This window comes from Melioribacter sulfuriphilus, assembly GCF_051488685.1.
Classification (GTDB): Bacteria; Bacteroidota; Ignavibacteria; order Ignavibacteriales; family Melioribacteraceae; genus Melioribacter.
The window spans coordinates 205,344-263,014 of record NZ_JBPSEH010000004.1; the positions used below are offsets into that span (position 1 = coordinate 205,344).

46 protein-coding genes (2 of these 46 cut by a window edge) are annotated in these 57,671 nt (G+C 37.3%); 39 read left to right on the forward strand and 7 right to left on the reverse strand.

Features of this window, described 5'->3' with window-relative positions; all coding sequences use genetic code 11:
• The 18 genes from porU to ACSSV9_RS07460 all read left to right on the forward strand — a co-directional run.
• Positions 1-3,529, forward strand: partial view of a type IX secretion system sortase PorU gene (gene porU, locus ACSSV9_RS07375; protein ID WP_437346600.1) — the 3' portion only. Its footprint begins 377 nt before the window's first position; only the last 3,529 of its 3,906 coding nucleotides appear in the window; its start codon lies beyond the left edge, outside the window; its stop codon occupies positions 3,527-3,529.
• A gap of 27 nt (positions 3,530-3,556) precedes the next feature.
• Positions 3,557-4,747 carry a type IX secretion system outer membrane channel protein PorV gene (gene porV, locus ACSSV9_RS07380; protein WP_437346601.1) on the forward strand — a complete coding sequence of 397 codons (1,191 nt, stop codon included), beginning with the start codon at positions 3,557-3,559 and terminating at the stop codon, positions 4,745-4,747.
• Between the two features lie 6 nt (positions 4,748-4,753).
• Complete coding sequence (locus ACSSV9_RS07385) at positions 4,754-7,783, forward strand: T9SS-dependent M6-like inactivated metalloprotease (protein ID WP_437346602.1); 3,030 nt, start codon at positions 4,754-4,756, stop codon at positions 7,781-7,783.
• Between the two features lie 7 nt (positions 7,784-7,790).
• Positions 7,791-10,856: a TolB family protein gene (locus tag ACSSV9_RS07390; protein ID WP_437346603.1), complete on the forward strand. Its 3,066-nt coding sequence runs from the start codon at positions 7,791-7,793 to the stop codon at positions 10,854-10,856.
• 13 nt (positions 10,857-10,869) lie between these two features.
• The gene (locus ACSSV9_RS07395) at positions 10,870-11,715 is read left to right on the forward strand and encodes a hypothetical protein (protein ID WP_437346604.1); all 846 of its coding nucleotides are present in this window, start codon (positions 10,870-10,872) and stop codon (positions 11,713-11,715) included.
• Between the two features lie 13 nt (positions 11,716-11,728).
• Positions 11,729-13,042: a ribosome biogenesis GTPase Der gene (der, locus tag ACSSV9_RS07400; RefSeq protein WP_437346605.1), complete on the forward strand. Its 1,314-nt coding sequence runs from the start codon at positions 11,729-11,731 to the stop codon at positions 13,040-13,042.
• 60 nt (positions 13,043-13,102) lie between these two features.
• A complete protein-coding gene (locus ACSSV9_RS07405; RefSeq protein WP_437346606.1) occupies positions 13,103-14,479 on the forward strand; it encodes an FAD-dependent oxidoreductase in 1,377 nt (458 codons plus the stop codon).
• Complete coding sequence (gene upp / locus ACSSV9_RS07410; protein ID WP_437346607.1) at positions 14,476-15,102, forward strand: uracil phosphoribosyltransferase; 627 nt, start codon at positions 14,476-14,478, stop codon at positions 15,100-15,102. The genes ACSSV9_RS07405 and upp overlap by 4 nt, the downstream gene beginning before the upstream one ends.
• 89 nt (positions 15,103-15,191) lie before the next feature.
• Complete coding sequence (locus ACSSV9_RS07415) at positions 15,192-17,381, forward strand: RelA/SpoT family protein (protein ID WP_437346608.1); 2,190 nt, start codon at positions 15,192-15,194, stop codon at positions 17,379-17,381.
• Positions 17,365-17,811, forward strand: a complete 447-nt coding sequence (ruvX, locus tag ACSSV9_RS07420) for a Holliday junction resolvase RuvX (protein WP_437346609.1) — start codon at positions 17,365-17,367, stop codon at positions 17,809-17,811. Before ACSSV9_RS07415 ends, ruvX begins: the two co-directional genes overlap by 17 nt.
• 60 nt (positions 17,812-17,871) lie before the next feature.
• Positions 17,872-18,153 (forward strand): ethanolamine utilization microcompartment protein EutM, encoded by a 282-nt coding sequence (gene eutM, locus ACSSV9_RS07425; protein WP_437346610.1) that lies wholly within the window; start codon positions 17,872-17,874, stop codon positions 18,151-18,153.
• Positions 18,154-18,160: 7 nt separating this feature from the next.
• Positions 18,161-18,757 carry a BMC domain-containing protein gene (locus ACSSV9_RS07430; RefSeq protein WP_437346611.1) on the forward strand — a complete coding sequence of 199 codons (597 nt, stop codon included), beginning with the start codon at positions 18,161-18,163 and terminating at the stop codon, positions 18,755-18,757.
• Positions 18,758-18,819: 62 nt separating this feature from the next.
• Positions 18,820-19,731: a CdaR family protein gene (locus ACSSV9_RS07435; protein WP_437346612.1), complete on the forward strand. Its 912-nt coding sequence runs from the start codon at positions 18,820-18,822 to the stop codon at positions 19,729-19,731.
• Between the two features lie 4 nt (positions 19,732-19,735).
• Complete coding sequence (gene tmk, locus ACSSV9_RS07440; protein WP_437346613.1) at positions 19,736-20,359, forward strand: dTMP kinase; 624 nt, start codon at positions 19,736-19,738, stop codon at positions 20,357-20,359.
• On the forward strand, positions 20,356-22,008 hold the full coding sequence (locus tag ACSSV9_RS07445) for a S41 family peptidase (protein ID WP_437346614.1): 1,653 nt from the start codon (positions 20,356-20,358) through the stop codon (positions 22,006-22,008). Before tmk ends, ACSSV9_RS07445 begins: the two co-directional genes overlap by 4 nt.
• Positions 21,998-22,852 (forward strand): sulfite exporter TauE/SafE family protein, encoded by an 855-nt coding sequence (locus ACSSV9_RS07450; RefSeq protein WP_437346615.1) that lies wholly within the window; start codon positions 21,998-22,000, stop codon positions 22,850-22,852. The genes ACSSV9_RS07445 and ACSSV9_RS07450 overlap by 11 nt, the downstream gene beginning before the upstream one ends.
• 6 nt (positions 22,853-22,858) lie before the next feature.
• Entirely contained in the window at positions 22,859-23,218 is a 360-nt protein-coding gene (locus tag ACSSV9_RS07455; RefSeq protein ID WP_437346616.1) for a DUF1634 domain-containing protein, read from the forward strand.
• 12 nt (positions 23,219-23,230) lie between these two features.
• Positions 23,231-23,521, forward strand: a complete 291-nt coding sequence (locus ACSSV9_RS07460) for a hypothetical protein (RefSeq protein ID WP_437346617.1) — start codon at positions 23,231-23,233, stop codon at positions 23,519-23,521.
• Positions 23,522-23,761: 240 nt separating this feature from the next.
• On the opposite strand, the gene ACSSV9_RS07465 is transcribed toward ACSSV9_RS07460, so the two are convergent.
• Positions 23,762-25,411, reverse strand: a complete 1,650-nt coding sequence (locus ACSSV9_RS07465; RefSeq protein WP_437346618.1) for an exonuclease domain-containing protein — start codon at positions 25,409-25,411, stop codon at positions 23,762-23,764.
• Between the two features lie 436 nt (positions 25,412-25,847).
• Between ACSSV9_RS07465 and ACSSV9_RS07470 the strand changes: the two genes are divergently transcribed.
• The 6 genes from ACSSV9_RS07470 (at position 25,848) to aroA (ending at position 30,591) form a co-directional block, all read left to right on the forward strand.
• Positions 25,848-26,654, forward strand: coding sequence for a TIGR00282 family metallophosphoesterase (locus tag ACSSV9_RS07470; protein ID WP_437346619.1), 807 nt, complete (start codon positions 25,848-25,850; stop codon positions 26,652-26,654).
• A gap of 87 nt (positions 26,655-26,741) precedes the next feature.
• The gene (gene folD / locus ACSSV9_RS07475; protein WP_437346620.1) at positions 26,742-27,626 is read left to right on the forward strand and encodes a bifunctional methylenetetrahydrofolate dehydrogenase/methenyltetrahydrofolate cyclohydrolase FolD; all 885 of its coding nucleotides are present in this window, start codon (positions 26,742-26,744) and stop codon (positions 27,624-27,626) included.
• 214 nt (positions 27,627-27,840) lie between these two features.
• Positions 27,841-28,497, forward strand: coding sequence for a deoxyribose-phosphate aldolase (gene deoC / locus ACSSV9_RS07480; protein ID WP_437346673.1), 657 nt, complete (start codon positions 27,841-27,843; stop codon positions 28,495-28,497).
• The gene (locus tag ACSSV9_RS07485) at positions 28,497-28,727 is read left to right on the forward strand and encodes a type II toxin-antitoxin system HicB family antitoxin (RefSeq protein WP_437346621.1); all 231 of its coding nucleotides are present in this window, start codon (positions 28,497-28,499) and stop codon (positions 28,725-28,727) included. Before deoC ends, ACSSV9_RS07485 begins: the two co-directional genes overlap by 1 nt.
• A complete protein-coding gene (locus ACSSV9_RS07490) occupies positions 28,724-29,314 on the forward strand; it encodes a TrmH family RNA methyltransferase (protein ID WP_437346622.1) in 591 nt (196 codons plus the stop codon). Before ACSSV9_RS07485 ends, ACSSV9_RS07490 begins: the two co-directional genes overlap by 4 nt.
• Positions 29,311-30,591 (forward strand): 3-phosphoshikimate 1-carboxyvinyltransferase, encoded by a 1,281-nt coding sequence (gene aroA, locus ACSSV9_RS07495; protein ID WP_437346623.1) that lies wholly within the window; start codon positions 29,311-29,313, stop codon positions 30,589-30,591. Before ACSSV9_RS07490 ends, aroA begins: the two co-directional genes overlap by 4 nt.
• On the opposite strand, the gene bshC is transcribed toward aroA, so the two are convergent.
• Positions 30,592-32,217 carry a bacillithiol biosynthesis cysteine-adding enzyme BshC gene (bshC, locus tag ACSSV9_RS07500; RefSeq protein ID WP_437346624.1) on the reverse strand — a complete coding sequence of 542 codons (1,626 nt, stop codon included), beginning with the start codon at positions 32,215-32,217 and terminating at the stop codon, positions 30,592-30,594.
• A 124-nt stretch (positions 32,218-32,341) separates the two neighbouring features.
• Between bshC and ACSSV9_RS07505 the strand changes: the two genes are divergently transcribed.
• Complete coding sequence (locus ACSSV9_RS07505; protein ID WP_437346625.1) at positions 32,342-33,307, forward strand: ROK family protein; 966 nt, start codon at positions 32,342-32,344, stop codon at positions 33,305-33,307.
• Position 33,308: 1 nt separating this feature from the next.
• Here the strand turns inward: ACSSV9_RS07505 and ACSSV9_RS07510 are convergent, their stop codons facing one another.
• The 4 genes from ACSSV9_RS07510 to ACSSV9_RS07525 form a co-directional block, all read right to left on the reverse strand.
• The gene (locus ACSSV9_RS07510; protein WP_437346626.1) at positions 33,309-35,261 is read right to left on the reverse strand and encodes an ABC-F family ATP-binding cassette domain-containing protein; all 1,953 of its coding nucleotides are present in this window, start codon (positions 35,259-35,261) and stop codon (positions 33,309-33,311) included.
• 8 nt (positions 35,262-35,269) lie between these two features.
• A complete protein-coding gene (gene porZ, locus ACSSV9_RS07515) occupies positions 35,270-37,489 on the reverse strand; it encodes a type IX secretion system anionic LPS delivery protein PorZ (RefSeq protein WP_437346627.1) in 2,220 nt (739 codons plus the stop codon).
• Positions 37,490-37,589: 100 nt separating this feature from the next.
• Positions 37,590-38,411, reverse strand: coding sequence for a PHP domain-containing protein (locus tag ACSSV9_RS07520; RefSeq protein WP_437346628.1), 822 nt, complete (start codon positions 38,409-38,411; stop codon positions 37,590-37,592).
• Position 38,412: 1 nt separating this feature from the next.
• Complete coding sequence (locus ACSSV9_RS07525; protein WP_437346629.1) at positions 38,413-39,093, reverse strand: Crp/Fnr family transcriptional regulator; 681 nt, start codon at positions 39,091-39,093, stop codon at positions 38,413-38,415.
• Positions 39,094-39,414: 321 nt separating this feature from the next.
• On the opposite strand from ACSSV9_RS07525, the gene gap reads away from it, so the two are divergent.
• The 4 genes from gap to ACSSV9_RS07545 all read left to right on the forward strand — a co-directional run bounded on the left by gap (position 39,415) and on the right by ACSSV9_RS07545 (position 43,110).
• Positions 39,415-40,473 carry a type I glyceraldehyde-3-phosphate dehydrogenase gene (gap, locus tag ACSSV9_RS07530; protein ID WP_437346630.1) on the forward strand — a complete coding sequence of 353 codons (1,059 nt, stop codon included), beginning with the start codon at positions 39,415-39,417 and terminating at the stop codon, positions 40,471-40,473.
• Between the two features lie 92 nt (positions 40,474-40,565).
• Positions 40,566-41,765 (forward strand): phosphoglycerate kinase, encoded by a 1,200-nt coding sequence (locus ACSSV9_RS07535; protein WP_437346631.1) that lies wholly within the window; start codon positions 40,566-40,568, stop codon positions 41,763-41,765.
• 117 nt (positions 41,766-41,882) lie between these two features.
• On the forward strand, positions 41,883-42,803 hold the full coding sequence (locus ACSSV9_RS07540) for a rhomboid family intramembrane serine protease (RefSeq protein ID WP_437346632.1): 921 nt from the start codon (positions 41,883-41,885) through the stop codon (positions 42,801-42,803).
• Entirely contained in the window at positions 42,781-43,110 is a 330-nt protein-coding gene (locus tag ACSSV9_RS07545; RefSeq protein WP_437346633.1) for a hypothetical protein, read from the forward strand. The genes ACSSV9_RS07540 and ACSSV9_RS07545 overlap by 23 nt, the downstream gene beginning before the upstream one ends.
• On the opposite strand, the gene ACSSV9_RS07550 is transcribed toward ACSSV9_RS07545, so the two are convergent.
• Positions 43,103-45,646, reverse strand: a complete 2,544-nt coding sequence (locus ACSSV9_RS07550) for a RecQ family ATP-dependent DNA helicase (RefSeq protein WP_437346634.1) — start codon at positions 45,644-45,646, stop codon at positions 43,103-43,105. The genes ACSSV9_RS07545 and ACSSV9_RS07550 overlap by 8 nt on opposite strands.
• A gap of 145 nt (positions 45,647-45,791) precedes the next feature.
• Between ACSSV9_RS07550 and ACSSV9_RS07555 the strand changes: the two genes are divergently transcribed.
• The 10 genes from ACSSV9_RS07555 to ACSSV9_RS07600 form a co-directional block, all read left to right on the forward strand.
• On the forward strand, positions 45,792-46,739 hold the full coding sequence (locus tag ACSSV9_RS07555) for a 3-hydroxyacyl-CoA dehydrogenase family protein (RefSeq protein WP_437346635.1): 948 nt from the start codon (positions 45,792-45,794) through the stop codon (positions 46,737-46,739).
• A 9-nt stretch (positions 46,740-46,748) separates the two neighbouring features.
• Positions 46,749-47,966 carry an acetate/propionate family kinase gene (locus ACSSV9_RS07560; protein ID WP_437346636.1) on the forward strand — a complete coding sequence of 406 codons (1,218 nt, stop codon included), beginning with the start codon at positions 46,749-46,751 and terminating at the stop codon, positions 47,964-47,966.
• A gap of 151 nt (positions 47,967-48,117) precedes the next feature.
• Positions 48,118-48,909, forward strand: a complete 792-nt coding sequence (locus tag ACSSV9_RS07565) for an SDR family oxidoreductase (RefSeq protein WP_437346637.1) — start codon at positions 48,118-48,120, stop codon at positions 48,907-48,909.
• A 1-nt stretch (position 48,910) separates the two neighbouring features.
• Positions 48,911-50,464 carry an NAD(P)/FAD-dependent oxidoreductase gene (locus ACSSV9_RS07570; protein WP_437346638.1) on the forward strand — a complete coding sequence of 518 codons (1,554 nt, stop codon included), beginning with the start codon at positions 48,911-48,913 and terminating at the stop codon, positions 50,462-50,464.
• Between the two features lie 552 nt (positions 50,465-51,016).
• On the forward strand, positions 51,017-51,190 hold the full coding sequence (locus tag ACSSV9_RS07575; RefSeq protein WP_437346639.1) for a hypothetical protein: 174 nt from the start codon (positions 51,017-51,019) through the stop codon (positions 51,188-51,190).
• A gap of 471 nt (positions 51,191-51,661) precedes the next feature.
• The gene (gene mutS / locus ACSSV9_RS07580) at positions 51,662-54,280 is read left to right on the forward strand and encodes a DNA mismatch repair protein MutS (RefSeq protein WP_437346640.1); all 2,619 of its coding nucleotides are present in this window, start codon (positions 51,662-51,664) and stop codon (positions 54,278-54,280) included.
• Positions 54,277-54,882, forward strand: coding sequence for a DUF1684 domain-containing protein (locus ACSSV9_RS07585; RefSeq protein ID WP_437346641.1), 606 nt, complete (start codon positions 54,277-54,279; stop codon positions 54,880-54,882). The genes mutS and ACSSV9_RS07585 overlap by 4 nt, the downstream gene beginning before the upstream one ends.
• A gap of 14 nt (positions 54,883-54,896) precedes the next feature.
• Entirely contained in the window at positions 54,897-55,910 is a 1,014-nt protein-coding gene (gene aroF / locus ACSSV9_RS07590) for a 3-deoxy-7-phosphoheptulonate synthase (RefSeq protein WP_437346642.1), read from the forward strand.
• Between the two features lies 1 nt (position 55,911).
• On the forward strand, positions 55,912-57,000 hold the full coding sequence (locus tag ACSSV9_RS07595; protein WP_437346643.1) for a prephenate dehydrogenase/arogenate dehydrogenase family protein: 1,089 nt from the start codon (positions 55,912-55,914) through the stop codon (positions 56,998-57,000).
• Positions 57,001-57,091: 91 nt separating this feature from the next.
• Positions 57,092-57,671 carry the beginning of an alpha-amylase family glycosyl hydrolase gene (locus tag ACSSV9_RS07600; RefSeq protein WP_437346644.1) on the forward strand. 3,065 nt of this gene lie beyond the right edge of the window, so 580 of the gene's 3,645 nt are visible here — the first part of the coding sequence; it begins with the start codon at positions 57,092-57,094; the stop codon falls past the right edge of the window.

Consider the following 57,671-nt stretch of genomic DNA (forward strand, 5'->3'; position numbering starts at 1 on the left):
CGAGTATGGACTAATTAGGAATTTGCCATTCCAGTCATTTTTAATTTATCCCGTACGCATTGATACCGAAACGGGCAAGACGCATATAATTAAAAGAATGAGGGTACGAATTAGTTTATTTTCCTCTAATGTTGAAAAAACTTTTGTGGCAGATTCGATTTTACAATTTTCAGTGCTTAATTGGTCAATTGCTAAAAACTGGGGAATTAAACAAAATCGTCTTTCGAAAGTAAATGTTCCGATATTTTCGTCAGGTAAATGGTTCCGTTTCGAAGCCAATGAAGAAGGGATTTATAAAATAGATAAATCTTTTCTCGAATCGATGGGCATCAATATTGCTGAAGTCGATCCCAGGACAATTAAGATTTATTCCTTAAATGGTTACGCTCTACCGGAAAATATTGAGGACGAATCGATTGGTTTCAACGAAAACGCAATATACATCAAGGACGAAGAAGATGGAGTTTTCAACGACGGTGACTATATTTTGTTTTATTCGAGAGGAATTCAAGCCTGGGAATACGATAAGAGTAGATATGCAATTCAGAGAGTCAAAAATCCATTCACGAGAAAAAATTACTTCTGGCTTACTTTTGGAGGTAATAAAGGAAAAAGAATGCCAGAAAAACCTTCGTTAAATTCGTCCAGCGCTTATAAACAAAGTACAACCCTTGCTTATGTTTTTAGTGATAAAGACAGTGTTAAAATTGCTGCATCGGGAAGAGATTATTTTGGAGATGTGTTTTCCGCTACGCGCCGTGAAAGAATTTATTTGAATACTTTGTACGGCCTGGTACCTGGTACAAAGATCAATTATAAATTCAGACTTATTAATACTTCTTCGGATTTTATTAATTACACCGTAAGAGAGAGTAACCAGCTGATTTATTCTGGCTCAATTTCATTAAATGCCAGGTATTCTTATACATACGGAATGCAGAGTGTCGGCATGGCTTCCTATTCGAACCAATTAACGGATAACCGTAGTAATTTAAAATTCACAATCAATACAAATATTTCTACAGCCAGCGTCTATATCGATTATTTCGAAATTGAATATCAAAGGTATCTGCAATCGACGATGGATTACCTGATATTTTTCTCTAAAGATACTACAGCAACCGTTGAGTATAGAATAACCGATTTTTCGAATAGCGATCTCTGGGCTTTCGATTTAACCAATCCGTACAACGTTAAGATAATCACTGGAGCTTTTATAAGTGGTGGTGAGATAAGATTTCAATCACTGGAAAACAAAAACAGTGTGTCGAAATATATAGCGTTAAATTCATCTGCTTTCAAAACTCCTGTAAACGGAGCACAAATTACGCCGACGGATATTTTGAGTAATACAGCTGGCAGTCAAATGATAGTGATTACAAATAAATATTTCAAAGAGCAGGCAGAAAAGTATGCTGCATATAGAAGTTCGGAATCGCCTGACCCTCTGTCGACTTCAATTTATTATGTAGACGATATTATGAATCAATTTAGTGGAGGTATGCTCGATCCTACTTCTATACGTAGTTTCCTTAAATATGCATACGACAATTGGCAGACAAAGCCCCATTATGTTCTTTTCTTTGGAGATGGAGATTATGACTATTTAAACGTGGTGCCTGAAGATATCGACAAAAACTTTGTGCCCACTTATCAAACCATCGAATCGCTCAGTGAAATTAACTCATATTCGACTGATGATTACTACGCCAGAGTTTCCGGCATCGACAAAGCTGTAGATTTAGCTACGGGTAGATTGGCTGTCCAAACGCTCTCAGACGCCGAGGCAGTTGTCGATAAAATAAAAAAATATGAACAGGAATCATCTACCGGACCGTGGCGTTATCGGATAACGTTAATTGCGGATGATGGCCTCACATCAGAAGGAGACGACGCAGCACTCCACACGCGGCAGTCGGAAGAACTGACCCTTAGAAAAATATCGAGTGCATACGATTTAAATAAAATTTATCTTGTCGCTTATCCGACAGTTATTACAGGACTTGGAAGAAGAAAACCGGAAGTAAACAAAGCTATCGTCAATGCGTTCAATAACGGTACTTTGCTTGTGAATTATATCGGTCATGGAAATCCCAATACATGGACTCATGAATATGTTTTCGAAAAAGCTACGACAATTCCCCAACTAAAAAATTCAGAGTTTTTCTTTCTCACAGCCGCTACCTGCGATTTCGGAAAGTATGACGATTTGAGTGAACAAAGCTCAACTGAATTAATGGTCAATATGCCTGATGGCGGTGCAATTGGAATTTTTACAGCTGCACGCGTTGTTTATGCAACTTCCAACGCAGCAATAAACGACACTTTTTATACGCATCTTTTCAAACGTACAACTGAAGGAAAACCAATACGAATTGGCGATGTTTTTATGCTCACAAAACAAAATCGTACGGCAATAAACGACGAGAAATTTCATCTGTTTTGCGATCCAGCACTCAGGCTAAAAATTCCTGCTGATAATGCCAGAATCGATTCGGTTAACGGTACACCGGTCAATAAAACAGTTCAAATTAATGCCCTCGGAAATGTGAATATTAAAGGGTCGGTAGGCACTAATTCTACCACCAATTTCAACGGCGAAGCTATTATTAGTGTTTACGACTCCGAAAGGAAAGTTTATTATGATGAAATAGGTTATACCGTTACGATGCCAGGTGGTTTGATATACAGAGGCAGATCGTCTGTCGAAAATGGCAAATACAGCACAGAGTTTATCGTACCCAAAGACATTTCATACGAAAATAAAAACGGCAAGATCACCGCTTATGTTTTCAATGAAAATAATGATGCTGTCGGTTACACCAATAATGTTATTGTCGGAGGAACAAATCCAAATGCAATTAACGACGGTAAGGGTCCAGAAATAGAAATTTATTTTGATAATGAGGAATTTGACAATGCGTATCTTGTTAATTCCGATTTTACACTTATCATTAAATTATTTGATGAAACCGGTCTCAATACGACTGGAACCGGCATTGGTCATAAACTCGAAGGGATACTGGATGGAGACGAAAACAATGCCATCGATTTTACGAATTACTTCGTTGGAGATTTGAATTCCGGCGGCAAATCGGGAGCGGTTATGTATAAATTTACATCCCTTACTGAAGGCGAACATAATATTAAAATCAAAGCCTGGGATGTATTTAATAACTTTTCCGAAACCGAAGTCTTCTTTACCGTTGTAAACGAAAACGATGAATTATATCTGAGAAATGTTTATAATTATCCGAATCCTTTTTCGTCCTCAACCACTTTTACATTCCAGCACAATGCAAATAGCGCTTTGGACGTAAAAATTAAAATCTACACCGTATCAGGAAGATTGATAAAAGAAATTGAAGAATACTCGGTGATGGACAGGTTTGTTCGAATTGACTGGGATGGCAGGGACGAGGACGGGAATTCATTGGCAAATGGAACTTATTTGTATAAAATTGTAGCCCACACTACCGACGGTTCTTACAAAAAGAGCGCACTCGGTAAGTTGTCGATAATAAGATAAAATTAATTACTCAAGGAGGTATAAAAAATGAAAAGAATAATTTTGATTCCGATGGTTATGATAATGATGGTTGGAATCAGTTCAAAAATAAAAGCTCAGGGAGAAGCTGCATTGCCTTTCCTTTTAATAGCTCCCGATTCGAGAGCTGGCGGTATTGGTGAATCCGGCGCTGGATTGGCTGACAATTCTGCAGCAATTTTCTGGAACCCTGCTGGAATTGCATTCCTGACTGGTTCGGAAGTCAGCTTTACACATAGTAACTGGCTACCGCAATTCCATCTCGATTTATTTTACGACTATGCAACTTATCGTCAATATATTGAAGATTTAAATGGCAGTATTACAGCGAGCGTAACATACATGAACTACGGAGAAATTGTACGTACAGGCTCAGATTCTCCCGAGCCAATCGGAACTTTTAGATCTTTCGATGCCGCTCTTACACTCGGTTACGCAACTAAATTGAGCAATGACTGGGGACTCGGCTTGAACTTCAGAATTATCCATAGTCGTCTTGCGGACAAGCCAACTGAAGCCGAACAGGGTAAAGGCGTTGCCACAACTGTCAGTTTCGACGTAGGTGCAATGTGGCGTCCGGAACACCTGAATTTGCCTTTAATTGGTGATATGAGCAATCGTCTTAGCATCGGTATGAACCTCAGCAATATTGGTCCAAAAATTTATTACATCGATCAAGCACAGGCCGACCCAATCCCGACAAATTTCAGACTTGGAATTGCTACCCGCCTCTATCAGGATGACTTCAACTCAATTACTATGACTCTTGATTTCAGCAAATTATTGGTCGACAAAGGCGAAGCATTTCGCGGGGAAGTTGATAGTAACGCCACTCCGAAACAAAGGAAGGATTTTTACGAAGCAATTTTTACCGCATGGGGCGACCAACCATTGAGCGAGGAAATAAGAGATATTACAACCGCTATGGGTCTTGAATACTGGTACGGACAACCTGGAGATTTTATGTTTGCTTTAAGAGCAGGTTATTTTTATGAAGACCCATCGTTTGGAAATAGAAAATTCGTCACTATCGGTGCCGGAATCAGATACGACATGTATGGGTTTGATTTCAGTTATTTAACTACCGACGTGTTTAAGGAAGGCGAAAATCACCCGCTCAATAATACGCTCCGTTTCACTATTTTTATTGGATGGGGTGCCGTACCTCAAACTCAATTAGGTTTTCCCAGAGGCATTTAATCGATTATGAATAAATCAATTTTCAAAATATTTTTTTGGCTGGGAATATTGATTCCCGGCCTTTTATTTGCCGCTTCGAAAAGCGAAAAGAAATTCACAAAAGCTCATTCATTACCTCAGATTTCTACCAGGAATGTTGCTATTGGCAAACTGAAGATTCTGGCTGTTATGGTCGAGTTTCAGGAGGACAACGATGAATATACTTACGGAAATGGTAAGTTCGGTTCGATTTATACTCAAAACTACGGCGATACTATAATTGATCCCTTACCACACGACCGCATTTATTTCGAAAATCACCTCCAGTTTGCTAAAAATTATTTTAAAAAAGTTTCTAATGGTCAATTGGATATCGAATATACAGTACTGCCCGACATTATTACAGTATCACAAACAATGCGTAACTATGCTCCACCGTTGAACAATCCCGACGATTTAAGTGGACTTGCAAAATTTACTGAGGAAGTCTGGACTTTAGCCGATTCGATATATACCGATATCGATTTTTCTCAATACGACCTCTTTACAATTTTTCATGCCGGAGCTGGAGCTGCATTTTATCCCACTGGTAAGATCGGCTATGAAAGGGATTTGCCTTCTGTATTTCTTGGATTTAACACCCTTCAAAAGTATCTGGGCATAAATTTTTCCGGATTCCCTGTTAAGAAAAATTTTAAGATACGTAACAGTATTATACTTCCCTCAACTGAATCGAAAGAAGTTGAATCTTTCGGGAAAAAATATCTTTACCAGATGTCCATCAACGGTTTGATCGTATCAAATATTGGAAGTTATTTAGGATTACCAGACCTGTTCAATACCGAAACGGGAGTTACGGCAATCGATCGATTTGGATTGATGGATGGGAATGCAATTTTTGCTTATAGCGGCTTGTTCCCACCGGAGCCTTCTCCCTGGGAAAAAATATTCCTGGGGTGGGTAGATCCGGTTATATTGCAATCGAATATCAATAATGTTCATCTTACGGCAAAACTTGCAGCTTCGGCAGGCGACACGGTAATCGTCAAAATTCCAATAAACGACCATGAATATTTCCTGGTAGAAAATCGTCAGCGCGATGTTAATAAAGACGGAATAACAATTACTTATAAAATTGGTAACAATGTTTATACGTTTCATACTCAAAAGGACACGGGCAGATTCAGATTCGACAACGCCGACACTCTACACGGTGTAGTGGTGGATGTAGACGAATTCGATTGGGCTGTGCCTGCTAACGGAATTGTTATCTGGCACGTCGATGAAAAAATTATAAGCGAAAAATATGCTGACAATAAAATTAATGCTGATTTGTATAACAAAGGCGTCGATATAGAAGAGGCAGACGGCATTCAGGATATCGGAGAATTGTTCAATACGGTACTCGGCGAAGTATATGGCATCGCAGGCGAAGAAGACTTATGGTACTATGGAAATAAAGCTCGTTTTTATAAAAATCGATTCAGCAGCGATACAAAACCAAACAGCAATTCTAACTCCGGTGCTAAATCGTTTATTACCCTCGATAATTTTTCAGCACCTGGAAATGTAATGACTTTCGACTTTAAGATCGGGAGCGATAAGTTTATCAAACTCGAAAATATTCGCCTGGACGGCAATTATAAATTTGTCGGAGGACTCGATAACCTCCCTTATATATTCCTCATTAACAATCAAGACTTGCTTATTCGTAATATCGAATCGAAATTTACATTAGTGTTCCCTGAATTTTCTGAAGTCAATCCCTCGATATTTCGCTCCTCTTCGAATATTTTCATATTAGGAGCAAATATTAGACAATTTAACACTGTTAGATTGAATTCTACCCTCGATCAAATTATTTCGCAAACCAGTTTTAATTTTTCTGAAAACGAAGGTTCGCGAGTTGTAACTCCCATTTCATGCAACGAACTGAATTCTTATACCTTAATGGGAACTGATGTTTCCCGATTGTTGAGAGTGGAGCATTTTACAGGTAGTTATAACACATTTGATTTCAATGAATACGGTAAAATTGTGCAGGTTTCAGCTTACAGCATACAAAATGAATTTGCTTTGATTACTGATGGTGGATTTTTTATTAATGGTTCACTGCCCGATCGCTTGAAAAGCACTGTAATAAAATTAAGTGGTAAACCGGTAAAATTAATAACATTAGTAAGGCAGGACGGTAATGACGAGTTTATAGTCTTAAACGACAATAATATATTTGATATAATAACCGATGGTGGCATCCGTAACAGTTTTGCAATTAATACAACTGCTGAGATAAAAGACTTTGCAATTTCAGTAAATCAAATTGCGGGGACATATTCGATAATTGTAGCCGATAGCAATAAAATTTTGTCCTACAACGGTTACGGTATTTTAAACGATAATTTTCCGCTAACGGTGACAGAAAAATTAAACGATTACATATTAACAACTGATTTGAACAATGATGAAGTTTGGGATATAATAGCTAGTTCTGTTAACGGCAATCTCTATGCATGGGACGCTACAAGCGCTGAGTTGTTGAGTGATTTTCCGCTGTCAACGGGAGCGACTTTAATAGTCCCGCCTGTTTTATTCCGTACAAATAGTCAAAGCATCACAGATTTTAAATCCGGTATAATCTATGCTGCAATCGATTCAAACAATTATTTAAACAGCTGGTTTATTGCTGTTGAGAATCCTTCGAATGGCTGGCATTCAATTGGTGGACTAAATCATTCATATACTATTCAATTGCCCGAAAGAAATGAAAGTGCAGAATATTTCCCGGAGAGCAAAGCCTACAATTGGCCAAATCCAGCGTATGGTAACGAAACGTATATAAGGTATTTTGTGGCTGAAGATTCAGAAATCGAAGTTATTATCTTTGATGCTGCTGGGGATTATGTGACAGAGCTTCGTGGTGTCGGACGAGGCGGATTTGATAACGAAATAAGATGGGATGTTTCCGACGTGCCGAGTGGAGTTTATTTCGCGCGTATTAATGCTTCCTCGTTAAATAAAACAGCTACTAAACTAATCAAAATTGCAATCATCAAATAGAAGCCTTATGCGAATATTTATATTCTTTTTGTTGACCCCGTTTCTTCTAATAGCCCAATTCAATGAGTATAATCCCGAATACGATTGGTATACTTTGAAAGGCGAGCATGTTTTTGTTCATTATCATACAGAAGCCGAAAGAACAGCTAGAACAGTACTTAAGATAGCCGAAGAAGTATGGGGACCAATTACGTCATTATACGGATACGAACCCGAAAAAGTCCATTTTGTAATTAAGGATATCGACGATTATTCCAATGGCGCAACCTATTTTTTCGACAATAAAATTGAAATATGGGCTTCTGCACTGGATTTCGATTTGCGCGGCTCGCACAATTGGTTGAGGAACGTTATCTCTCATGAATTTACTCACATGGTTCAGATTCAAGCTGCAATGAAAGTTGGAAGAAAAGTACCCGCCGTTTACCTTCAGTTTATGAATTATGAAGACAAACGACGTCCCGACATTTTATACGGCTTCCCCAATTTTATAGCTTCTTATCCAATAGCCACTGTTAATGTGCCTGCCTGGTTTGCCGAAGGCACTGCTCAATATATGCGCAAAGAATTTGACTATGATAATTGGGATACTCACAGGGATATGATCCTTAGATGTTATGCCCTCGACGGAAATATGCTCTCCTGGAATCAAATGGGCGTATTTGGAAAAACAAGTCTTGGCAACGAATCTGTTTATAACGCCGGTTTTGCTCTTACTCGTTATATCGCACAAAAATACGGCGAGGATAAATTAGTTGAAATTAACAATCGCTTGAGAGAACTTGCAAATTTTACTATTGATGCCGCCATTGAACAAACTCTCAATATTTCCGGTAATCAACTTTATACGGAATGGAGCACATTTCTTAGAAATGATTACCAGGAAAGAATTAAAAATGTATTAGAAAATCGTATTGAAGGTAACTTAATTACTCCAGTTGGTTTCGGAAATTTTTATCCTTCTTTTTCCGAAGACGGTTCTCAGATGGTTTATGTATCGAATAAATTCAGCGACTATTTCGGTGTCTCTTCGGTTTATTTGTACAATTTTAATACTAAGGAAGAAAAATTGCTTATACCTATGGTGCGCTCTACTGTCGCTTTTATTCCCGGTACTGACAAAATAATTTATGCAAAGTTGAGCGACGATAATCCCCGCTGGAATAATATTCATGACCTGTATGTTTATGATATAAGCAATAAAGAATCGACAAGGCTTACGTACGGATTGAGAGCCAACAACCCCAGTGTATCCAACGATGGATCTAAAATTGTATTCGTCTTTCAAAAAGATGGGACATCCAATATCGGTACGGTCGATATTGACGGGAAGAATTTTAAACAGCTGACATTTTTTAATAACGGTGAACAGGTTTATAATCCTAAATTTTCACCTGACGATTCGTATATTGTATTTGGATACTCTCTGAAAAATTCGAGAGAAATTGCCCGAGTGGATACAGATGGAACCGGATATAGTGTTTTAATACAAAATGGCCACGACAACCGTGATCCAGTTTTTGACAGTGAAGGTAATTTGATTTTTGCTTCTGATATTACTGGCATCTTTAATCTCTATCGATATGATTTTAATACTCAAAAAACTACAAGAATTTCAAACGTTGTGGGTGGTGCCTTTCAACCAGATGTCGATAAAAAAGGGAATGTTATTTATTCCGGTTACACCTCTGATGGATTTAAAATATTCTTGCTCGATAAAGAAAGTCAGGCTAAAGTAGATGACAATAAAAAATATGTCTGGATCGGTAATCCGCCATTGGACAAGGATAAGCCGAAGGGCGATCTCGTTCGATTCGATATAGAACGTCTAAAAAACTACAACGATTATGAATTGCCCGACGTTAAACCCTCTAAATATTCAGGCTACTTTTCCCGTTTCAGCATAATTCCTTTTATTCGTTACGACAACTATATTACGTCAAATAATTTTGCCGATAGAATAAAACCAGGTATTTATGCGGCTTCGAGCGATTATTTGAACAGATTCAGCATTTTCGGCGGTGGGGCTATAAATAAAAAATTCGAACGCGATTTATTTCTCTCTTTTGAATACAGGGATAAACTTCCATTATTGTTTAACCTGGGACTAAGACCTGAAATGGGTATCGAACTTTATAGTGTTAGTAGAAAAACCAATACGGACATTATCTTCGACTCGCTCGATACTTCTCTGCGAACGAGTACCGACGTCACATACAATTTATTCGAAGCCGATTTCTTTGCCCGGCATAAAATTATTACGGCAGGGAATATGCTGGAGTTTAGATACGTATTCAGCAGCTATACCGCGACACTGGATGCATTTATATTTCCGAATACAAGTTTGCTCTATCCATCTACAAACGATACGTATTATATTGGCAACGATTTCCAATTAAAATTCAGTCACGAAGGTATTATTCCAACAAAAGACTCGGATATAAATCCAGTAGGTAGAAAAATTGAACTTAAATACGATTATGAATTTAACCGCTATAATCCCGACGGCACTTATGAAGTTGCCGACGGCATATTGAAGCCGGTCTACAAAAACTACAATTTTCACAGAATTGAATTAAACTGGAAAGAGTATATGCGGGTCTATATGGAGCATACGCTCACAGCACAAATGCGCTTTGGTAGCATTCTAGGACCAGACGTACCGGAATTTTTCGATTTTTATCTTGGCGGTTTGATCGGAATGAAAAGTTACCCGTTTTATTCGGTTAACGGTAATGAAGTTGCATGGATAAATCTAACATATCGGTTCCCACTTCTTAAGGAGATCGATACACGGTTAGGTCATCTTTATATAGATAAGATTTATATGTCGTTCTATGCAGATTTTGGTAATGCCTGGCATGGCAATCGTATTAAACTGGATAACTTTAAAAAAGGAGCCGGCTTAGAACTTAGAATAAAGATGAATTCATTCTACCTATTCCCGACAAGTTTCTTTTTAAATGCCGCATATTCTTTCGACAGATTTACAAGAACTATTCTAAATGAAGATGTAACTTACGGCAAAGAATGGAATTTTTACGGTGGTATTTTGTTCGACTTTAATTTTTAATTTGGGTACGAAAATGAAAAAGGTATTATTGATATTACTTATTGCCAGTTCAATAAGAGCGCAGTCAAACTTGACCGGCAGCTTGTATCTTGATTCAGAGATTTCTTTCAAAGAGACTTCTGCTGATTTAACCAACGATGCATCCAATAATCATCAGAAGAAAGCTCCATTTACAGCGGCGCTTCTTTCTTTTGCATTTCCTGGAGCGGGACAATTTTATTCCAATAGCTATCTTAAGAGTGCACTTTTTGTAGCAGTGGAAGCTGCGGCAATTACTGTCGGATTGATTTATGACAAAAAGGGCGACGACCAGACGATAAAATTTCAGAACTTTGCCGATCAACATTGGGACGTAACTCGTTATGCTAAGTGGACTATTGCCCATGCAAGTGAAATTAATCCTTCAGTCGATCCAGGAAATTATTTTGTGTTTAATTCAGACGGAACAGTCAATTGGAAAGAATTAAATAAATTGGAAAATGCTTTAGGCAGCTACTATTCACATCGCTTAGCCCCATATGGAGACCAGCAATATTATGAAATGATCGGTAAATATCCTCAGTTTAATGTAGGCTGGGACGACTTTGGCGACGAAAATACTCCTTATAAATATGGCGACCCTCTGACAGAAAATTTTATTTTCTATTCAAAAGAACGAGGTAAAGCCAACGATTTCTATAACGTTGCATATAAAGCCGTACTTGTTATTTTTACGAATCATATAATTAGTGCTATCGATGCGGCGCTCACGGCAAATAGCTATAATAAAAATATCAAAGTTAATGCTGAACTCAATAAAATAAATGTAGGATATAGAACTTACTATTTCCCTCAATTAAATTTGCAATATAATTTTTAATCTATAAGATGATATGAATGAACCCGTTGTTGTAATAGTTGGCCGACCGAACGTTGGCAAGTCAACACTTTTTAACAGATTGACACGAAGCAAAACTTCAATTGTGGACGATGCACCCGGCGTTACGCGCGATCGTATCTACGGCGAGGCAGAATGGAACGGCAAAAAATTTCGTGTAATCGACACGGGTGGACTGGTGCCAAATTCTCAAGACCTTTTTGAAGCTGCTATAAAAGAACAGGTAGAAATTGCTTTCCAGGAAGCCGATGCAATTTTTTTCGTCGTAGACGGTAAGAGCGGCCTTACTCCTCTCGATATTGAAATTGCTCAGAATCTTCGCAAGTTTACCAAACCAAACTTTCTGTTAGTCAATAAGGCTGACAGTCCCGAACTTGAAATTATTAAAAACGACTTTTACCGTTTAGGTATCGAAAAAATTTACGATATATCCGCCATCAATGGACGAAACCTGGGCGATCTACTCGACGATCTGATCGAAAGCCTCGATTTTACGAATGTATCGGAAAAGCCCGACCCTCGCTTGAGACTTTCGATTATCGGTAGACCAAATGTCGGTAAATCGTCCCTTGTAAATTCTTTATTGGGTTACAACCGCTCAATCGTTACCGATATTCCTGGTACCACCAGAGATAGTGTCGACTCGGTTATGAAATACTACGGACAGGAAATCATCCTTGTCGATACAGCTGGTTTAAGAAGAAAATCGAAGATTAAAGAAAACGTGGAATTCTTTTCGAACGTTCGTACTTTCAAAGCTCTCTGGAACAGTGACGTTGCCGTTTTGCTTATCGATGCCCAAGTTGGCATTGAAAATCAGGACCAAAGGATTATCCAGGAAGCAGTACGTCGACGTAAAGGTTTGATTATTGCCATCAACAAATGGGACTTAATTGAAAAGGATACCAATACTGCTAAGATTTTTGAAGATGCTGTTCGAAGAGAACTTGCCACGCTCGATTATGTGCCAATCATTACAATTTCTGCTCTTACCAAACAAAGGATTTTTAAACTAATAGACCTGGCTCTTAAAATTCACGAAGAAAGAAAGAAAAAAATTCCCACGAACCATTTAAACGAAACGCTACTGCCGGAAATTCAAAAAACTCCACCACCTGCCACTCCTACTGGCAAAGAAGTAAAAATAAAATATATAACTCAGGTAGGCGAACATTACCCGATTTTCCTTTTCTTTGCAAACGAACATAAGTATGTGCCGGAAAATTATAAACGCTTTCTTGAAAGGCTTATAAGAAAACATTTCGGTTTCGAAGGTGTACCGATCACTATCAGTATAAAAGACAAATAATAAATTACCACAACCTACCCAAAACACATCGGAATTGATTATATTTATTTGAAATAATTTGTGGGTTATGTTTTGTATTCACCCAAAAATATAATTATTGTTGGTGGCAATGCAGCAGGTCCAGCGGCAGCAGCAAAAGCTAAAAGAATAGACCCCAATTCAAATGTTGTTTTATTCGAAGCCGGTCCTTTCATCTCAACAGGAACCTGTGAAATACCGTATGCACTCTCAGGCGAAATTTCAGATGCCAGGGAATTAATTCTTTTTGATTCCGAAAGTTTCGAACAAAAAAAAGGTGTTAAAGTTTATGTTAACCATCACGTGGAAAAAATCGACAGACGTAATAAAATAGTCTCAGTCTTAAATAAAATAACAAATCAAAAGATTGAATATCCATACGATAAATTAATATTGACTACGGGTTCAAAACCTGTTTACATTCCAAAATTTGACAAATCGTTAGATAATCTCTTTACATTAAAAAGCGTTTCCGACTTAATAAAGCTGGATACCTTCCTGCATAAAAATGATCAAATTAGAAATGTTGCTGTAATAGGAGCTGGGTACATCGGTCTGGAAGCAGCTGAAGCTTTCAGAAAGAAAGGTTTTTCAGTCAAACTCTTTGAAAGAGAAAATTTACCGTTGCCAAACTCAGGTGTGGAAATTGGAAATATTATAAACGAAGTTCTAAAAGAGAACAAGATAGAATTTTATGGGGAGGCTGCTGGTATTGAACCAATCATCAAAGACAATTGGATTAAAGCCATAAAATATCAGGGCTGGAATATCGAGATCGATTTAGTGTTGCTAACAGCGGGTGTAAAACCGAATAACGACTTAGCCATAGCTGCCGGCTTAATGATAGGCGAATACGGTGGGCTGAAAATTGATTCTCGATGCAAAACGTCCGATCCAAATATTTTTGCCGCAGGTGATAATATCGAAGTGAAAAATCGGATTACAAATAGATACGATTATATTCCGCTGGCAACAATTGCCAGAGATTACGGTCATATCGCTGGTGAAAATGCAGCCGGCGGTAATGCTATTGTACGTAGTGTTGTCCCGAATGTTACTTTGAAAATTTTTGATTATTACATTGCGACAGTTGGAATCAGTTGCACAACGGCTCGCAAATATAATCTTAATTTCAATTCCGTTTACGCTACAGCTCCTAATCTCGTAAAGATTATGCCAGACAGCAGAAATGGATTCGGAAAAATTTTATTCGAGAAATATACCGGAAATATTCTCGGTGCGCAGTTCGTGGGTGGAAAGGAAGTTGCAGGTCATGCGGATATCATATCAGTCTTTATAAACAATAAAATACCGGTCTTTAAATTGAGCGATGTCGATTACAATTACACCCCACCGTTATCACCATTCATAAATTTATTGTCGATTTTGGGAAGAAAAGCAAACGAGGCAAGAAAATGAAAAATCTTACTATAGTGGATAATCCACTTGTAAAAAGAGATATAACAATTTTGCGTAATAAAGATACAGACCCTCCTAACTTCCGAGCGGCGCTGGATAGAATTTCTTATTCGATCGCAATTGAGATATCTAAAAATTTTCAACTTGACGAAATAAAAGTTGTTACCCCGCTGGAGACTACTACGGGTTATAAATTACAAAAACAGGTTGTTCTTATACCGGTGTTGCGTGCAGGACTCAGTATGGTCAATTCGTTTCTGGATATGATACCCGACGCTAAAGTGGGGCATATAGGATTGCAGCGGAACGAAAAAACCTTAATGCCGGAAGATTATTATTATAAAACACCGAAGGAGATTGCAACTTCGATTACCATTGTGCTTGATCCAATGCTCGCAACAGGTGGAAGTGCCACAGCGGCATTTAAATATTTGAAAGAACGAAATGCAGGTGAAGCTTACCTTGCATGTCTGATAGCAGCGCCGGAGGGAGTCAAAAAAATGGAAGAAGAGCACCCCGATGTTAAAATTTTTACAGCCGCTCTCGATAGAGAATTAAATGAAGTCGGTTATATTGTCCCCGGTTTGGGTGACGCAGGAGATAGAACGTTTGGCACCTTCTGAAGAACTTATTTTGCTGCAAAGGTGTATAAATTCGTGACAATTGTTTTTTTCAAATATTTTCGCTTAATTTCAATAAAAATTAGCTCAACATGGAAACGGTAATCGGTATTAAACATAAAAAAATGCTTGACGAGCTTCTTGAAGTATGCCGTAAAAATTTAAGAGTCGTTAACGAAGCTCTGATTGAAAAAGCATTTCATTTAAGCTACGAGTCGCATAAAAACGACTTCCGAGCTTCCGGTGAACCGTATTTCAATCATCCTTATGAAGTGGCAATGATTCTTGCCAGAGAAATTCCACTCGACGACATCTCAATCGTAAGCGCATTGTTACACGACGTCGTAGAAGATTCAGGAATTAATATCGAATTTATTGAAAAAGAGTTCGGGCAGGAAGTTGCCGAAATTGTCGATGGTGTAACCAAAATTGGCGGCGTGTTTAAAGAGCAGGAGATAATAAAAGCCGAAAATTACCGTAAACTTTTGCTTTCGATGGTTAAGGATGTGCGCGTCATACTTGTTAAATTTGCCGACCGCCTCCATAATATGCGAACTCTTGAATTTGTCAGTCCTCAAAAACAACGACGAATTGCAAAAGAAACGCTCGAAATCTATGCTCCTTTTGCCCATCGATTCGGTCTCGGCGCCATTAAATGGGAAATGGAAGACCTCGCTTTTAAGTATCTCAATAGAGAAGCATACGACAGTATAGCCCAAAAAATATCCGACACTCGTAAAGAAAGAGAAGCTTTCCTCAACAAAGTTATTAAACCAGTGTCCGAAAAACTGAAAGAATATAATCTAAAATTCGAAATCAGTGGACGGCCCAAACATCTTTACAGTATCTACAGAAAGATGGTTACTCAAAATCTACCATTCGAACAAATTTACGATAAACTTGCTATACGAATAATTCTGGAAAGCGACGATAAGAACAATTGTTATCTTGTGCTGGGAATTGTCAACGAACTTTTCAAACCGATACCGGATCGTTTTAAGGATTTTATTTCGATACCGAAAAAAAACAATTATCAATCGATTCATACTACTGTTATCGGTCCCGAAGGAAAACTTGTCGAAGTTCAAATTAGAACGCGCAAGATGCATGAAATTGCTGAACGAGGTGTGGCAGCGCACTGGAAATATAAAGAAAATATTACGAGTACAGATAAAGAACTCGAAGAATGGGTTAGCTGGGTAAGAGATATTTTTGAAAATGCTTCAAAAGATGAAGCTACAAAAGAAATACTTGCCAGTTTCAAACTTAATCTTTACCAGGATGAAATTTACGTTTTTACTCCAAAAGGTGAACTTAAAAGGTTGCCCATTAATTCCACTCCGGTCGATTTCGCTTATGAAATTCACAGTAACATTGGTAATCATTGTATTGGTGCCAAAGTTAACGGCAAAATTGTTCCTTTGAACACAATATTACACAGCGGCGACCAGGTTGAAATTATCACTTCCAAAAATCAACATCCCAATAAGAGCTGGCTGCAGTTCGTAAAAACTCACAAAGCAAAAAGTCACATTCGCAAATATTTAAATAAAGAAGAAGAGCGATTAATTGAAAACGGTAAAGATATATTCGAGAAGAAAGTAAAAAAATATAAACTTACCTTAACCCCTGACGATATTGTTAAACTTTCAAAAAAGCTGAAATTTGAAAATGTAAAAAGTTTTTATAAAGCTATTGCTTCGAACCATATTGACCTCGACCATTTATTGAATACAGCTCTAAATTTACAAACACAAGAAAGCCAGAAAGAAAGCAGTGAACTTGAATTCGATCGTTTTGTAGACATGGCGCGTCATACTGCCGGTGGTGTGGTGGTTGAAGGCGAGCAGAAAGGACTGTCAATAAGTTATGCAAAATGTTGCAACCCAATACCTGGCGATCCAATAATTGGTTATGTGACCATCGGCGAAGGAATTAAAGTTCATCGTAAAGATTGTAAGAATCTCATCAATATGTTAAAAAACAACGAAGAGAGAGTTGTACCTGTTAACTGGCCCAAAACTGATGGTTCTTACTTTGTGGCAGGCATTATTATTAAGGGCGAAGATATGCCCGGTGTACTGAAAGATATTTCCAACAGCATTACTACTTTTGAAAACACAAATATAAAATCTGTCAATTTTACCACTGCGGATTCAATGTTTAAAGGTACTATAACAGTTTATGTAAAGGATCTTAATCACCTTAATAAATTGATTGAACGACTCAAAAAAAATAAGGGCGTCTACTCTGTTGAGCGGTTCGATGCCGAAAATCAATGATATGTCTGTAACAGAATCCCGTATATTGTCGCTCGATTACGGCGAAAAACGTGTGGGTGTGGCTGTAACAGATCCGCTGAATATCTTTGCCTATCCCGTTACTACTCTCGACAACGATGCCAATTTGATCACCAACATATTGAAACTGATCGACGAATATAACGTAACAAAAATTATTATCGGTAATCCACTGAAAGAAAGCGGGGAAGAATCTAAAGTCTCGCTAATAGTAAAAGATTTTTCTCAGAAACTTCAAAATGCATGCGGTATTGAAATTGAATTCGTAGACGAAAGATACACATCGCACATTGCACAAAGGAGAATAATCGAAAGCGTGCCTACGAAGAAAAAGAGGAGAGATAAAGGTCTGATCGATAAAAATGCCGCAGCAATTCTGCTTGAAGATTATCTCCGGAAAAAATCAAATTGACATTTTTAGTTATATAAGCTATTTTGACATCAAAATTTAAACACAATATGGAGCCCTCATATGACACTTGATGCACTTGGCATGATCGAAACCAAAGGATTGGTAGGAGCCATCGAGGCAGCAGATGCAATGGTCAAAGCTGCTAAAGTGGAATTAATCGGGAAAGAAACCATTGGCGGCGGCTATGTAACCGTTATGGTTCGTGGTGATGTTGGAGCCGTCAAAGCTGCTACAGACGCTGGTGCTGCAGCTGCACAACGTGTTGGTGAATTGGTTTCTGTTCACGTTATTCCTCGTCCTCATACAGATGTTGAATTGATCCTTCCCAAACGTCCAAAGTAATTGAAAGATGCAACTGGCTTTAGGATTAATTGAAACCAGGGGCTTGGTAGCAGCAATCGAAGCTGCCGATGCTATACTCAAGGCAGCTAATGTAAAATTACTCCGTAAAGAAAAAGTAAAAGCCGGACTTGTTACAATAGAAATTATTGGGGAAGTTGCTGCTGTTAAAGCCGCCGTAGATGCAGGAGCAGCCGCAGCACAACGTGTAGGAGAGTTAGTATCGGTTCATGTAATCCCAAGGCCAGATGAGCAAATCGACAAATTGTTAATACCCGATCACGAAAATAAAATCGAAAAGCAAAGAAATAATACCGAACAACCAATCCAGGAAAATTCCGAAGAGCCAAATAAAATTGATAATCACCTGGCATCGCTAAAGCATGAGGCAATAAAAGAACTTGAGAACGAGGAATTGGAAGAAGACAATTTCTTCAGTAGCGGCGAGATAACAGTGGTTCCACCACTCGAAGAATTATCTAAATTAAATGTACATAAGCTCAGAAGGTTAGCTCGTGCTTTCCCGAATTTTCCTATAAAAGGGAGAGAAATTTCGAAAGCCAATAGGGAAACTCTTATTGAATTGTTTGATAGCCTCAGAAGCTAACTGTAGTCTCAAAATTATTTATGTAAAAGGCTTTTGATAAAGCCTTTTTTTATATTTAAACCATGAAGAATAGACTTTTACCGATTATTTCCGTAATAATTATTTCAATTGTGCTATGGGGTTCCATCGCCCTATCGGAAGATTATGTCTGCACTATTAATGCTTCAATTGAATTTTTAAAACATTCACAAAAACATGCACCTGTGTTACTTTCAAATAAATCCGTCTACATTCGTTTAAAAGGCAAAGGATGGGAACTGGCTAAAGTCTGCTTGAGCGGCGAACATAAATTCTATGTTTCATCCCCTAACAACAGAGGGAGGCACACGATTAATCTGAAAAATGAATTTGAAAACAATCCGTGGATCGGTTCTGCTGTCTCGGTAGTTGAAATAATTCCTTCTGAAATTAGACTGAGAATTGATGATCGAGTGACGAAAAAAGTGCCTATTGAGAAAAATCTCAAATTAAATTTTGCTCCTGGTTTCGGGCTTGCCTCAGAGATAATTCTTATACCGGATTCGGTTATAATCTCGGGACCTAAGTCGATTCTGAGGAATATTGAATCTGTAAAAACAGATTCGATTAAATTTGATAATGTAAATGAATCCTTAGAAGGCGAAGTTAAACTGCTTCAAAATAAGGGCGTTGACTACTCTATAGATAAATGCAGTTTTAAAGTCGATGTGGAAAAAATAATTGAGCTTGAATTAAAAGAAATTCCAGTGAAGGTTATCAATACTCCACCTGACAAAGAGTTGTTGGTATTTCCTGTAAAAGTTAGTGTGATATTGAGAGGCGGACTTAATAAGCTCGGGCAACTATCAAAAGAAAACATCATGGTATTTGCCGATTACAGAGATGCAATCAGAGATGATGAAGAAATGATTACTCCACGTGTCGTTATTCCGAAGTATATGGAGTTAGTTGGTACATCCCCGTCTAAATTAAAATATATTATCAGAGAGAGATAATTTTATGTTCATTACTTTCGAAGGTCTTGACTTTTGTGGCAAGTCAACTCAAGTTAAATTGTTAAAAAAATATCTGGAAAATAAAAAAGAAAAAGTACTGGTAATAAGAGAACCCGGTGGTACAGAAATATCCGAGAGCATCCGTTCCATTCTTCTCGATAAAAAGAACAGTGGAATGTTCGATGAAACTGAATTATTACTTTTTTCAGCAAGCAGGGCTCAATTGGTAAAAGAAAAAATTTTACCAGCTCTCGAAAATAATATCTGGGTAATATCGGATCGATTTCACGATTCCACAATTGCCTACCAATCATACGGTCGAGGTTTGCCCCGAACTTTTGTCGAAAAATTACAGAGTTTTGTCATCGGAAAAGCAGTGCCGAATTTTACTTTTTTTATCGATTTACCAATCGACGAGGTTTTCAAAAGAATGTCAGTTGTAAAAAAACACGAACTCGACAGAATCGAAACTTCACGAAGAGAATTTTATGAAAATGTGAGAAAAGGTTATCTTCGACTTTCCAATAAAGAAAAGCGATTTAAAAAGATTGACGGAACACTTTCAATTGAAGAGATACACAAAATAATCGTTGAAGAAATTGAAAAGAATATTCGGGTAGAAGCATGAAGACTAAACGACAGTTATTCTTTGTTTTGTTAATTGCATTTTTGTTCAGCGGGTTTTTCCGCAGTGACAACGATATCTATTTCAAAATAAATAAAAGCATTGATATATTCGGACGAGTCTATAAAGAACTTTCTCTCAACTACGTTGATCCCATCGACCCAGAAAAATTAATGCAAGCAGGAATTGAAGGTATGCTTGAATCTCTCGACCCGTATACGAACTTTATTGATGATATTCATCAAAAAGATATCGACATTATTACTAAAGGCACTTACGGCGGTATTGGTGCAACTGTTGGACTGCGTAACGATAACATTACCATTGTTGATTTAATAGAAGGATATTCAGCACAACGTCAGGGCATGAGAATTGGAGATGTTATTATTAAAATCGATTCAGTCGAAGTATCGAAAGATAATTATGAAACTTTGAGCGAACTGCTCAAAGGCGAACCAGGCACATTCGTTACGGTTACGGTAATCAGAGAAGGCTCAAGTGAACCTATAGTGTTCAATTTGGTAAGAGAAGATATTGAAGTAAAAAATTTATCTTTTTATGGATTTTATCCGGCGAATTCAAATAATGTTTACTTGAAATTGAGTGGCTTTTCACGTACTGCAGGAGAAGAAGTAAAAAAAGCTCTAATCGAACTTGGAGAAAAAAAAGAGATTAAAAGCATCGTACTCGATTTGAGAGGTAATCCAGGTGGACTGTTAAATGCTGCAATTGAAGTTTGCGAAAAATTTTTGAAAAAGGGAGATTTGATAGTTTCTGTCGAGGGAAGGGACACATCTCAAACTAAGAAGTATTATTCGGAAGAAGAACCAATTGCTTCCAGAGTAAAAATGGCAGTGCTGATCGATCAAGGTTCAGCTTCTGCTTCCGAAATTGTTGCCGGAGCACTTCAAGATCACGACCGCGCTGTTATAATTGGTGAGAATTCATTTGGCAAAGGGCTGGTCCAAACTGTAGTTCCGCTCTCTTTTAATACTTCTCTTAAAATAACAACTGCGCGTTACTACACTCCCAGCGGACGCTCGATACAAAAAATTAACTATAGTGATCAAAAAATTCTTCTCGAAAACCGAAAAGAAAAGAACGGAACAATTTTCAAAACGGACAATAATAGAAAAGTTTATTCAGGCGGTGGAATAATGCCAGATTCGATAGTGGACAATTCAATTAAATCCGACCTTATTCAAAATTTGCTGGCTGAAGGATTGTTCTTCCGCTTCGCTACTAATTTATTCAACAACAATGTAAATGCCAATTTCGAATCGCTGTCTGATAGATATCTTATCGATAAGTTCAAGAAATATCTGTCAAATATTAATTACAAGTATGAATCTCCCTCGTTGCGTTTGATTAGAGAATTGTTAACAAAGGCTAAAACTGAAGACCTTTCCGAAAACCTTATTACTATTTTGAAAAATGAAGAAAAAAATCAACTCTCGAGAGTTGATGAACAAATTGAAAAATACAGCAGTGAAATAGCGGGATTGATTAGAGAAGAGTTACGTGCAAGAAGCAACGGAAGAGTTGCCAGGATAATTGAGTCTTTGAAACACGATACACAATTCAACACTGCGCTCTCCGTTCTGAATAACGATAAATTATACAAAAAATTATTGCACCCTCATGCTGACTGAACTATTTCTGATGTATTTGATAGCCATTGGCGCAGGTCTACTGGGAGCTCTTGTGGGAATTGGAGGAGGTATAATTGTAGTTCCTGCATTAACTCTGGTTTTTAACATTCCTGTCCATTATGCAATTGCTGCAAGCCTTATTTCAGTTATTGCAACCTCCATTGCAGGCGCAAACAGATACGTCGAGCAAGAAATAACAAATCTAAAACTGGGGATGTTTCTTGAAATTTTCACTACGGCAGGTGCACTTGTTGGAGCTTTTCTGGCGCTTATACTTCACGGCTGGATATTGAGTGTAATTTTCGGTGTGCTTGTTTTCGTTATGGCTTTTTATTCCTTTAAAAACAGAGAAGAAAAGACAATTAAGCTCGATAATAATTACAAGCTATCTAAAAAATCTTTGGTGGATTTCGAAGATACTTTTTACGACCGCGCCGAAAAAAGAACAGTTGAATATAGAGTATTAAATCCGATAAAAGGCGGATTTATATCGATGCTTGCTGGAGTCGGATCAGGTTTATTGGGTATCGGTGGGGGTATCATAAAAGTATCTGTTATGAATAGTTATATGAAAGTGCCAATGAAAGTAGCAGTGGCCACCAGTAAATTTATGATTGGAATTACGGCTTCGGCAAGCGCGGTTTTGTATTTCCTGAACGGTGCAGTTAACTCATTTATCGTTGCTCCAGTTGCGCTCGGCACAATTACAGGAGCTACACTCGGAAGTATGGTTATGAATCGTATTCAGACAAAATATATCAAAATTCTCTTTATAGTTGTTGCCGGGTATTTATCTGTAAGAATGATAATACGCGGCCTGGCTACCGGTTTTAATTTGATGTGATGGCTTATGAATTTAAAAAAGTATATCTCAGGTGTATTATCAATCGGAATTTATACTACCGTTTTCTTTTATCTATGCGGAATTATAATTGTCGTTATAAAAGGTGATGCCAAAGATTTCTTCTCAGTAGCTAACATCGTTTCCTTAAAAGATTTTTTTACGAGATTTTTTGCTCTGGATCCAGCACCTTTTTTCTATCTCGGCACGTTGGTGCTGATATTAACTCCTATTATGAGGGTTCTCTTTTCATGTTATTATTTTTACAAAATAAAAGACACAAAATTTTTCTTTATTACAATTGCTGTAGTTCTTATATTAGTTCTGAGCGTTTCTATAGGGCTATTTTTTTCATTAAATCTCGGTTAAAAGGGGGTAGATTTGAAGTACTACAAAATTTTTATCAGCAAAGATCCGCAGTATTCCCGCTGTCCAAAATGTAATGCTGAATTTACACTGCATCGCTCAAGAGCCAGAAATATGATTGAACAGATCATTAAAAAGATAACCTATTTTAAAATTTATCGTTGCCGTCAATGTGGATGGAGGGGCTATTTATCCACTATAGTAATTACGTCCGAATCGTTTAAGGCAATTCTGGTTTATAGCTTTTTGATACTGTTTACAGCTTATGTGGTGAAAATTTTAATTGGAAGATTTGTTGCTAATTAATTAGTCTTTTCTCATCGATATTAAAGATTGGCTCAAATAAATTCTTCGCCAATCAATTCTGTTTTCGCAATTCTTATGCATAACTCCATAATGAAAAATTGATACTTTAATGTATCTATCTACTATTTTGCCTCTATGGATATTGTTAATAAATATTTTACTAATTGTGTAAAATTCCTTATTCAAATTCAGAACGTTTTAGAAATTTTTAACGTTGCGTTTTTCCATTCTAAACTGGACTTAATCGCGCGCGGGAAAAAATAATTTAGAAGCTAATTCATTATACGAATTAATCTGGTTTAGATCGTGAATCTTGATTTTCCCTCTGTTTTTTATAAGCCAGTTCAAAGTGATTTTCAGCCTTTCGAGGTCTTTCTCTTTTATTTCCTTGAACAGTTCTATAGTACCGTCAAAATAGTCTTTTAGTATTTCGTCAAAATATTTGTCAGATTCGGAAATGAAATTCCGTATTACAAGTTTACCTTCCAGTAGAAGTAAATAGTCGTTTTTTTCTATACCTGCTATTTCTATCAATGTTTTTGCTTTATTAATCGGCTCATTTAGAATTGAGGCTTTTTGTAATTGTTTCAAAATTAGATTAATTACATCACGAATTTCAGCTGCCTCTTCGAATTTTTTTTCTTCGCTTAGTGTTTTCATTTTTTGTAATAGCCTGTCGAGCGCCGACTGATTCTTTCCTCTCAAAAACTCGTCTACCAGTTCCAGTTCATTATCATATTCATTGTTGGCTGGGTTGATACATGGCGCAGTGCATCTCTTGATGTCGAACAGGTAGCATTTCCTTTTTTTTGAAAACTCTTTGTTTTTACATTCTCTGAGTCTGAAAGTTTTGTCGATTATTTCTTTTAGTAATCCGGCAATATCGCGATTTGGATAGGGCCCGTAATAATCATTTCCATCAAAATCGAATTTTGTAGTTACTTCAACAACCGGAAAGCTCTCCTGTGAAGTCACTCTTATAAAATAATTTCGGGAATATTTTTTCAATAATTTATTGTAAGCTGGTTTGTGTTCCTTAATTAGTTCAGCTTCTGCTAATAACGCAGTTAGTTCGGTATTTGTACGCAGGAAATCGATTTTGTTGGCTTTTGTAACAATTTTTTTTGTTTTACGCGGCGCATTGTTTACAAAATAATTGGACAGTCGTTTTTTTAGTGATTTGGCTTTCCCGATATAAAGAATGTCGTCCTTTGTATCTTTGAAAAAATAGATGCCAGGTGTTTCAGGAATTTTAATGTAGTCCTCAGCAAGACTTTTCTTTATGATTCTATAAGATCGGGTGGGAGCAAATTTCTGGAAGCTTATCAGCTCCGAAACTGTTTCTACATGGTGCTCTTCTATAAGCCTGTCGAACATTTTAATTAATATTTTAGCCGTTGCCAGAGCATCGCCTAATCCTGTATGAACATTTCTGTGGCGAATTTTCAAATGGCGCGTTAAGCTTCCGAGAGCTTTACTCGGCAGTTCAGGATAAATACGCTTTGCCAATTCCAGTGTGCAAATGGCCGGGTTTTCCGGCAGTTCAAGTCCAGTTTTTAAGCATTCAAATTTCAAGAAGGAATAGTCGAACTTAAGATTGTGGGCTACCAATATAGAATCCCCGAAGAATTCGACTATCTTGTTATAAATATCTTCAAAGTACGGCGCATTTGATACGTCTTCATCACTTATTCCGGTTAGTTGAGTTATATAATGCGGTATTTGTTTGCCTGGATTTATGTAAGAAGAAAATGTATTAATAATTTTTTTGTTTCTTATCTTTACAATACCGATTTCAATTGCTCTTTCGTTACGTGCCGATGCTCCAGTAGTCTCGAAGTCAAATACACAGTATTCTGCTTTGTCAAGTTTTATTTCCGTTAATTCCATGTTACATCAAAGAATAGCCTAATAGTTAATTCGTTAGTTTTATATAGTAATTTAACTAACTAAAATACACAGAGAAAATTTATATTACCATCATGTTATAAATAAGCAAAAAAATTATTATTAAGGTGAAGTATCCAGGAAGACGTTTTTTGTGATTATGGATATCTATTTGCCAACTTTAGCAATTGTAGGAATATGGTAAGGTACTTACAATCAGAGTAACTTTTTATACCGCTTTCTTGATTGCCGATATTTATAGGATGAATTTTTGTTATATACATTAATTGGGCAACTTTACTGTTATTAATTGTTTTGTTTTCAATGTTAATTAATAATTTAATTATGCTCTACTATTTCATAAAAAAATCATTGGTTATAAATGAACAATTCTTTATACTTGTTACCTTAAATACAATTTAAATTAAAAAAGAAAATTATGAATATTAATATATTGTTTATAGGAGATATAGTTGGGCAGCCCGGACTTGATATTGTTCAGATGTGGTTGCCGAGTCTTCAGAAAAAATACCGAGCAGATCTTACGATTGTAAACGGTGAAAATGCATCAGACGGAAAAGGGTGTACCGAAAAGGAAGCCAGGACACTTTTTGACCTTGGTGTTGATGTGATAACTGGCGGAAATCACACGTGGGATAAACATCAGTCACAGGAATATTTACGGAAAGATAATCGCGTAATAAGGCCTCTTAACTATCCGAAAGGAACTTACGGAAATGGTTATTACGTGGCTGAAACTAAGAAAGGAAAAGTAGCGGTTATTAATTTACAGGGCAGGGCATTTATGGCTCCTATCGACTGTCCCTTTAGAGCCAGCGAGTGGGTGCTTTCAAAACTTGAAGGTACCACAAAAGTTATAATTGTCGATTTTCATGCCGAAGCTACAGCCGAAAAACTTGCAATGGTAAATTTTCTTGATGGTAGAATATCTGCTTTGATCGGTACGCACACGCATATTCAAACTGCTGACGAAAGAATTTTTCCTAACGGCACCGGTTATATTACCGATTGCGGAATGACTGGTCCGTACGATTCCGTAATCGGTATGAAAACTGAAGCTGCTATTAATCGTTTCCTTTATCAGACTCCACAAAAATATCAGGTGGCAAATGATAATGTGCATCTGTGCGGACTGTTCTTAAAGATTGATACAATAACAGGCAAGACGGTTGAAATAGAGAGGATCCTTATCCCTGAATTTAACAAAATGGCGCCGACAAACTAAATTTTCATTTTTCTGCTTGTTATTTTTCTCTTTGAGATGAAATGAATAATTTTCGTATTAGATTTTAAATAAATCGAGTGTAATTCGATGGCCGTTATATTAGATGGTAAAAAAATAGCTTCTGAAATTAAAGCCGAACTGAGAGAAAATATTCAAAAACTGAAATCCGAAGGGAAACCTGTTCCAGGACTGGTTGCCATTTTAGTGGGCGAAAATCCTGCATCGAAAGTTTATGTGTCCTCGAAAAGCAGGGATTGCGAAGAGATAGGCATTAAATCGAAAGTAGAGTCGTTGCCCGAAAATACAACCGAAAAAGAATTGCTCGATTTAATAAAGAAATATAATAACGAGCCGGAATATCACGGTATCCTGGTTCAATTGCCTTTGCCGGATCATATCGACGAAAATCGTGTCATTGAAACCATTGATCCTTTGAAAGATGTTGACGGTTTTCACCCTCAAAATGTTGGTAATCTTGTTATTGGCAAAAACACTTTCTATCCGTGTACTCCTTACGGAATTATGGAGATATTAAGACGTTATCAGATTGAAACCCAGGGTAAACATGTCGTTGTGGTAGGAAGAAGCAATATTGTAGGGAAACCGATAGCAAACATGATGTTGCAAAAGAAAAAGGGAGCTAATTCCATTGTAACCGTGTGTCACTCAGCTGCTGAGGATCTTTCGCGTTACACAAAAGATGCAGATATTCTAATAGCTGCCATCGGAAAACCGAATTTCATTAAAGCCTCTATGGTGAAAGAAGGTGTGGTTGTAGTCGACGTAGGTATTAATAGAATTGAAGATAGTACTACAAAAGCTGGATACCGACTTGTCGGAGATGTGGACTTTGAGGAAGTATTTGATAAGGCTTCTTATATTACGCCTGTTCCAGGTGGAGTTGGATTGATGACGCGTGCAATGCTTTTGCGCAATACATTCGAAGCATACCAAAAGATAATGGGTAATTAAGATGGACTCGAATCTTCTTGATAAAATAATTTCAGAAGTACTTGTTGAAAAATCATTGCAAGAATTTTATTGCAAAGGTAATACCTGCGAAGGTTGGGAGCGTAGTGTTGTTGATCAACCAATGGCTGTAAAAAATATTATCGACAACGGAGCCGACAGAATTGCCGCAGGCATCGGAATTGGCGATAAAATTCCGGATCGGTCGATAGCAAGAATGATTGATCATACTCTCTTAAAACCTGAAGCCACACCCGACGACATAAAAAAATTGTGCGACGAAGCCAGAACTTATCATTTTGCATCAGTATGCGTTAATCCCTGTTATGTCACTTTATGTCGGGACTTGCTGCGTGATTCGGATGTAAAAGTTTGTACAGTTATTGGCTTTCCACTCGGAGCCACTACTACTGAAGTTAAAAAATTCGAAGCCGAACAAGCTTTGAAAAACGGCGCTCAGGAAATCGATATGGTAATCAATGTCGGAATGCTAAAAAAGGGTAATTATGATTACGTTTTCAATGATATTAATCAAGTAGTCCTTACGGCAAAAAAATATAACGCCGTTTGCAAAGTTATTATTGAAACCGCATTACTAACAGATGAAGAAAAAGTTAAAGCGTGCCTGATAAGCAAAGAAGCTAAAGCGGATTTTGTAAAAACATCGACAGGTTTCAGTAAAGGCGGTGCAACTGCAGGCGACGTTGCTTTGATGAAGTATGTCGTAGGATCCTCAGTCGGGGTGAAAGCCTCTGGAGGTATCAGAACGACAGAAGATGCGATGCTGATGATCAAAAGCGGCGCCGATCGAATTGGTGCAAGTGCAAGCGTCAAAATTGTCAAAGGAGAGTCGAATACAGGTGGTGGCTATTAATGGTTTTAGATCTACTTATTTTAAAAACAGACGACGGCTATACCGCTGAAATTCCTTCTATGAAAGGTTGTGAAAGCTGGGCTCATAACGAAGATGATGCAATTGAAAAGACTCTCGAATTGCTACGATTTTACCTTCAGCTAAAGCCAGATTTTAAATTCAAAATTGATAGAGCAAGGAAAGAAGGCAATAAGGTTGTTTATAAAGTAATTTTCGACAAGGTTTCATGAGAAAATTTCGTACCGAGAGTAGAATTAAAAAAATATCGGATACTATCAGAAATAGGCAGTTTTCACTGAGAGTTGTAATTGAAAATGTGCACGACCCACATAACGTTAGCGCAATTTTCAGGACATGCGATGCAGTCGGTGTTCCTAAAGTTACACTAATTTATACTGTAGAAGAATTTCCTAAAATTAGTAAAGTAACTTCTGCTTCGGCTAACAAGTGGATTGAAACGGAAAAATTCAAAAGTGTAGCTGAAGGAATTGATTCACTACATAAAGAAGGCTTCAAAGTTTTTGCCAGTAATCTCGATAAAAATGCCCGAAATTTGTACGACCTTGATTTAACTGGTAAAGTAGCGCTGGTATTTGCTAATGAACACAGAGGAATTTCTGAGGAAATGAAAAAATATGCCGATGGACAATTTTATATTCCTATGTACGGAATGATTCAAAGTTTGAATGTTTCGGTTGCTGCTGCAGTTGCGCTCTACGAAGCTCAAAGACAAAGAAAAATTAAAGGGATGTACGGTAAAAGCGAACTTACAGAAGAAGAAATTAATAAACTTATCGATAGTTGGTGCGAAAAATGATTCAGAGATTTCATAAAGTCAATAAGATTAAAGGTGAACTCCGTTTGCCCGGTGATAAATCAATTTCTCACAGAGCCGTAATGTTTGCTTCAATGGCTGAAGGCAAGTCGTTGATAAAAAATTGTTCTAATTCTGCCGATGTTAACTCCACCATCGAATGCTTCGGCAAATTGGGTGTCGATATAGAAAAAAAAGACGAATTGCTGGTTGTAAATGGAGTTGGTCTAAAAAAATTCAAAGAACCCACAACTGAATTGTATGCAGGTAATTCAGGTACAACAGCACGCTTGATGACTGGCATATTGACTGCTCAGAATTTTAAATCCGTTATCACAGGCGACAACTCGTTATCAAAACGCCCAATGAAAAGAATTATCGAACCATTACAAGAAATGGGAGCCATAATTGAAGCATCCGAAGCAGGCACTCTCCCGATTACAATTTCTCCGACGGATAATCTTCACGCAATCGAATATGAGATGAGTGTACCCAGCGCTCAGGTTAAAAGTGCAATTATTTTGTCTGCACTGCATTTAAATGATAAAACGGTAATTTACGAACCTGTTCCAACACGCAATCATACCGAAATAATGCTGGGCTTGGAAACCGAGTACGACGGCACTAAAAAAAAGATTTATGCTTCGATAAAAAATTATCCAACACCCTTTGAAATGACAGTTCCTTCAGATATTTCAACAGCGGCTTTCTTCATCGTTCTGAGTCTCCTTATTCCTGACTCGGAACTTGTAATAAGAAATGTATCGTTAAATGAAACACGTACGGGAATCCTATCCGTTTTGAAAATGATGGGTGCCAATATCTTAATTGAAAATGAATCTTTAGAGAGAGGTGAAAAAAAGGGCGACATCCGTATTCTATCGAGCGAACTTGTAAATACCGAAATTTCAAAAGAGATTATCCCGAATATAATCGATGAAATTCCAATACTATCCGTAGCCGGTATTTTCGCTGAGGGGAACTTCAGAATAAACCATGCTAAAGAATTACGTTATAAAGAATCCGACCGTATTGCAGCACTCTGTAATAATTATAAGAAGTTAGGACTTTATGTTGAAGAATTCGAAGATGGTTTTGAAGTAGGCGGAAGTATAAAGAATAAAGATGTAATTTTTGAAAGTTACGGTGATCATCGCATAGCAATGGCATTGGCTGTTCTCTCGATGAATATTAAAGAGGGAGGTAGCATAAACGAATTTGAATCGGTAGCAATTTCAAATCCCGATTTTCTGAAGCAATTAAACGAGATTGCTAAATAATTACAGCTCGAGTATTTGGTGCTCGAATTTGTTTATCGACAATTCGTTATATATCCATCTGAGTATATCAAGGCCGTACTTATTTGCGAAGTAGGCGAAATTCAGTTCTCTTTCCTGAAGATTTTCATTGGGATACAAAACGTTTTGTATTTTTTTAAGTTGCCTTATCGTTACCTCGTGCTTTCGCTTTTCGGCATCGATGGCTTTATTTTTCAAAAGATTCAGACTTTCGTTAATTCTTGCTCTGGTCTTTTCCGTCAATTCTGGCATTGTCTTTTCTACATTGCTCAAGATATTACCGAGTTCGTTTAATGCAGTGTTAATCTTATCCTGAGTATCTTCAAAGATGGCATCGATATTATTATCGCTGGTGCGGGCAATTATCTTTTCGATTAATTCTTCTTGCGGACAGAAGACCTCTTCAATTTTCAGTTGGTATTTACTCAACAGAGATCCAATATTATTTTCCAGAATTGTTGCCGATGCTCTCGGATAAATATATGGCATATTGATGTCAAAAAATTTATAGAGTGGTGTCAATTGAGCGAAATAACTAATTTCAGCAGGACCGGCAATATAAAAGCCCGTGGGTAAAAGATAATCCTGGCAGATTGATCTCAATAAAACATTAGGGCTGAATCTCTCGGGAGCAAATTCTAATTGTGAAATCATATCTTCGTAGGAAAATTTTTTCTTTCTGCCTTTTAATCTAAAACCATCCTCGAGTGGTTCGATAGAAAGTCTTTCATTTTCATCGAGGTAAAAAAGATTTACCGGTTTTACCTTAACTTGAGCATGGTAAATTTCTTCCAGCTCAGCACTGCGTTCCACTAAGGAAACGGTATGTTCTTTATAGTTGGTCAGTTCTTGCCTGAAGATAGGCGTTAATATTTTTTTCACTTCAGGGTCTGAAGGATTGAAAACGATAAGGCCGTATTCATCAAATAAACGTATAAGCAAATTTTTAAAACTTTCCAGAAAAGTTGTATCGGGTTGATAAAAAGATTTTAGCAAATCCATCAATGTCATTTTGAACTCAGATTCACGGAGCGATGCAGATAGTTCGTCCAGTAATTGCCTCAGATTTTGGTTGAAAATGATATTTCCAACGCTCCCTCTGTTAATGCTTTCATCCAGTCCATCGTTGTAGACGAGAGTCTTAAGTGAATTATCTCTGTCGAGTATATTTATTTTCCTTACTTCCTCGAAGTCGTGGTCGTCGGCCTCAAGCCAGAAAACTGGCACAAAATTAAAGCTGTCGTATTTATCATTTAAATAATTTGCCAGCTTGATGGCTGTGATCGTTTTATAAAATGTGTAAAGAGGTCCTCCGAATATTCCTAATTGCTGTCCGGTAACAATCGCTATAGTATTTGAGGAATTTAATTCTTCGATGTTGGAAAGAGTCAATTTCGATGCACGGATGTTTCTATACTGCTCTTTAATTATTGTGGTTAATTTTTCTCTGTGGGGGCGTTCGTAAGACAGAATAGAATTAAAGTGATTGTCATATCCTTGTTCATTACGAAAATTTTTACCATAAAATTTTTCTACGTTTTCGAATTCATAAAGATAGTCGAGAAATAAATTCGGATGACCGGGTATGTCCGAATAATTTATGTACATTATAGACCTCAGACTTAATGAAAAATATTTTATATTTGTCGAAGAAATAAGATACAGATTTACGATATCAAAATAATAAAAAATCCACTAGACTAAAATCGATAAATTGAAAAGGGAGATCTTCATGCCGCAAGAATTTATTATATCCGTAGACCTTGGAGGCACAAAAATTCTGACCGCATTGATCGATAAAGAAAATAATATTAAATCACGTATTAAAATTCCGACTATGCTAAATAAAGGAGCTGATGGGTTGGTCGATGCAATTTCAAACTCTATTGCTACAATTATAAGAGATAATAAACTATCGCAACGAAATGTTAAAGCTGTTGCTCTGGGTGTACCCGGCACGGTGAATCCTTTTACAGGCATAATCGATACAGCACCCAATCTTGGAATCAACAATTTTAATATAAAAGATGCACTCACTTCAAGAATTTCACTACCTATTTTAGTTGAAAATGATGTTAATCTTGCCGGTCTCGGCATTAAAAAATTTGAGTTTCATGACAAAATTAAGAATATGCTCGTAGTGTTTATTGGAACGGGAATTGGAGGCGCTTTGTTCTTCGACGGTAAAATTTATAGAGGCTCAAGTTTCTATGCAGGCGAAATTGGGCATATGCTGGTGGACAAAAAAGGCGCACTTGCAACTAAGCCGAAAAGAAGGACTTTTGAAAAAACTGCCAGCAGAACGGCAATCGAAGAAACAATTATCAAGGAAATTAAGAGAGGAAAAAGCTCCATACTCAAAAGTCATATCGATGCCGGTAGAAAATTGAAAAGTAAAATGCTGCTGGAGGCATTAAAAAAACAGGATAAACTGACGGTGAAAGTTTTATCCAGGGCTGCAACTGTTACAGGTACAGTTCTCGGTAGTCTTACAACTCTTCTAAATTTCGATACGATTGTGCTGGGTGGTGGAGTGGTGGAAGCAATGGAAGACTTCTGGCTTCCAATAGTTAAAGCTTCGTTTTACAACAGCGTTTTGCTGGCACCCGGAAAAGTTGTCGAAATCAAAGCAACAAAACTCGGCGACGATGCTGCAATCTACGGCGGTATAGCTCTTGCTGAAGAATTTCTGAATTAATTTAATTGAGTTGTTCTTTATATTTTTCTTCAATCGATTCAAGCTGTGAAAACAATTCAGTCCATTCGTTAAAAATCAAGTCGAGTTCTTTTTTGACATTGTTATAGCTGATGTTTTTTTCTTTTAACATTACCGGGTTGTTAAATATTTCGGGAGTGGCAAGTTCTTGTTCCAATTCAAGTTTGCTTTTTTCCAGTTCGTTTATTCTTTTTTCGTAATAATTGAGTCTTTCTTTCAGTTCTTTGGTCTCATTATATTTTTGCTGTCGTAGTTCTGCTTCTTTTCTTTTATTTTCTTTCCGTGTTGATTTATTTGATTGAATCTGTTTTGCAGATTCTTCAATGGTCTTTTCTTCTTCTCTTCTCGATAAATAATATTCTATACCACCATAGTGAACTCTAAGTGATTTGTCTCTCAATTCATAAACTTTGCTAACTATTGGTTTGAGAAAATCGATGTCGTGCGAAACTATGATAAGAGTACCGTTGAAATCAATAAGTGCGTTTTGCAGGACTTCTTTTGATGAGTGGTCGAGATGGTTTGTCGGTTCGTCCAGAATTATTAGATTGCTTTTTGTAAGCAGAAGCCGGGCTAAAGCAAGTCTACTTTTTTCCCCTCCCGAAAGAACTTTTACTTTTTTAAATATCGAATCACCTGTAAAAAGAAACGATCCGAGCAACGACCTCAATTGTCCAGGAGTAAGCTGGTCGTTTACAGACTGCAATGAATCGATAAGGTCTTCCTCGCCATTTAAAGATTCAGTTACTTCCTGTTCGTAGTACGAAACTAAAGTATTATGGCCGTATATTACTTCACCTGCAGAAGGTAAGATTTTCTTTGCAATTATTTTTGCAAGGGTTGTTTTACCAGCTCCATTAGGACCGACTATGGCAATCTTTTCGCCTCTCTCTATTTTAATATCAATATTTTCAAGAACGCTTATGTTTCCGTACGATTTGAAAATCTTTTTTAATTCAACTGGAACAGCTCCGCTTTGTTCGACTTCTGGAATGCGAAAGTTGATTTGCTTTTCTTCGTCTTCGATTTCAATTCTTTCGATTTTTTCCAGTTGCTTGATGCGACTTTGAACCTGACGCGCTTTTGTGGCTTTAAATCGGAATCTTTCAATGAACCTTTCAGTTTCTTTAATCTTCTTCTCGAGATTTTTTTCCGCTTCTTTTAATTGTTTTTCTCTTTCCTTGCGGAATCTTAAATACTGCTCGTAAGTACCAGGAAAGAAATTGATTTTTCTGTTGAAAATTTCGAGAGTTTTATTGGTTACGTTATTAATAAAATGTCTGTCGTGAGATACAATTATTAAAGCTCCACGGTAATTATTGAGGAAGTTTTCGAGCCACATTAAAGTGTCGATATCGAGATGGTTTGTTGGTTCGTCCAGTAAAATTAAATCGTTTTCTCCCAATAGAATTTTAGCCAGTTGAATTCGCATCTGCCAGCCGCCAGAAAACTCTTCAGTCCGACGGTCAAAATCGGTATTCTTGAAACCCAGACCGGTAAGAACTTTTTCTGCACGCGCTTCCAGCGAGTAATAGTCGTATTGTTCCTTGCGATGATGTATTTCTCCTAATTCCTCGATTAGCAATCTCTTTTCATCTTCGAGTATTTCAGTAGATTCCAGTTGAGAAATTATCGAAGCTTCTTTTTCTTCGAGTTCTTTAATATCGGGCATGGAGGACTTTACTTCCTCGAGAAGAGTCCTTCCCTTGAAACTTATTAGTTCCTGCGGCAGATAACCAATTCTTATCCCTTTCTGAATAAGTACTTTGCCCGTTTCAGATAGCTCTTGTCCGCAAATTATTTTCAACAGAGTTGATTTACCCTTGCCGTTTGACCCAACAAGAGCAATTTTATCGTTTCTGTTGATTTTAAGGCTTACGTCTTCGAATAAATTTTCACCAGTAAATTGAACGGATAAGTTTATTATGTCGATCATAAAAAATCTTATTTCCGAATTACTGCTATTTTTGAAACCGCAACGTTGTTGGCTTCTCTGTCGTATGCAACGATTAAATACACTCCCGAAGAGACGTACTTGCCATCGTTATCTTTACCGTCCCAATATGCAATCCTTCCGCCCGGTGCTTTAAAGTCTCTGACCAATTGGTTGTTTATATCAATTATCTTGATATAAGAATCGTCAATTAGACCATCGATAATTAAAGTGTTCTCGGAAGAATTATCAATTATAAAAGGAGAGGGATAAGCAAAAATTTCGCCAAAAGATTCTAAAGGCTGTAAAAATGTAGTCTCAATTTTTACAAGACCATAATCTGTACCTGCGTAAACAATTCCTCTCTTTTTGTCGATTGTAATTGAACGTATCATGTCATCGGGTAACGGACTGTTAAGCGATGTAAAATAATTGATCACTTCGAATCCGTCAGATGATAGTTGTAACAATCCTTTATTGGTGCCAACCCATTTCTGGTCGATGGCATCTACAGCTATCGAGGTTACAGAAAGTCCTCGTAGTGAAGGTATGGAAATATTTAATACGGACGGATTCGATGGATCGGGTATAATGTTCATCCCGAGACTTGTACCGACCCACAGTTGTCCTCTGTTGTCAACTTTGAGTGCAGTAACTGTATTAGTAAGTAGTCCATTTGTCTGACTAATATAACCTTGTATGTCGTCGTTAGTATTTGAAAAAGTGCTGTTTTCGTTATAATAATAAAGTCCAATTCTTCCGGAAAACAGGCGGAACCATTTTGTATCAAACTGGTCAATTTCCAGTTCGTATGTCAATTCGTTCGAAGTCAAGAGTGGTTTTGTGTACGAATAACCGTACCAATTGCCTTCTGTTGTTAATACATATAGTTGTTGCAGGAATGTGTTCTGTAAATTTGTCAACCAGACATTGCCTTTTGAATCTTCTTCGATATCTGTAATTACTACAAAATTTGGGTCACTTGGAATGCCTGCAAGTGGACTGTTCCCAGCGTTGTAAGCTTCTAAAGAGCCATCTTTATAGATTGCAAATCCCTTTCCCCAGGTGCCTAAATATACTGCCTCAGAAGTTCTGGAAGCTCGTACACTGAAGACGTCGTTTGTCTGAAGTGATGGAAATTTCTGGTAATTCACCACGTCCCAATGATTTCCGTCAAATACCATAGCACCAATTCCCTGACCATCTTTACCCGTTGCAATCCATAGATTGCCTTCAATATCTACGTCCATATTCAAAAAAGAATTGCTTGCCGGATTGTCCGGCTTGATTATTTTTTCACTTCCGTTTGAAAGTTCAATTACTCCGGATGTAGTACCTAAATAAATTTTTCCATTATAAACAGCAACCGACGTAAGTTCGAAAGAATTATTATTGTAGATCAATGATACTTCGGAACCATCGTAGAGGTAGAGCGAATTTTTCGATGCGGCATAAATCTTTGTATTGTCTACGTAGAAGTCGACAACAGGAACGGCTTCTAATGTTAAAATGTCCCACGACGTGTTGTATTGATAAATACCGTTATCTGTAGCTGCAATAACTTTGTCGGAATAAAGATCGAATTTTCTAATTGTACCAAAAGAACCTGATGAAGATGATGTATAATTAAGCCACGATTCTGGTGCAACGAGATTTGTTGAACCAGGCTTTTGAACAGCTATTCCAGAAGAAGTAGCTGTGAAAATTCTTTCATCTTTGATTACTGCACTGACATTAATCTCCGACGAAAAATTCCCGAATTTTGTAAATGTATCGTAGAGTGAATAATTATTTTTATTAATCAATACAACGCCGAAAGACGTGGCGACAAAAATTGTGTCGCCTTTAGCATAGAGATTATTAATTCTTTTTTGTGATTTGTCGGATTTATAGATATCCAGAATATTTTTAGATGCTCCACTTTCGATGTCGTAAAAAATGACAAAGCCTTCGACTGTGCCGAGCCAGATTTTATTATCTGTATCGATAAATATTGATGTGAAATTCTGGCTGTTGATGTTATCCGCTTTGTTTATAATAACAAAAGATGAATCTTCCGGATTGTATAAATAAGCTCCGCCTGAAGTAGCAACCCATATTCCGTTATCAGAGGTCATTAGATCAACAACATTATCCATATTTGAATAGACTTCCCAATTCAATATGTTCTGGGCATTAAGATTCGCATAAACAATAAATAATAAAAAAATGCTTTTGATAAGTTTAACCATATTTCACCGCAAGTTATAATAATTGGTAGTAAAAGATAATATTTAAACCCAATAATTTCATTTTAGGAAAATATAAAAGGGATGAAAAAAAAGAGTAATATCAGGCGGTATTCCTGTGAAGCATATTTCTCATTGCATCAAGGTGATTGGGGGCTAAGTTATATTTGCCTAAATTTCCTTCGTCATTTTTTTTGCCACCATGGAAATCGGAACCCCCGCTTTCGAGTAGACAATATTGATTTACGATTCCCTTATAAAAAGCGATTTGATTTTCGTTGTGGCTCGGATGGATTACTTCGATTCCGTCGAGACCTGCTTCAATAATATTGACCAAAATTGATTCTTTTATAAAGCCCGGATGGGCTATAAACGAAAGTCCACCGGCGTCTTCGATTAGTTTTAAAGCGCTTTGAGGAGAAAAATGAATTTTCCTTTCGTATGCCGGTCCTCTGTCGCCGATATATTTTTCGAATGCTTCAAAGTAATTGTCGATAATACCAAGGTCAACAAGTGTATAAGCGATGTGAGGCCGGCCGATAGCGGAATTTTTAGCTCTCTCAATTACGTCGTCAATTGTAATATTCATACCGAGACTTCTCAGTTTTTCAACAATCCTTTTTGCTCTGTGGTAACGTTCTTCCTTAAAAAAAGTGAGGCATTTTTGAAGCTCTTTGTTTTTATAGTCGATAAAATATGCCAGTAAATGGACTTCCACATTATCGATGTCGGTACTGATTTCGAGTCCTGGAATTACTTCAACGCCCAGGTCCTTTCCGCATAGAATTGCCTCTTCGAGTCCATCGATTGTATCGTGGTCAGTTATGCTTATTGTGCGTAGACCTTTTTCGTAAGCCATCTGAACAATTTCCTCAGGGGAATAAGCACCGTCGGAGTAGGTGGTATGAATATGTAAATCGATCATCTCAGCCGTAGAGTTCCTTGAATTTTTCGTAATCTACAATTCTTATGTTTGGCCCATCGATCTCGATTAGACCTTTTTTGGCAAAGGAATGAAGTGTCCTCGATATTGTTTCTCTGGAAGTGCCTGCCATATTTGCGATATCCTGCTGTACCGGTAATTTTTCGAGTTCGACTTTCCCGTGTCTTATTTTACCGATACTTTCTGCCAATTCAAGTAAAACGGTGGCAACTTTTCCTTCGGCGTCTTTGAGAGAAAGTGCTTTTATTTTTACATTGGCGGCTCTAAGTCGATTCGTAAGTTCTTCGAGTAGTGCCAGAGCAACTTCGTGATGTGTTTTGAGCAGGTCGATAAATTCATTCCTCTGAATTATGAAAATTTCTGAATCTTCAATTGCCGTAACAGTGGCCGACCTTGTTTTCCCGTCGAGTATTGCCATCTCTCCAAAAAAATCATTGTCAGAGAGGATCGATAAAATAACTTCTTTGCCGTCCTCGCTTGTACGCGATACTTTTACTTTTCCTTTGAGCATTATAAAAAGGGCTGTACCAGATTCGTCTTCTTTCAAGATTACTTCATTTTTGGAATAGATCTTACGCGTACCCGAGTTCTCAATACTTTTTAAAGTTACATCGGGTAAATTCGAGAAAATCGGCACATACTTAAGGAAACTTCCCGATTCCATAGCCCTTCCTGAAGTTAATTTCAGAATGATTGCATAAAAATAACTTTTTGTAAGCCTTTTGACAAGTAAATTTCTTAGACGTAAAGAACAGAGTAAATATTTAATGGATGGATCAAATACTCATAATCATATTTAAATGAACTGCCACCTTCTCCTAAATTAATTAGAATGATTTGGCAGAAGAGTTTAACTAAAACGGTTAATGTAAAAATTCTGTTAAAAAATTACAGAATTTTAATATTGTTAAATTGAAAAAGGGGAGATAATTATCTATATTTGTGTCCGAATTTTATTCACATATTCGTAATTGGAGGATAAATTATGGCAGTAAAAGTAGGAATTAACGGATTCGGAAGAATCGGTAGATTAGTACTAAATGTACTTGCCGAAAAAGGATACCTCGGTAAAGAGGTAGACGTTGTTGCAGTTGTAGATATCAGCACCGACGCAAAATACTTTGCTTATCAACTAAAATATGATTCCGTCCACGGTAAATTCAAAGGTACTCTCGGAAGTGAAAAGAGCGACCCATCGCTCGAAGCAGACGATGTGCTCGTCGTAAACGGACATAAAATCAAATGCATTATGGCTCAGAAAGATCCTTCCCAATTGCCCTGGAAAGATCTGGGAGTTGATATTGTCATTGAATCGACCGGTCTGTTTACAAGTTCCGATAAAGCAAAAGGACACATCGATGCCGGTGCTAAAAAAGTTTTAATTACAGCTCCCGGAAAGGGCGATGTAAAAACTATCGTTATGGGTGTTAACGATGATTCATATGATCCCGCAAAAGACATTATTGTATCAAATGCTTCCTGCACAACTAATTGTCTTGCCCCAATTGTTCACGTATTAATTAAAGAAGGAATTGGTATCGAAACAGGATTGATGACTACAATTCACTCGTATACAGCTACTCAAAAAACTGTCGATGGTCCTTCGAAAAAAGATTGGAGAGGAGGTAGAGCTGCTGCAATTAATATTATTCCTTCAACAACCGGAGCAGCCAAAGCAGTTGGACAGGTATTACCATCGACAAAAGGTAAATTAACCGGCATGTCGTTCCGTGTACCAACAGCAGACGTTTCCGTTGTCGACCTTACATTCCGCGCCGAAAGAGATACTTCAATCGAAGAAATCGATCAGTTGATGAAGAAAGCTTCCGAAACATATCTCAAAGGTATCCTCGGTTACTGCAACGAAGAAGTTGTATCGACCGACTTCATTCATGATGAACGCTCGTCGATTTATGACTCGCTGGCAACTCTCCAGAATAATTTGCCTGGCGAAAAGAGATTCTTCAAAATCATTTCCTGGTATGATAACGAATGGGGTTATTCCTGTAGAGTAGTAGATTTACTCATTAAAATGATTAAATAAATTCGATCAGCTTTAAGAGAGACGCAGTTGACGGCTAAGTACCGCGCTGCGTCTTTTTTATATCGACTCAAGTAAATCGATTGGAGGATAAAATGAAAAAACTAAGTATTGACAAAGTAGACCTCAAAGGGAAAAGAGTACTGGTTCGTGTCGACTTCAATGTACCTTACGATGAGAACATGAATATAACAGACGATTTAAGGATTAGAGCAGCATTGCCGACAATTAAGAAAATTATTTCCGAAGGTGGAAAGGCAATTTTAATGAGTCACCTCGGCAGACCAAAGGGCAGTCCCAATCCAAAGTATTCATTAAAACCGGTTGCTGTCCGTTTGAGCGAACTACTCGGTAATGAAGTGAAATTTGCTACCGATTGCATTGGAGATGAAGTTAAAGCAATGGCAGATTCTTTGAAGGAAGGCGAGGTTTTATTGCTGGAAAATTTACGTTTTCATGCCGAAGAAGAGAAAAACAACCCTGAGTTCTCTAAACAGTTAGCCAGTTTGGGGGACGTGTATATAAACGATGCTTTCGGAAGTGCACATCGCGCTCATGCTTCAACTGAGGGAGTAACTAATTATATCAATATCTGCGCAGCTGGATATTTAATGCAAAAAGAATTGGACTATCTCGGTGGTGCCATTGCCAATCCCGAGCGTCCATTTACGGCTATTCTTGGCGGTTCTAAAATTTCGGGTAAGATCGACGTTATAGAAAACCTACTGCCGAAAGTTGACAATCTTTTAATTGGCGGAGGAATGGCTTATACATTTTACAAAGCGATGGGTTATGAAATTGGCAAATCGCTTCTCGAGGAAGAGAAAATTGAACTTGCCAAAGAGATGCTCGAAAAATTCAAAACATCAGGTAAAAATGTTTTGCTGCCGAAGGATAACGTAGTTGCTCCGGAATTTAATAACGACGCTCCTTCTGAAGTTGTGGATTCCGATAAAATTCCTACAGACAAAATGGGGCTCGATATAGGACCTAAAACAATCGAAGCTTTCAAGAAAGTTATCTTAGAAAGCAAAACAATTATATGGAATGGACCGCTTGGAGTTTTCGAGTTTGATAATTTTGCCAAAGGTACATTTGCAATTGCCGAAGCGCTTGCAGAAGCTACTTCAAAAGGTGCCAAAACCATTATTGGAGGTGGCGACTCGGCTGCTGCTATTAAAAAAGCAAATCTGGAAGATAAAGTATCACACGTTTCTACAGGAGGTGGCGCTTCGTTGGAATTTCTGGAAGGCAAAGTGTTGCCTGGTGTCGCTGCATTGAATGACGACAATTAATTGTTCCTGCCGGGGCTGACTCGTAATTTCTGAGTCAGCCTCAATTTAAAACCCTCAACGCTGGGCATTTCTCGTAAAAAAAAATTATTTTCGTATATAAAAAAGAGTGATAAATAAATGGGACTTGATTCAAGAGATTATTATCGACCGTCGGGTTTCGGAGGTTTTTCTTTCTTTCCGAAAGTCATAAAGAATTTACTAATCATCAATATTGTAGTTTTCTTAATACAATTGATATTCGAGAATTTTACTTTTGGCGGTATTCCCGGATGGTACTACCTGAATAGATATTTTGCATTGAATCCAATTACGGGATTTGACCAGCTGGGCGAGCCTTATAATTTCCAGATTTGGCAATTTATAACTTATCAATTTATGCACGGCAGTTTTACCCACATTCTATTTAATATGTTTATGCTCTGGATGTTTGGTATGGAAATAGCAAATATTATGGGTCCAGGAAAATTCTTAGTTTTTTATCTGGCATGTGGAATTGGCGCGGGTTTGTTCCAGATTTTTTTATCGCCGTTGTTAGGTTCAGTTCTGGCTCCAACAATCGGCGCCTCAGGGGCAGTATTCGGTATAATGATTGCCTTTGCAATGTTTTTTCCCGATAGATATATTTTATTCTACTTTCTTATTCCTATCAAAGCAAAGTATTTAATTGCAATTCTTATCTTATTTGAATTCGTTTCTGTCAACGAGCCTACAATTGTAGCTCATCTGGCTCATATTGGAGGAGCAGTTACCGGATTTCTTTTCGTTGTGCTCGACAGGAATTACAATTTTAGATTTAATAATCTCTTTAATTTGTTCAGGCGAGACAGAAGATCTGGAAGTACAACTAAATTCAGAAAACCACGTAAATTTAGAGAAACTGAAATAGAAGAAGCGGAGTTCTACGAACTCGATTCCGATAAGGAAGAAATTACACAGGAAGAGATCGATAGAATTCTTGATAAAATAAGTCAAAGCGGATATCAGAACTTGACAGAACGTGAGAAGAGAATTCTTTTTGAAGCCAGTAAAAGAAAATAAAATTTTACTGCTGGCATTATTTTTCCCTCTCGCATTGTTTTACGGATGCAAACAAAATAACCTGCCGGAGGATCAAAAAGCTGCAGAAGTGTATGTCCATTTATTGATCATAAACGAAAAATATGGCGCAGAATCCGATTCCTCTAAGATCCTTAAGGAACACGTTTTCAAAAAATATGAGATGCACGAAAAAGAGTTTGAAGATTATTTAAAAAGCCTCGAAGAAGATAAAGATAAGTGGGAACTTTTTTTTAATTTATCCGAGGAATATTTAGACCGCTTGAAAAAGGAAGGCAATTTTAACTGAAGCTTTTTCTGGCTAATGCAATTCGTAATTTTGAGTAACTGATCTTGCCATCGAATATTTTATAAAGCTGTTTTAAATCTCGTATACCTTCGTCGATCTTTTCGTTAATTATTTCGAGTTCCCCTTTGTCGAAGAGATAATCGGTTTCCAATTCAGGTAGGATGCTAATTAGTGTTTCGATCTGGAGAGAAATTACGGATTCTGGCAAGCCTGTCATCGATGATATATCCTTTAAAGAATATCTTTTTTGAACGAATTCATAAATTTTCCTGAAATTTTGAGGCAGATTTCTGTCGGAAAGTTTCTTTTCTAAAGTATTCTCCTTATCAAAAGTTTTTATTACAGTAATTATTTCTTCGCCCAGTTTGTTGTACATATATTTAGTAAATCCGCGTATCGACATCAATTCGGCATAAGTAGAAGGCTTCCGGCGAGATATTTCAATCAAAACCTCGTCGGGACAAATCATATATGTGGGCTGATTGAATTTTCTGGCAGCTTCTTTTCGGATTTCTTTCAATTTATTCATTAGAACTAACTGATGTTCATAATCTTTAAAATGGTCGCTTTTCTTGTCTGCTTTTAATTTTACAAGTCCTTTATTCCAAACAATTTTATTCTCGTTTTGCAGATCCGTAATCGAGTTCTCAATTTCCAGTTGTGTAAAGTGCGTGCAGGCAGCATACGAAGTGTAATTTCGATAGTTCGAGTCTGAGCCTATTAATATTTTTATAAGTGTTGGTGGATCTAAAGGTTCGCCGCATTCGCGCAGAACACTTAGAATATGTCCCTTAATATAATCGTTGTCGGATAATTCAATTTTAACATTAGTACAATTATCACATTTGCCACACGTGTAACTTTCATTTTTTTCTCCAAAGTAATCGAGTATAAATTTCATACGACATTCATTTGTATTAGCAAAATCGATCATTCGTTGCAATTTTGTTTTGTGGTGTTTAATCAAGCGCTCGTTGTCCGTAAAGTCGAAGTTCAGCAGATCATTTCGAAGCCTTTCTTTAATAAATTTAATTTCGACGTGGGGTGTGGGCTTTGTAAAATTTATTATACCGCATCGATCGAAAAGTTCGAGATTTTCTACAATCTCTTTTTCTGTAATGCCTAAAATTTCTGATAACTTTTTTATGTTAATCTCTGTTTTGCGAATAAATATTTTTTCTTTATAAAGTTTTATTAGCAAATATAGAAGGTCTTTAAGCTCATCGTTTTCGAGTCGACTTGCAAAGTTTTCAATTCTTTCATACGGATAGGAAAAAAACGCATAATACTTGCTCGAATTGCTTTTCTCCTGCTTGAGGTAGCCGGATTTTTCCAGAATTTTTAAAGAAGACTCAAGTAGAGCTTTATTAATATTATGCTTTTCAAGAAAAGCGATTAATGCTGGCTCAAGGAGTATCGGTTTATCTGGAAATCTATTTAAAGCAATTCGATGATGATCGCAAATTGAATTATAGACGAACTCGACATGACTTCGGGTGGGAAAAGAATTATTGATGAAATATTCCTGAATATTAATATCTTCTTCGTCGAATAATAAAAAAATATTTGAAGGCTTGCCATCTCTTCCAGCCCGTCCAATTTCCTGGTAATAATTTTCGAGATTACCGGGAATGTTATAATGTATAATTGTTCTAATGTCGCTTTTATCGATGCCCATCCCAAAAGCATTAGTGGCAATTATTATTTTCGTTTTGCCTTCAATAAAGTCGTCCTGAATGATTTTTCTCAATTCGGTTGTTAATCCAGCATGATAGTAAGAAGAAGTAATTCCATTGTCTGTCAGAAATTTGGCCAGTTCCTCGGAGTATCTGCGCGTTGCCGTATAAACTATTGCAGGCAACTCATTTCTTTCGAGTAATTTCAGAAGGGTTTCTTTTTTCCTCAGAGTTTTTATAACGTGAAGATGCAAATTAGACCTTTCAAATCCGTAGACAAAAACACGTGGGTTGTTCATACCTAATTGGGTTACAATATCTTCTCGCACGTCTTCTGTGGCTGTTGCTGTAAAAGCAGATATTTTTGTAATGCCGGCATATTCTCCAAAATTTCTTATTTTCCTGTAGCTTGGTCTAAAATTGTGTCCCCATTCACTTATACAGTGAGCTTCGTCAACAAAGAGATAAGCAGGTTTTACACTTCTGATTTTTTCTTTAAACTCATTATTGTCGAGTTTTTCCGGTGCAACGTAAAGCAGCTTTATTTTCCCTGAATCAATTTTATGATAGATCGAATAGGTTTCTCTGAGATCGAGAGTGCTGTTAATAAAAGCTGCAACCTCTTGTTTAAGATTGATCGCATCCACCTGGTCTTTCATCAAGGAAATTAGAGGTGATATTACGATCGAAAGTGAGTCGGAGGCAAGGGCTGGAATTTGGTAGCAAATTGATTTCCCGCTGCCTGTAGGCATTATAGCCAGCGTATTTCTTCCTTCGAGGATCGAGTCGATAATTTCTTTTTGTCCTGGTCTGAAATTTTTGTAACCGAAAAATTCAGTTAAAATCTCCTCGGGTTTCATAATAAAGTGGTTCGAATTCTCATATTTGATTTGTTTTTTTTAGATTTAATAAAATGCCTACAAATAAGATAACAAATTTATCTTATTTCTTATTAAATTGTTGGTACGAATTTTGTAATTGTTCGCAAAAAAATTAAGGTAAAAAATGTCAGAAGAAAAATTACGTCTCGAAGATCTGTTGGGCAGTAAAGTAGCCAACGGCGATAAAGAGAAAATCGATTATGTTGCGATTATAGGCGGTGGCTTGATGGGGCAGGGGATAGCGCAAACCATTTCGGCTGCTGGCATCGATGTGGTTATAATCGAAAAGGATGAGGAACGCTGCAAGAAGTCACAGGAAAGTCTTAAAGCTTCGATGGAAAGGGAAATTTCCAGATGGGCAATGACACAGAGTGAAATGAAATCGATTCTCAGCAGAATAAAATGGACAACCGACCGCACGGAAATTCCCGATTGCGACCTGATTATCGAAGCCGTTGACGAAAATTATGAATTGAAAAAACAGATTTTCAAAGAACTCGATGAAATTGCTAAACCCGATACTATTTTTATTTCGAATACTTCAACGCTGAGTTTGACTAAAATAGCCGAAGTTACAAAAAGGTCAGATAAAATTATTGGAATGCACTTCCTGAATCCTGTGCCGAAAGTTCCACTTGTCGAATTGGTACGTGCACTCGAAACCTCCGACAAGACAGTCGAAATAATTAAGAAATTTGCAGCACGTATCGGTAAAACACCAGTTCAAGTTTATGAATATCCTGGTTTCGTTACAACCCGTGCAATTGTTCCCTTGCTTAACGAGGCGATGTATATATTGCTCGAGGGGATTGCTTCGGCCCATGATATCGATACTGCCATGAAACTCGGTTACAATTTTAAGATGGGTCCGCTTGAAATGGCAGATACGATGGGACTCGACGAAGTCCTCGCATGGATGGAAACTTTATGGCATAGTCTGGGCGAACCACGTTACAGACCATGTCCAATTCTTAGAAAACTTGTAAGAGAAAGAAAGCTCGGCAAGAAGACAGGTGAAGGCTTCTTCAAATACGACGCCGATGGGAAAATAATTACTTCAATGATGAAATAGAGGTTTGAAATGAAGGTTCTGGTATTAAACAGCGGTAGTTCTTCAATTAAATATCAATTTTTCGACACAGACCAAAAGATTGCTCTTGCAAAAGGAATGGTAGAAAGAATTGGAATGTCGAGCGCAGTTTTAACTCATACACCTCACGGTAAAGAGAAAATAAGGATTGTTGGCGAAATCCTGGACCACTCGATAGCTATTGAATATGTAATTGCAGTATTACTCAGTCGTAACCACGGAGTAATTAAGGATAAAAAAGAAATTGATGCTGTAGGCCACAGAGTTGTTCATGGAGGTGAAACTTTCTCGGGCTCTGTTCTTATTACCGACCAGGTAATGAATGCAATAAAAGAAAATATTGAGCTGGCACCATTACACAACCCCCCAAACATCAAAGGTATAAATGCAACCAAAGAACAACTTCCTGATATTCCACAGGTAGCTGTATTCGATACAGCATTTCACGTTCAAATGCCCCCGAAGGCATTTTTATATGGTATTCCTTACGAGTTGTACAGAAAGTATAAAATTAGACGTTACGGTTTTCACGGCACATCGCATAGATATGTATCCGAAAGAGCCGCAGCAATATTAAATCGTCCAATCGAAGAACTCAAAATAATCACAGCCCATCTGGGTAACGGATGCTCAATGGCTGCGGTCAATTATGGCAAATCGATCGACACAACAATGGGCTTTACCCCTCTTGAAGGACTTTTAATGGGTACAAGGAGCGGTGATATGGACCCATCAGTCATTCTTTATATAATGGGTAAAGAAGGGTTGTCGATTTCGGAAGCAAATACTTTGTTGAACAAACATAGCGGATTGATAGGACTCAGCGGCGAAAGCAGCGATATGAGAGAGATTGAAAATGCTGTTCTCGAAGGGAATAAAAAAGCCAAAAATGCTTTCGATGTTTTTACTTACAGGATTAAAAAATATATCGGTGCTTATGCAGCTGCAATGGGTGGTTTAGATGCAGTAGTATTTACAGGCGGTATAGGAGAAAATTCCGCTATGGTAAGAAGAGACGTCTGTGCAGATCTGGAATTTCTCGGAATTAAACTCGACGATAATTTGAACCAGAATCCAGTGGGCGAGGCAATTATTTCGTCTGGAGATTCCGGGGTTAAAATTTTACGTATACCAACAAATGAAGAACTTGTGATTGCACTTGATACTGAAAAAATTGTTAGAGAACAGATGAACAACCTCCCCTCTTAAACCGGTTTCCTCATAATGAGGAATTCTTCATAGCATGACCTCCTTAATTTGTTAGATGCAGGCTCGTTTGAGCCTGCTATTTTTTTATAATTACCACAAGTATTATTTTTCACATTCATAATTAAAGAAATTAATCGACGAGAGGTACTCAGTGGAACTTTTTTTAAAAGGGAAAACCGTACTGGTTACTGCCGCCAGTATGGGTATTGGAAGAGCAACGGCAGAATTGTTTATTAAAGAAGGGTGCAAAGTTGCCATCTGCTCGCGTAATAAAGATAATCTGCTTAAAACCGTCTCTGAAATCCGCAACATATTTAACGTAGAACCGATGTGGGTTGTCTGTGATATTAATAAGAGCGAAGATATTGAAAATACAGTTAAGAAAGTTAAAGAGGAGCTTGGAAGTATCGACATCCTTGTAAACAACTGCGGAGGTCCTACACCGGGTTTCTTTGATAATCTTGACGACAAAAATTGGGACGAAGCGTTTCAACAAGTGCTGATGAGCGCTGTAAGATTTACTCGACTTGTACTTCCTGGAATGAAAGCAAACAAATGGGGCAGAATAATTAATATTACATCACTTTCAGTAAAACAGCCCGTCGACAATCTTGTATTATCAAATTCATTTAGAAGCGCATTAACAGCATTCGCAAAGACTTTGAGTAATCAAGTTGGAAAATTTAATATTACTGTAAATAATGTTGCGCCTGGATATACGTTAACTTCCCGACTCTACGAATTAGCCGTCGTAAGAGCCAAAGAGAGCGGCGTTTCGCATGAAGAAATTTTATCTTCGATGGCAAACGATGTGCCGATGAAACGTCTCGGTCGACCGGACGAGGTGGCTTCTTTAATCGTATATTTGGCCTCCGAACAGGCAGGTTATATTACCGGTTCGACCATTGCCGTCGATGGCGGAATAATAAAATCGACCTATTGACATGAAAAAAGAAATTGAATTAATAATCGATCCGGATAACATCTATAATTATGAGTTTATAAGAAAAGAAGCAGCAAAAAAAATTCACACGGATATTAATGAAATCAGTCATGTATCGATAATAAAACGTTCTATAGACGCACGTCGACAAAATCCTGTTTATAAAATAAAAGCAATTGCCTATGTAAGAGAAGCACCGTTTGAAGATATTATTAAATTCGATTTTAAAAATGTTGAAAAAGGAAAAGCTGTCATTATTGTTGGTTTCGGTCCCGCTGGAATGTTTGCTGCTCTCCGTTTTCTTGAGCTTGGTATAAAACCTATTATCCTGGAAAGAGGGAAAGACGTTCGAAGCAGAAGAAGAGATTTAAGAGCAATTCAACAATTCGGAGTTGTCAATCCCGATTCCAATTACTGCTTTGGTGAAGGCGGCGCAGGTACCTACAGCGATGGCAAATTATATACAAGATCGACGAAGAGAGGGGATGTTAAAAGAATTTTGAATCTTCTTGTTTATCACGGCGCACAATCCGAAATCTTAATTGACTCGCATCCTCATATCGGATCTAATATTCTGCCCAAAGTTGTTGCAAACATCAGAGAAACAATTCTAAAGTACGGAGGAGAAATTCATTTCAATTCACGTGTAACTGATATAATAATTGACGATTCGCATATCCGGGGAGTGATAGTAAATGATGAGAAGGAATATGTTGCAGATGCGGTAATATTATCCGTAGGTCATTCCGCGAGGGATATCTACTATTTACTCGACAAAAAAAAGATACTGTTGGAACCCAAGCCTTTTGCAGTTGGAGTAAGAATTGAACATCCACAAAGTTTAATCGACAGCATTCAATACCACACAAAAAAACGACATCCAAATTTACCCGCGGCAAGTTACAATATCGCCTGCCAGGTTGATGATAAAGGCGTTTACTCATTCTGTATGTGTCCCGGTGGTATAATAATTCCGGCATCTACTGCACCGTCAGAGCTTGTACTCAATGGAATGAGTTTATCGAGACGCGATTCTCCATTTGCAAATTCTGGACTTGTTGTAACCGTGGATGAAAACGACTGGGTGAAATATAAAAATGCAGGAGTCTTTGCTGGACTGGAATTTCAAAAATCGATAGAAATTGCTGCATTTGAAGCAGGTGGAAAATCCCAAAAAGCCCCCGCACAGAGAGTTGTCGACTTTTTAAAAGGGAGAGTATCCGACTCACTTCCAGATACTTCGTATATTCCAGGCACAGTTTCATACGACTTGAACGAATTGTTTCCTGAAAGAATTAAAAAGAGTTTACATGAAGCGCTTCTTATTTTTAATAAAAGAATGCCAGGTTATATTTCTTCAGAAGCCCAAATTTTAGCTGCTGAAACCAGGACGAGTTCTCCTGTGCGCATTCCGAGGGATAGAACAACATTAATGCATCTTCAAATTGAGGGACTTTATCCTGCAGGTGAAGGAGCCGGCTATGCGGGTGGAATTGTTTCTGCTGCTATCGATGGCGAAAAAATAGCCGAAGCAGTTGCTGATTATATTATTTGAAAATGTTTGGCTTACAATACACATCTAATTTTTTGTCAAAAGGCAGAAAAAATTTTTCAAACTTCGTTGTAGATTCATATAAACTCATATGCACTTTCTGCAGTTTACTAAAATATTATTCTTACGGAATCGATAAAATGATTTTGTTAAATTGCCTGTAGGAGAATTGTATTCGATATTTTTTATTCCCGATTGTATTACAGCTCATAAAAAGTTTACGAGTTCACAAATCCATTATACAATACGTTCAATTGTAATTAAGATGTGCTGTTTATATATGAGTTACTTCTCGATTGCTTTTTATTCAGGAAGTCAATTTCTTAGCTTTCAAGTGGTGCCTTGAAAGGTCGCCTATTTTATTTGGAAATGATAAAATTTTATTTTAAGAGGGTGTCAGGATAAATTGAGCAATTTAAAATAAACAATTATAATTAGTTCTTATTACTCAGGAGCAAAATCATATCTGGTGAAGCAAACAATAACATTTATTTTTCTTAATCGGCAAAATAAACCGCTTAAATAGAGGGACATGTCATTATTTTTTAATAATTAATGTCACTCGGCAATCTTCAAGCACAGCCGTATGTAAGTCAGGGCGTCTATTCCGTAAAGCTCCGATCTCGTAAGAAAGTAGAACAAATGATGGTAGTATATTCAATCTATATCGTTTCAAATTACAAATCGGATATTTCTTTGTTGATAGTTTCTACACTGCCGTTTCATTAACATATTATGGATACGACGTACGTAATTATGGCTATGGTCCAGAATTTAATTATTATTTTGACCTTAATGAAAGATTCAAACCTTATCTTAGAACAGAGACTATTTTATAGAAACAAAGAACAACACTTCTTTAAACTATACAGAATAAAGTTTTGTGAATGAGCTGATTACATCATTACGAATTATTTTGCAGTTGAAGCAGCAATAAATTATAGTAGAATTAAAATGGGAGAGTCAAATATCAATCAAGAAGATTGGGTAACAAAAATAATAAGTATCAATATAGGCGTGAATTTCTTAATTCACTAAAAAGTTAATAAATAAAGGCTGTTTCACTCAAGAGATAGCCTTTGTATTTTCTCTAAGCTTAGAAATTTTCATAATTTTCACAGCACGCCTCTGTTTAATCCAAATTGTTATTCGTTATTCATTATAGTATATTTTTATCCCAAAAAATCGAGATTTTTTTGTATGAGCATTACGCCGTTAATGGCTCAATATACAAGAATAAAGAAAGAATATCCTGATACAATATTGTTATTCAGGATGGGGGATTTTTACGAGACATTTGAGGAAGACGCTAAAATTGCATCGAAAGTATTAGGTATAACATTGACCAAGAGGGCTAACGGTGCAGCTGAAGATGTTCCACTTGCCGGGTTCCCACATCACGCCATCGATTCATATTTACCTAAACTTGTACGTGCAGGTTATCGAGTGGCAATTTGTGAACAGGTGGAAGACCCAAAACTTGCAAAAGGAATAGTAAAGAGGGAGGTTATCGAAGTAGTAACTCCGGGTGTGGCATTTTCCGATAAGCTCCTCGACCATAAAAAGAATAATTACCTCTTATCGATATCAGGAGATGGAGAAAGATACGGACTTGCATTTTGTGATATTTCGACGGGCGAATTCCAGACTTACGAAACAGATAAGAAGTATCTCCCTGAACAGCTCGGTTTGATTAATCCTGCAGAAATTTTAATTCCCAAAAAATTAAAGAATCTCCTCGAACCATTAATTGGTAAATACGCCAGAGATGCAAGAATAACTAAAATTGACGACTGGATTTACGATTTCGATTATTGCCAGGATTTGATATTGAATCATTTTGGAATCAAAACCTTGAAAGGTTTTGGAATCGAAGAAATGGAACTTGCTGTTTCGGCTGCCGGAGCAGCTCTTTATTATCTACGCGAAACACAAAAGGCAAATCTTCCGCACATTAATCGAATCTCGGTTTATAATCCAACTGAGTATATGGTGCTCGACTATGCTACCAAACGGAACCTTGAAATTTTATTTACCATACAAAGCGGCGAACGAGAAGGCTCGCTAATATCGATTCTTGACAAAACTTCCACTTCAATGGGTGGGCGCCTTCTTAAAAGATGGATAACCACCCCATTAAAAAAACTTGAACCAATATTGAAAAGACAGAAGTGCGTAGAAGAATTTTTTACAAATAAAACTCTCAGAAAAAATCTTCGAGAAGAATTAAGTGAAATAGGCGATCTTGAAAGATTAATTGCAAAAGCATGCACTGGCAGAATCAACCCAAGAGAAATTATTAATCTTAAAAATTCCCTCAAGAAAATTCCGATGATTAAACAACTGCTCGACCAGACGAAGGCTGAAACACTACAACAAATCAACGAAAAATTGAGTCCTCTCGAAGAGCTGGTCGGGAAAATTGAAAGCGCAATTAATGAAGATCCACCCGCCACACTCAATGACGGTGGTGTGATTAAGAAGGGATATAATCCGGAACTCGACGAATTACGAAATCTGGCCTTCAATGCCAAAGAGTGGATTGCAAATCTTCAAAAAGAAGAAAGGCAGAAAACAGGCATAGCATCCTTGAAAGTAAGTTACAATAAAGTTTTCGGCTACTATATTGAGATTAGTCATGCAAATAAAGATAAGGTACCTTCGAATTACATAAGAAAACAGACTCTCGTTAACAGTGAACGTTATATAACTCCTGAGCTAAAGGACTACGAAGAAAAAATTTTAAATGCCCAGGATAATATTGTCAGATTGGAGTTCGAGTTGTTCGAACAAATCAGATATCAAATCGCTGCGGCAACAGATGCAATACAAACAAATGCTCGCTTGATTGCTATGCTCGATTGTTTCATCTCGTTTGCAGAATGCGCCGAGCAATATAATTACGTAAAACCCACAGTTGACGAGTCGGATGTTATCGAGATAGTAGATGGAAGACATCCAGTAGTTGAACAAATTTTACCACCGGGAGAAAAATTCACACCCAACAGTTGCTTCTTATCATCTTCAGAAGATCAGATCATTATTCTGACTGGTCCAAATATGGCTGGAAAATCAGTTTATTTGAGGCAGGTTGGTCTAATAGTTTTAATGGCACAAATTGGTTCTTTCGTACCAGCAAAGAAAGCGAGAATCGGAATAGTTGATAGAATATTTACACGCGTTGGAGCAAGCGATAATATTACTATGGGCGAGAGTACTTTCCTCGTCGAAATGCAAGAAGCGGCAAATATTTTAAATAATGCTACAAAGAAAAGTCTTATTCTGCTCGATGAAATTGGTAGAGGTACAAGCACTTTCGACGGGATATCGATTGCATGGGCAATTACAGAATATTTGCACGAAAATCCAGAAATAGCCTCCAAAACTTTATTTGCCACTCATTATCACGAATTGAATGAAATGGCCGATATTTTTCCAAGAATAAAAAATTACAAAGTTGATGTCAAAGAATACGGCGATAAAGTCATTTTTCTGCATAAGGTTAAACCAGGTAGTGCGGACCACAGCTACGGTATTCAAGTTGCGCAAATGGCTGGTTTGCCAATCTATGTAACAAACCGTGCAAAAGAAATTTTACTTAATCTTGAAAGCAAGGAACTTACCCCTTATGAAGTTAAGAAAGAAAAAATTTCTCGTATGAAGAAAATCGATAGTATGCAGATTAGTCTCTTTGAAATGAAAGATGAAGAATTGCGGAGAGAAATCGAAGATCTGCCAATCGATACAATTACGCCGATCGAAGCCTTAAACAAATTGAACGAATTAAGGAAAAAAATAAAAGAAGAGAAAAATACATGAAACAACTTTATTTTATTTTGCTCGTTCTGGCTATGGCTTGTTCAGATAAATTATCGCCAGAGGAAGAAGCATATGTAAAAAAAATTGAAGAGCACCGCAAGCAAGTAAACGAATTTATGAGATCGGATCCACAATCACCGTTTAATTTCAAAAATAAAGTTGAGTATCATGAATTGAATTATTTTGACGTCAATCCCAAATTCGTCTTCACCAGTAAACTATATGAATATCCCGAGAAAGACACAGTAATAATTTTCGGCACTAAAGGTGAGCCAAGAAAGACTGTAAAATACGGTTATCTGAAATTTCAATATGATAATAAAGAATACAAAATAAATGTTTACGAGTCATACGGAGTCGACGGTACGAAATATTATTCTATCTGGTTCACCGATAAAACGACAAATAAAGAATCGTACGGAGTAGGCAGATATCTCGATTTTGAAAAACAGGCCAATCCGAATTATATTTACACCATTGATTTTAATCTTGCTTATAATCCGTATTGCGCATACAATCCTAACTATTCCTGTGCAATACCTTCTCGTGAAGACTATATCCCGTTGGAAATTAGGGCGGGCGAAAAAAAATTTCATAATTAAGGAGGTCATTTAACGTGGTTGTAATACTCGAAAAACATGCTACAAAAGAACAGATTCAAAATGTAATAAATCATCTGGAAAACTACGGTTTTAAGGTTCATATCTCCGAAGGAGCCGAAAAAACTATTATAGGTGCCATCGGTGTACAGCCTAATTTTGATATAAGAAATATTAGTATCCTCGAAGGCGTGGAAGACGTCTACAGAGTTACCACTCCGTATAAACTTGCCAGCAGGAGTTTTAAAGAAGAAAATACGATAATTAAAATTAAGGACGTGGAAATTGGGAACGAAAAAATTGTAATGATGGCAGGTCCGTGCTCGGTTGAAAGTGAAGATCAAATTTTCAGACTGGCAGAAACTGTAGCTAGATCGGGCGCCAGAATTTTACGAGGAGGTGCATTTAAACCAAGAACTTCTCCTTATTCGTTTCAAGGGCTGGGCATTGAAGGTCTGAAAATGATGCGTGCTGCGGCGGATAAATATAACCTGCTTGTAATTACCGAAGTTATGCAGATAAGTCATATTGAATTGATCGAACCATACACCGACATTTTTCAGGTAGGTGCACGCAATATGCAAAACTTTCCGTTGCTGAAAGAATTAGGCAATGTGAAAAAACCCGTTATGCTCAAGCGTGGTATTGCTGCTACCATAGAAGAATGGCTTATGTCTGCCGAGTATATTTTAAGCGGTGGCAATCCTGACGTAATGCTCTGCGAAAGAGGAATAAGAACATTCGAGACCTACACTCGAAACACTTTCGACCTTTCAGCAATTCCAATTGTACATAAGAAGAGCCACTTGCCAGTTATAGCCGATCCTTCGCATGCTACTGGATTGCGTGATCAGGTGCCGCCAATGGCAAGAGCTGCTGTTGCTGCAGGTGCAGATGGATTGATGATCGAAATTCATGACGATCCAGAAAAAGCTCTTTCGGACGGTCCTCAAGCTCTGCTGCCAGATACTTTTATTAGTTTGATGAAAGAACTCGATGCAATTGCAAAGGTAATAAATAGGTCATTTTAAATTGCACTTTAACAATATAGCTATTCTCGGATTGGGTTTAATTGGCGGGTCGTTAGCCAAAGCAATTAAATCTGCAAATACAGATTTATCAATTTCGGCTTACGATCGGCCAATTGTTCTGGAAAAAGCATTGAAAGAAAAAGTCATCGATAGAAAACTTGAAACTATCGAAGACGCTCTGGATAACGAATTGATTTTCCTTTGCTTTCCGGTTGATAAGTCGATTGAAACTTTTAAGAATTTAATCCCGAAATTGAATGCTGGACAGGTGATATCGGATGTTTGTAGTGTAAAAGAAGTGTTTAATCAAATCTGGAATGATTGTGGAATCAGCTGTAAAGGATTTTATATTGGCGGGCATCCAATGGCGGGTAAAGAAAAAAGTGGCTTTGAACACTCCGATTCAACTTTATTCGAAAATAGCGTTTACATCTTGAGCGACACAGCGAAGAACTATCCGATAATAGATCAATTTACTAATTTGATTCATTCCACAGGCGCACGTATTAGATTTCTAAATCCCAAGATACACGATATAATTGTGGCGGCAGTCAGCCATCTGCCGCAATTGCTCTCGGTCTCGTTGATAAACTCAGCAGTTATTAAAGACAGCGATATTAATTTCTTCGATTTTGCCGCCGGGGGATTCAGAGATATGACACGGATAGCGGCAAGCGATTTTAATTTGTGGGAACCAATAATAAAATACAACCAGAAAAATATTTTACAGGCGATTGACAATTTTTCTTACGACTTAGCTGAACTAAAAAATGCTATCGAAAAGGGTAATTACAAACTATTAGCTGAAAAATTCGAAAGCGCACGCAAAAAAAGAGATGAAATTCCTAAAAATACAAAGGGTTTCATCAATCCTCTTTTCGACATTTTTGTTTTTGTTAAGGATCAACCTGGAGTCTTAGCAAGAATAACAACCGCTCTTTACGAAGCGGGAATTAATATAAAAGACCTGGAATTGCTGAAAATAAGACTCGGCTCGGGTGGCACTTTCAGAATTTCATTCGAAACCCAACAAGATGCCACTAAAGCTAAAACCATTATAGAGGATCTGGGATTCGCAACTCGTTTTTAGTCATTTCGGAGGCGTTCACATCACAATTTATTCTTACGTTAATCGCAATATTTACTTATATTTTGTACAGTAAACAGATGAATAAAGAAAAATGGCAAAAACAACAATAACTTCGTCTATTTTTTCGCAAAATCTAAAGAAGAATTCGTATCCCAAATACGAATTTCATGTGGCAGCAGAAATTCGTAAGAAATACGAAATCGAAGATGAATTCTTCTCGATTGAAGGCAATCTGATTTTTGCCAACTTTCATGCCGTTCGAAAATTGGTACATAAAATTAATGCAAAAAGAAATCCTCAGGACCATCTTCAAGCTGGCAAAGTAAATGCAGCCGCATTAATTGACGAGATTTATCACTATCTTCTCAGGATTTATGAAGAGAGTGTTAACCCTGGGGTTCTCGAGCGTGCAGGAAATTTTATAATTAATAATATCGGCGACAACCGATATGTAAAATTATTGTTTGAATTTGTGGAATTATTTCCAACTAACGATATATTCAGAGGACGAATTAGCATCCACGATTATATCAACTCAATTACTGCCGGTAAGAAAAATACTGAAATTATACTGGAAGAATTAATACTTCTCCATTTTGCCAATCAGAATCCAGCAAACAAAAAAATCAGAGAGTTATTCGACGACAATTATTTCAAGGATAGGGATCTTT

Excerpts from the sequence above, each read along its gene's own strand:
- ruvX (WP_437346609.1), top strand. The coding sequence starts at position 17,365 with ATGCCGAAAATCAATGATATGTCTGTAACAGAATCCCGTATATTGTCG.
- folD (WP_437346620.1), top strand. The coding sequence starts at position 26,742 with ATGGCCGTTATATTAGATGGTAAAAAAATAGCTTCTGAAATTAAAGCC.
- ACSSV9_RS07520 (WP_437346628.1), bottom strand. The coding sequence starts at position 38,411 with ATGATCGATTTACATATTCATACCACCTACTCCGACGGTGCTTATTCC.
- porZ (WP_437346627.1), bottom strand. The coding sequence starts at position 37,489 with ATGGTTAAACTTATCAAAAGCATTTTTTTATTATTTATTGTTTATGCG.
- aroA (WP_437346623.1), top strand. The coding sequence starts at position 29,311 with ATGATTCAGAGATTTCATAAAGTCAATAAGATTAAAGGTGAACTCCGT.
- tmk (WP_437346613.1), top strand. The coding sequence starts at position 19,736 with ATGTTCATTACTTTCGAAGGTCTTGACTTTTGTGGCAAGTCAACTCAA.
- ACSSV9_RS07585 (WP_437346641.1), top strand. The coding sequence starts at position 54,277 with ATGAAACAACTTTATTTTATTTTGCTCGTTCTGGCTATGGCTTGTTCA.
- bshC (WP_437346624.1), bottom strand. The coding sequence starts at position 32,217 with ATGTACATAAATTATTCGGACATACCCGGTCATCCGAATTTATTTCTC.
- ACSSV9_RS07465 (WP_437346618.1), bottom strand. The coding sequence starts at position 25,411 with ATGGAATTAACGGAAATAAAACTTGACAAAGCAGAATACTGTGTATTT.
- ACSSV9_RS07510 (WP_437346626.1), bottom strand. The coding sequence starts at position 35,261 with ATGATCGACATAATAAACTTATCCGTTCAATTTACTGGTGAAAATTTA.
- ACSSV9_RS07505 (WP_437346625.1), top strand. The coding sequence starts at position 32,342 with ATGCCGCAAGAATTTATTATATCCGTAGACCTTGGAGGCACAAAAATT.
- der (WP_437346605.1), top strand. The coding sequence starts at position 11,729 with ATGAATGAACCCGTTGTTGTAATAGTTGGCCGACCGAACGTTGGCAAG.
- ACSSV9_RS07445 (WP_437346614.1), top strand. The coding sequence starts at position 20,356 with ATGAAGACTAAACGACAGTTATTCTTTGTTTTGTTAATTGCATTTTTG.
- ACSSV9_RS07470 (WP_437346619.1), top strand. The coding sequence starts at position 25,848 with ATGAATATTAATATATTGTTTATAGGAGATATAGTTGGGCAGCCCGGA.
- upp (WP_437346607.1), top strand. The coding sequence starts at position 14,476 with ATGAAAAATCTTACTATAGTGGATAATCCACTTGTAAAAAGAGATATA.
- ACSSV9_RS07415 (WP_437346608.1), top strand. The coding sequence starts at position 15,192 with ATGGAAACGGTAATCGGTATTAAACATAAAAAAATGCTTGACGAGCTT.
- ACSSV9_RS07490 (WP_437346622.1), top strand. The coding sequence starts at position 28,724 with ATGAGAAAATTTCGTACCGAGAGTAGAATTAAAAAAATATCGGATACT.
- deoC (WP_437346673.1), top strand. The coding sequence starts at position 27,841 with ATGATTGATCATACTCTCTTAAAACCTGAAGCCACACCCGACGACATA.
- ACSSV9_RS07570 (WP_437346638.1), top strand. The coding sequence starts at position 48,911 with ATGAAAAAAGAAATTGAATTAATAATCGATCCGGATAACATCTATAAT.
- ACSSV9_RS07555 (WP_437346635.1), top strand. The coding sequence starts at position 45,792 with ATGTCAGAAGAAAAATTACGTCTCGAAGATCTGTTGGGCAGTAAAGTA.
- ACSSV9_RS07390 (WP_437346603.1), top strand. The coding sequence starts at position 7,791 with ATGCGAATATTTATATTCTTTTTGTTGACCCCGTTTCTTCTAATAGCC.
- ACSSV9_RS07535 (WP_437346631.1), top strand. The coding sequence starts at position 40,566 with ATGAAAAAACTAAGTATTGACAAAGTAGACCTCAAAGGGAAAAGAGTA.
- ACSSV9_RS07550 (WP_437346634.1), bottom strand. The coding sequence starts at position 45,646 with ATGAAACCCGAGGAGATTTTAACTGAATTTTTCGGTTACAAAAATTTC.
- eutM (WP_437346610.1), top strand. The coding sequence starts at position 17,872 with ATGACACTTGATGCACTTGGCATGATCGAAACCAAAGGATTGGTAGGA.
- porV (WP_437346601.1), top strand. The coding sequence starts at position 3,557 with ATGAAAAGAATAATTTTGATTCCGATGGTTATGATAATGATGGTTGGA.
- mutS (WP_437346640.1), top strand. The coding sequence starts at position 51,662 with ATGAGCATTACGCCGTTAATGGCTCAATATACAAGAATAAAGAAAGAA.
- ACSSV9_RS07435 (WP_437346612.1), top strand. The coding sequence starts at position 18,820 with ATGAAGAATAGACTTTTACCGATTATTTCCGTAATAATTATTTCAATT.
- ACSSV9_RS07560 (WP_437346636.1), top strand. The coding sequence starts at position 46,749 with ATGAAGGTTCTGGTATTAAACAGCGGTAGTTCTTCAATTAAATATCAA.
- ACSSV9_RS07525 (WP_437346629.1), bottom strand. The coding sequence starts at position 39,093 with ATGGAATCGGGAAGTTTCCTTAAGTATGTGCCGATTTTCTCGAATTTA.
- ACSSV9_RS07385 (WP_437346602.1), top strand. The coding sequence starts at position 4,754 with ATGAATAAATCAATTTTCAAAATATTTTTTTGGCTGGGAATATTGATT.
- gap (WP_437346630.1), top strand. The coding sequence starts at position 39,415 with ATGGCAGTAAAAGTAGGAATTAACGGATTCGGAAGAATCGGTAGATTA.
- ACSSV9_RS07430 (WP_437346611.1), top strand. The coding sequence starts at position 18,161 with ATGCAACTGGCTTTAGGATTAATTGAAACCAGGGGCTTGGTAGCAGCA.
- ACSSV9_RS07540 (WP_437346632.1), top strand. The coding sequence starts at position 41,883 with ATGGGACTTGATTCAAGAGATTATTATCGACCGTCGGGTTTCGGAGGT.
- ACSSV9_RS07455 (WP_437346616.1), top strand. The coding sequence starts at position 22,859 with ATGAATTTAAAAAAGTATATCTCAGGTGTATTATCAATCGGAATTTAT.
- ACSSV9_RS07575 (WP_437346639.1), top strand. The coding sequence starts at position 51,017 with ATGTCACTCGGCAATCTTCAAGCACAGCCGTATGTAAGTCAGGGCGTC.
- ACSSV9_RS07485 (WP_437346621.1), top strand. The coding sequence starts at position 28,497 with ATGGTTTTAGATCTACTTATTTTAAAAACAGACGACGGCTATACCGCT.
- ACSSV9_RS07395 (WP_437346604.1), top strand. The coding sequence starts at position 10,870 with ATGAAAAAGGTATTATTGATATTACTTATTGCCAGTTCAATAAGAGCG.
- ACSSV9_RS07450 (WP_437346615.1), top strand. The coding sequence starts at position 21,998 with ATGCTGACTGAACTATTTCTGATGTATTTGATAGCCATTGGCGCAGGT.